Origin of the sequence: Rhodococcus sp. 27YEA15, from assembly GCF_049739425.1 — a bacterium.
Lineage (GTDB): Bacteria > Actinomycetota > Actinomycetes > Mycobacteriales > Mycobacteriaceae > Rhodococcus_F.
The window spans coordinates 1,855,781-1,913,451 of the sequence record NZ_JBMHHW010000001.1; the positions used below are offsets into that span (position 1 = coordinate 1,855,781).

At 64.9% G+C, this 57,671-nt stretch carries 52 protein-coding genes and 2 pseudogenes (2 of these 54 running past the window's edge); 26 read left to right on the plus strand and 28 right to left on the minus strand.

Annotated elements, in window-relative coordinates; all coding sequences use genetic code 11:
* Nucleotides 1-585, plus strand: partial view of a DUF4192 domain-containing protein gene (locus ABH922_RS08515; RefSeq protein ID WP_424806499.1) — the 3' portion only. It extends 561 nt beyond the left edge of the window; the window shows 585 of its 1,146 coding nt (coding positions 562-1,146); its start codon lies off the left edge, out of view; the stop codon is at nt 583-585.
* On the opposite strand, the gene galE is transcribed toward ABH922_RS08515, so the two are convergent.
* A complete protein-coding gene (galE, locus tag ABH922_RS08520; protein ID WP_424806500.1) occupies nt 564-1,559 on the minus strand; it encodes a UDP-glucose 4-epimerase GalE in 996 nt (331 codons plus the stop codon). The genes ABH922_RS08515 and galE overlap by 22 nt on opposite strands.
* Nucleotides 1,560-1,564: 5 nt before the next feature.
* Complete coding sequence (locus tag ABH922_RS08525) at nt 1,565-2,251, minus strand: iron dependent repressor, metal binding and dimerization domain protein (protein WP_424806501.1); 687 nt, start codon at nt 2,249-2,251, stop codon at nt 1,565-1,567.
* A gap of 154 nt (nt 2,252-2,405) precedes the next feature.
* Between ABH922_RS08525 and ABH922_RS08530 the strand changes: the two genes are divergently transcribed.
* On the plus strand, nt 2,406-3,677 hold the full coding sequence (locus ABH922_RS08530; RefSeq protein ID WP_424806502.1) for an acetoin utilization protein AcuC: 1,272 nt from the start codon (nt 2,406-2,408) through the stop codon (nt 3,675-3,677).
* Entirely contained in the window at nt 3,670-6,372 is a 2,703-nt protein-coding gene (locus ABH922_RS08535) for a GNAT family N-acetyltransferase (RefSeq protein WP_424806503.1), read from the plus strand. Before ABH922_RS08530 ends, ABH922_RS08535 begins: the two co-directional genes overlap by 8 nt.
* A gap of 128 nt (nt 6,373-6,500) precedes the next feature.
* On the opposite strand, the gene ABH922_RS08540 is transcribed toward ABH922_RS08535, so the two are convergent.
* The 3 genes from ABH922_RS08540 to ABH922_RS08550 form a co-directional block, all read right to left on the minus strand.
* Entirely contained in the window at nt 6,501-7,472 is a 972-nt protein-coding gene (locus tag ABH922_RS08540; RefSeq protein WP_424806504.1) for a sigma-70 family RNA polymerase sigma factor, read from the minus strand.
* A 158-nt stretch (nt 7,473-7,630) separates the two neighbouring features.
* Nucleotides 7,631-9,130 carry a DUF7059 domain-containing protein gene (locus tag ABH922_RS08545; protein WP_424806505.1) on the minus strand — a complete coding sequence of 500 codons (1,500 nt, stop codon included), beginning with the start codon at nt 9,128-9,130 and terminating at the stop codon, nt 7,631-7,633.
* A gap of 42 nt (nt 9,131-9,172) precedes the next feature.
* Nucleotides 9,173-9,532 (minus strand): DUF3099 domain-containing protein, encoded by a 360-nt coding sequence (locus ABH922_RS08550; RefSeq protein WP_424806506.1) that lies wholly within the window; start codon nt 9,530-9,532, stop codon nt 9,173-9,175.
* 83 nt (nt 9,533-9,615) lie between these two features.
* On the opposite strand from ABH922_RS08550, the gene ABH922_RS08555 reads away from it, so the two are divergent.
* Complete coding sequence (locus ABH922_RS08555; RefSeq protein ID WP_424806507.1) at nt 9,616-9,852, plus strand: DUF3039 domain-containing protein; 237 nt, start codon at nt 9,616-9,618, stop codon at nt 9,850-9,852.
* On the opposite strand, the gene ABH922_RS08560 is transcribed toward ABH922_RS08555, so the two are convergent.
* Complete coding sequence (locus tag ABH922_RS08560; RefSeq protein WP_424806508.1) at nt 9,825-11,027, minus strand: YihY/virulence factor BrkB family protein; 1,203 nt, start codon at nt 11,025-11,027, stop codon at nt 9,825-9,827. The two genes, ABH922_RS08555 and ABH922_RS08560, sit on opposite strands and share 28 nt — an antisense overlap.
* Before the next feature lie 225 nt (nt 11,028-11,252).
* Here ABH922_RS08560 and ABH922_RS08565 point away from each other — a divergent pair, with 225 nt between their 5' ends.
* Nucleotides 11,253-13,001, plus strand: coding sequence for a DEAD/DEAH box helicase (locus tag ABH922_RS08565; RefSeq protein ID WP_424809611.1), 1,749 nt, complete (start codon nt 11,253-11,255; stop codon nt 12,999-13,001).
* An 88-nt stretch (nt 13,002-13,089) separates the two neighbouring features.
* Here ABH922_RS08565 and ABH922_RS08570 read toward each other — a convergent pair whose 3' ends face one another.
* Nucleotides 13,090-13,311, minus strand: coding sequence for a DUF7455 domain-containing protein (locus ABH922_RS08570; protein WP_424806509.1), 222 nt, complete (start codon nt 13,309-13,311; stop codon nt 13,090-13,092).
* Nucleotides 13,312-13,545: 234 nt separating this feature from the next.
* Here ABH922_RS08570 and ABH922_RS08575 point away from each other — a divergent pair, with 234 nt between their 5' ends.
* The 3 genes from ABH922_RS08575 to ABH922_RS08585 all read left to right on the plus strand — a co-directional run bounded on the left by ABH922_RS08575 (nt 13,546) and on the right by ABH922_RS08585 (nt 15,598).
* Entirely contained in the window at nt 13,546-13,923 is a 378-nt protein-coding gene (locus tag ABH922_RS08575; protein WP_424806510.1) for a DUF952 domain-containing protein, read from the plus strand.
* A 97-nt stretch (nt 13,924-14,020) separates the two neighbouring features.
* Nucleotides 14,021-14,992 carry a recombinase family protein gene (locus ABH922_RS08580; protein ID WP_424806511.1) on the plus strand — a complete coding sequence of 324 codons (972 nt, stop codon included), beginning with the start codon at nt 14,021-14,023 and terminating at the stop codon, nt 14,990-14,992.
* A gap of 48 nt (nt 14,993-15,040) precedes the next feature.
* On the plus strand, nt 15,041-15,598 hold the full coding sequence (locus tag ABH922_RS08585) for a hypothetical protein (protein ID WP_424806512.1): 558 nt from the start codon (nt 15,041-15,043) through the stop codon (nt 15,596-15,598).
* A 330-nt stretch (nt 15,599-15,928) separates the two neighbouring features.
* Here the strand turns inward: ABH922_RS08585 and ABH922_RS08590 are convergent, their stop codons facing one another.
* The 4 genes from ABH922_RS08590 to ABH922_RS08605 all read right to left on the minus strand — a co-directional run bounded on the left by ABH922_RS08590 (nt 15,929) and on the right by ABH922_RS08605 (nt 19,619).
* The gene (locus tag ABH922_RS08590; RefSeq protein ID WP_424806513.1) at nt 15,929-16,795 is read right to left on the minus strand and encodes an exopolyphosphatase; all 867 of its coding nucleotides are present in this window, start codon (nt 16,793-16,795) and stop codon (nt 15,929-15,931) included.
* Nucleotides 16,796-16,973: 178 nt separating this feature from the next.
* Nucleotides 16,974-17,333 carry a putative quinol monooxygenase gene (locus ABH922_RS08595; protein ID WP_424806514.1) on the minus strand — a complete coding sequence of 120 codons (360 nt, stop codon included), beginning with the start codon at nt 17,331-17,333 and terminating at the stop codon, nt 16,974-16,976.
* 48 nt (nt 17,334-17,381) lie between these two features.
* The gene (locus tag ABH922_RS08600) at nt 17,382-17,996 is read right to left on the minus strand and encodes an NADPH-dependent FMN reductase (protein WP_424806515.1); all 615 of its coding nucleotides are present in this window, start codon (nt 17,994-17,996) and stop codon (nt 17,382-17,384) included.
* Between the two features lie 72 nt (nt 17,997-18,068).
* Complete coding sequence (locus tag ABH922_RS08605) at nt 18,069-19,619, minus strand: MFS transporter (RefSeq protein WP_424806516.1); 1,551 nt, start codon at nt 19,617-19,619, stop codon at nt 18,069-18,071.
* Between the two features lie 52 nt (nt 19,620-19,671).
* Between ABH922_RS08605 and ABH922_RS08610 the strand changes: the two genes are divergently transcribed.
* Nucleotides 19,672-20,052, plus strand: a complete 381-nt coding sequence (locus tag ABH922_RS08610) for a MerR family DNA-binding transcriptional regulator (protein ID WP_424806517.1) — start codon at nt 19,672-19,674, stop codon at nt 20,050-20,052.
* Between the two features lie 159 nt (nt 20,053-20,211).
* The gene (mobF, locus tag ABH922_RS08615) at nt 20,212-23,682 is read left to right on the plus strand and encodes a MobF family relaxase (protein WP_424806518.1); all 3,471 of its coding nucleotides are present in this window, start codon (nt 20,212-20,214) and stop codon (nt 23,680-23,682) included.
* 6 nt (nt 23,683-23,688) lie between these two features.
* Here the strand turns inward: mobF and ABH922_RS08620 are convergent, their stop codons facing one another.
* Nucleotides 23,689-24,285 carry a class I SAM-dependent methyltransferase gene (locus ABH922_RS08620; RefSeq protein WP_424806519.1) on the minus strand — a complete coding sequence of 199 codons (597 nt, stop codon included), beginning with the start codon at nt 24,283-24,285 and terminating at the stop codon, nt 23,689-23,691.
* A gap of 169 nt (nt 24,286-24,454) precedes the next feature.
* On the opposite strand from ABH922_RS08620, the gene ABH922_RS08625 reads away from it, so the two are divergent.
* Together ABH922_RS08625 and ABH922_RS08630 are read left to right on the plus strand one after the other, a co-directional pair.
* Nucleotides 24,455-24,937, plus strand: coding sequence for a cation:proton antiporter regulatory subunit (locus ABH922_RS08625; RefSeq protein ID WP_424806520.1), 483 nt, complete (start codon nt 24,455-24,457; stop codon nt 24,935-24,937).
* A 7-nt stretch (nt 24,938-24,944) separates the two neighbouring features.
* A complete protein-coding gene (locus ABH922_RS08630; RefSeq protein WP_424806521.1) occupies nt 24,945-26,126 on the plus strand; it encodes a cation:proton antiporter in 1,182 nt (393 codons plus the stop codon).
* A 56-nt stretch (nt 26,127-26,182) separates the two neighbouring features.
* On the opposite strand, the gene ABH922_RS08635 is transcribed toward ABH922_RS08630, so the two are convergent.
* Both ABH922_RS08635 and ppgK read right to left on the minus strand, forming a co-directional pair.
* Nucleotides 26,183-27,544: an RNA polymerase sigma factor gene (locus tag ABH922_RS08635; RefSeq protein ID WP_424806522.1), complete on the minus strand. Its 1,362-nt coding sequence runs from the start codon at nt 27,542-27,544 to the stop codon at nt 26,183-26,185.
* A gap of 165 nt (nt 27,545-27,709) precedes the next feature.
* On the minus strand, nt 27,710-28,468 hold the full coding sequence (gene ppgK, locus ABH922_RS08640) for a polyphosphate--glucose phosphotransferase (RefSeq protein ID WP_424806523.1): 759 nt from the start codon (nt 28,466-28,468) through the stop codon (nt 27,710-27,712).
* 183 nt (nt 28,469-28,651) lie between these two features.
* On the opposite strand from ppgK, the gene ABH922_RS08645 reads away from it, so the two are divergent.
* A complete protein-coding gene (locus tag ABH922_RS08645) occupies nt 28,652-29,533 on the plus strand; it encodes an inositol monophosphatase family protein (protein WP_424809612.1) in 882 nt (293 codons plus the stop codon).
* A gap of 15 nt (nt 29,534-29,548) precedes the next feature.
* Here ABH922_RS08645 and cei read toward each other — a convergent pair whose 3' ends face one another.
* The gene (cei, locus tag ABH922_RS08650) at nt 29,549-30,232 is read right to left on the minus strand and encodes an envelope integrity protein Cei (RefSeq protein WP_424806524.1); all 684 of its coding nucleotides are present in this window, start codon (nt 30,230-30,232) and stop codon (nt 29,549-29,551) included.
* A 529-nt stretch (nt 30,233-30,761) separates the two neighbouring features.
* Here cei and ABH922_RS08655 point away from each other — a divergent pair.
* Nucleotides 30,762-31,064: a DUF4193 domain-containing protein gene (locus ABH922_RS08655; RefSeq protein ID WP_424806525.1), complete on the plus strand. Its 303-nt coding sequence runs from the start codon at nt 30,762-30,764 to the stop codon at nt 31,062-31,064.
* A gap of 154 nt (nt 31,065-31,218) precedes the next feature.
* On the opposite strand, the gene ABH922_RS08660 is transcribed toward ABH922_RS08655, so the two are convergent.
* Nucleotides 31,219-31,716, minus strand: a complete 498-nt coding sequence (locus ABH922_RS08660; protein WP_424806526.1) for a DUF3093 domain-containing protein — start codon at nt 31,714-31,716, stop codon at nt 31,219-31,221.
* A 55-nt stretch (nt 31,717-31,771) separates the two neighbouring features.
* On the opposite strand from ABH922_RS08660, the gene dut reads away from it, so the two are divergent.
* Nucleotides 31,772-32,266 (plus strand): dUTP diphosphatase, encoded by a 495-nt coding sequence (gene dut, locus ABH922_RS08665; protein ID WP_424806527.1) that lies wholly within the window; start codon nt 31,772-31,774, stop codon nt 32,264-32,266.
* Nucleotides 32,267-32,269: 3 nt separating this feature from the next.
* Nucleotides 32,270-33,070 (plus strand): DUF3710 domain-containing protein, encoded by an 801-nt coding sequence (locus ABH922_RS08670; RefSeq protein ID WP_424809613.1) that lies wholly within the window; start codon nt 32,270-32,272, stop codon nt 33,068-33,070.
* Here the strand turns inward: ABH922_RS08670 and ABH922_RS08675 are convergent.
* A complete protein-coding gene (locus tag ABH922_RS08675) occupies nt 33,064-33,786 on the minus strand; it encodes an alpha/beta hydrolase (protein WP_424806528.1) in 723 nt (240 codons plus the stop codon). The two genes, ABH922_RS08670 and ABH922_RS08675, sit on opposite strands and share 7 nt — an antisense overlap.
* Nucleotides 33,787-33,924: 138 nt before the next feature.
* On the opposite strand from ABH922_RS08675, the gene ABH922_RS08680 reads away from it, so the two are divergent.
* Both ABH922_RS08680 and ABH922_RS08685 read left to right on the plus strand, forming a co-directional pair.
* Nucleotides 33,925-34,299, plus strand: coding sequence for an OB-fold nucleic acid binding domain-containing protein (locus tag ABH922_RS08680; protein WP_424806529.1), 375 nt, complete (start codon nt 33,925-33,927; stop codon nt 34,297-34,299).
* A gap of 40 nt (nt 34,300-34,339) precedes the next feature.
* Nucleotides 34,340-35,098 (plus strand): DUF3159 domain-containing protein, encoded by a 759-nt coding sequence (locus tag ABH922_RS08685; protein WP_424806530.1) that lies wholly within the window; start codon nt 34,340-34,342, stop codon nt 35,096-35,098.
* Here the strand turns inward: ABH922_RS08685 and ABH922_RS08690 are convergent.
* From ABH922_RS08690 to ABH922_RS08700, 3 genes are all read right to left on the minus strand, one after another.
* Complete coding sequence (locus tag ABH922_RS08690; RefSeq protein WP_424806531.1) at nt 35,091-35,384, minus strand: GNAT family N-acetyltransferase; 294 nt, start codon at nt 35,382-35,384, stop codon at nt 35,091-35,093. The genes ABH922_RS08685 and ABH922_RS08690 overlap by 8 nt on opposite strands.
* An 18-nt stretch (nt 35,385-35,402) precedes the next feature.
* Nucleotides 35,403-36,065: a potassium channel family protein gene (locus ABH922_RS08695; RefSeq protein ID WP_424806532.1), complete on the minus strand. Its 663-nt coding sequence runs from the start codon at nt 36,063-36,065 to the stop codon at nt 35,403-35,405.
* A 66-nt stretch (nt 36,066-36,131) separates the two neighbouring features.
* A complete protein-coding gene (locus ABH922_RS08700) occupies nt 36,132-36,797 on the minus strand; it encodes a potassium channel family protein (RefSeq protein ID WP_424806533.1) in 666 nt (221 codons plus the stop codon).
* Nucleotides 36,798-36,968: 171 nt separating this feature from the next.
* Here ABH922_RS08700 and ABH922_RS08705 point away from each other — a divergent pair, with 171 nt between their 5' ends.
* The 4 genes from ABH922_RS08705 to ABH922_RS08720 all read left to right on the plus strand — a co-directional run bounded on the left by ABH922_RS08705 (nt 36,969) and on the right by ABH922_RS08720 (nt 42,562).
* Nucleotides 36,969-38,963: an APC family permease gene (locus ABH922_RS08705; protein ID WP_424806534.1), complete on the plus strand. Its 1,995-nt coding sequence runs from the start codon at nt 36,969-36,971 to the stop codon at nt 38,961-38,963.
* Nucleotides 38,964-38,994: 31 nt separating this feature from the next.
* Nucleotides 38,995-40,263, plus strand: a complete 1,269-nt coding sequence (locus ABH922_RS08710; RefSeq protein ID WP_424806535.1) for a class I SAM-dependent RNA methyltransferase — start codon at nt 38,995-38,997, stop codon at nt 40,261-40,263.
* A gap of 134 nt (nt 40,264-40,397) precedes the next feature.
* The gene (locus tag ABH922_RS08715; RefSeq protein ID WP_424806536.1) at nt 40,398-40,892 is read left to right on the plus strand and encodes a MarR family winged helix-turn-helix transcriptional regulator; all 495 of its coding nucleotides are present in this window, start codon (nt 40,398-40,400) and stop codon (nt 40,890-40,892) included.
* 5 nt (nt 40,893-40,897) lie between these two features.
* Nucleotides 40,898-42,562, plus strand: coding sequence for an MDR family MFS transporter (locus ABH922_RS08720; RefSeq protein ID WP_424806537.1), 1,665 nt, complete (start codon nt 40,898-40,900; stop codon nt 42,560-42,562).
* 3 nt (nt 42,563-42,565) lie between these two features.
* Here ABH922_RS08720 and ABH922_RS08725 read toward each other — a convergent pair whose 3' ends face one another.
* On the minus strand, nt 42,566-43,231 hold the full coding sequence (locus ABH922_RS08725) for an SIMPL domain-containing protein (protein WP_424806538.1): 666 nt from the start codon (nt 43,229-43,231) through the stop codon (nt 42,566-42,568).
* A 12-nt stretch (nt 43,232-43,243) separates the two neighbouring features.
* A pseudogene (gene glsA, locus ABH922_RS08730) lies at nt 43,244-45,071 on the minus strand (glutaminase A).
* A 254-nt stretch (nt 45,072-45,325) separates the two neighbouring features.
* Here glsA and dxs point away from each other — a divergent pair.
* The gene (gene dxs, locus ABH922_RS08735) at nt 45,326-47,272 is read left to right on the plus strand and encodes a 1-deoxy-D-xylulose-5-phosphate synthase (RefSeq protein WP_424806539.1); all 1,947 of its coding nucleotides are present in this window, start codon (nt 45,326-45,328) and stop codon (nt 47,270-47,272) included.
* 110 nt (nt 47,273-47,382) lie between these two features.
* Here the strand turns inward: dxs and ABH922_RS08740 are convergent, their stop codons facing one another.
* Nucleotides 47,383-47,889 (minus strand): CocE/NonD family hydrolase C-terminal non-catalytic domain-containing protein, encoded by a 507-nt coding sequence (locus tag ABH922_RS08740; RefSeq protein ID WP_424806540.1) that lies wholly within the window; start codon nt 47,887-47,889, stop codon nt 47,383-47,385.
* A 41-nt stretch (nt 47,890-47,930) separates the two neighbouring features.
* A complete protein-coding gene (locus tag ABH922_RS08745; RefSeq protein WP_424806541.1) occupies nt 47,931-49,373 on the minus strand; it encodes a sugar porter family MFS transporter in 1,443 nt (480 codons plus the stop codon).
* Between the two features lie 417 nt (nt 49,374-49,790).
* On the opposite strand from ABH922_RS08745, the gene ABH922_RS08750 reads away from it, so the two are divergent.
* A complete protein-coding gene (locus ABH922_RS08750) occupies nt 49,791-50,216 on the plus strand; it encodes a hypothetical protein (RefSeq protein ID WP_424806542.1) in 426 nt (141 codons plus the stop codon).
* 4 nt (nt 50,217-50,220) lie between these two features.
* The gene (locus ABH922_RS08755) at nt 50,221-51,372 is read left to right on the plus strand and encodes a cation:proton antiporter (RefSeq protein WP_424806543.1); all 1,152 of its coding nucleotides are present in this window, start codon (nt 50,221-50,223) and stop codon (nt 51,370-51,372) included.
* Nucleotides 51,373-51,427: 55 nt separating this feature from the next.
* Here ABH922_RS08755 and ABH922_RS08760 read toward each other — a convergent pair whose 3' ends face one another.
* The 4 genes and pseudogenes from ABH922_RS08760 to ABH922_RS08775 form a co-directional block, all read right to left on the minus strand.
* The gene (locus ABH922_RS08760; RefSeq protein WP_424806544.1) at nt 51,428-53,533 is read right to left on the minus strand and encodes a 3-hydroxyacyl-CoA dehydrogenase NAD-binding domain-containing protein; all 2,106 of its coding nucleotides are present in this window, start codon (nt 53,531-53,533) and stop codon (nt 51,428-51,430) included.
* Nucleotides 53,534-54,754, minus strand: coding sequence for a thiolase family protein (locus ABH922_RS08765; RefSeq protein WP_424806545.1), 1,221 nt, complete (start codon nt 54,752-54,754; stop codon nt 53,534-53,536).
* A gap of 139 nt (nt 54,755-54,893) precedes the next feature.
* Nucleotides 54,894-56,235, minus strand: a pseudogene (locus ABH922_RS08770) (HRDC domain-containing protein).
* Nucleotides 56,236-56,302: 67 nt separating this feature from the next.
* Nucleotides 56,303-56,893, minus strand: coding sequence for a DUF3000 domain-containing protein (locus ABH922_RS08775; RefSeq protein WP_424806546.1), 591 nt, complete (start codon nt 56,891-56,893; stop codon nt 56,303-56,305).
* A 152-nt stretch (nt 56,894-57,045) separates the two neighbouring features.
* Here ABH922_RS08775 and hemE point away from each other — a divergent pair, with 152 nt between their 5' ends.
* Nucleotides 57,046-57,671 carry the 5' portion of a uroporphyrinogen decarboxylase gene (gene hemE / locus ABH922_RS08780; protein ID WP_424809614.1) on the plus strand. Its footprint extends 454 nt past the window's final position, so the window shows 626 of its 1,080 coding nt (coding positions 1-626); the start codon lies at nt 57,046-57,048; its stop codon lies off the right edge, out of view.

Consider the following 57,671-nt stretch of genomic DNA (forward strand, 5'->3'; position numbering starts at 1 on the left):
GTGCGCGGTAGATCCCGCGATCACCGCGTCATCGCGGAGCTGATCGACCTGATTCGTGCGTCGGCGGCCGGAGATTCGGACGACGACGAGTTCGGCGGAGTGCGTTCGCGAGTGTCCACCGTGCTGAGACAGGTGGAGCGCGTCGGAAACGCCGGTGTTCGACTCTCCGCCGAGGAATACGCGCGCTTGGCCGTGGCACTGACCGATGTGCGCGTTCGTGACGTGCTGATGGGTCTGGCGATCACTCGATCGTCAGGGGCGGCCGAGATGTTGTGGACGGCACTGACCCACGAACTACCCGATCCGGAACGGGCTTGGCCGGCAACGCTTCTCGGCTACTCGGCGTATGTCCGCGGCGACGGGCCCTTGGCTGGAATCGCATTTGCGCAGGCACTGGAATCTGATCCGGACCACTCCTTGGCCTGGTTACTCGACATCTCACTGCAGTCCGGGGTTCGGCCGGACGGCATCAGAGACCTTGCCGCAGTAGGGCTGTCGATCGGCCAGGGGTTCGACATCACCGAGCTGCCCCCGCAGACGAACTGCGAGGGCATACCCGGGGACTACGGTCGGCGTGCCGAATGAGATCGATCGCCCAGATCCTGTAGGAATTGCCAGGCGTCGGCGACGATCACGTCGAGGTCGGTGCGCGTCGGCGACCAACCCAACTCGGCGATGGCCTTGGCGCTCGATGCGATGAGCACAGCAGGATCGCCGAGTCGTCGTGCTGCGTCTTCGACGTTGATCGGCAGACCTGTCACACGGGCACAGGCCGCGATGACCTCGCGGACACTGAACCCGGCACCGCTACCGAGGTTGTAGATCCGGTGCTCGCCCGGGACGGAGGTCTCGAGTGCGAGCAGATGGGCTTCGGCGAGATCCAGAACGTGGATGTAATCGCGCACTGCGGTGCCGTCCGGTGTCGGCCAGTCCGTACCGAACACCGAGATCTTGTCGCGTTGCTGCAACGCAACCTGGAGAACCAGTGGAATCAGATGGGTTTCGATCACACGATTCTCGCCCGCGGCTTTGTAGGCGCCGGCGACGTTGAAATATCGCAGACTCGTCGCAGCCACACCGTGCGCGATCGAGTACGACGTGATCGCGTGGTCGATGGCGAGTTTGGTTGCGCCGTACGGGTTGGTGGGGCGGGTCGGAGCAGTCTCCACGATGGGGGACTGCTCCGGCTCTCCGTAGGTGGCGGCCGTGGACGAGAAGACGAGTCGGGGAGTTCCGGACTGTCGAATCGCCTCGAGCAGTTCGATGGTCGTGACCACGTTGCCGCGCCAGTACTTTTCCGGCTGCAACACCGATTCCCCGACCAGTGACTGCGCCGCGAAGTGCAGTACGCCGTCGAAAACCGGGTTGCCGGAAGTGCCGAGCAGTGCGGAAGCGAGCTCACCGACGTCACCTTCGACGAACTCGGCCCCGACGGGTACCGCGTCCGCGTTACCCGTGGACAGGTTGTCGACGACGACGACCTCGTGTCCGCGCTCGAGCAATACGGTGGCGCACACGCTACCGACGTAACCGGCCCCGCCGGTGACCAGAAGTTTCACGAAGCTCAGACCTGCTTGACCTGAACGGCATGGGCCATTTCCTCGGACAGATCGAAACCGCTGTGTCCGGGAACGATGATGGTCACCGACCCCGGTCGCGCCTCGACGGTCACGCGAGCGTCCGGAACGACACCGGCATCACGCAACTGCGCGATCACCTCGGGATCGGACTGGACGTGTTCGGCCAGACGTCGAACCACCACGGCCACCTGCTTGCCGTGCGGGAGATCGGTCAGACGCACCAGCGTCTCGGCCGCAGTGGACGGACCGTCCAGACCGAGTTGGTCCAAACCCGGGATGGGGTTGCCGTACGGCGACGTCGTCGGATTGTTCAACACGACCACCAGTCGACGTTCAACCTCTTCGCTCATCACGTGCTCCCAACGACATGCCTCCGCATGCACGTCTTCCCACTTGAGACCGATCACGTCGACGAGCAGTCGTTCGGCCAATCGATGCTTACGCATGACCGACACAGCCAGGTCGCGGCCCTTGTCGGTGAGCTCCAGGTGTCGATCGCCTGCCACCATCAGCAAGCCGTCACGCTCCATCCGTGCAACGGTCTGGCTGACCGTGGGCCCGCTCTGTTCGAGCCGTTCCGCGATCCGTGCGCGGAGGGGAATCACACCTTCTTCTTCCAAGTCGTAGATCGTCCGGAGATACATCTCCGTGGTGTCGACTAGATCCTTCACACTCAACCCCTTCGTCGATGTTCAAGTCTACCGTCCGAGTCGGGGATACGGTGACGGCGACGTCACGGCACGTGTGCGAGGTCGCAGCAGCCACTTCGCGCCGACACTTCGATATGCCGTACGAGGGACGAGGTCGAACAAGTAGCGTGACCACATGACCGCGTCGATCACAACAGACGGGGACTTCGACACACCGCGCGCGAATCGCGTAGTCGTCTGGAGTCCGGAATACCTGAGTTATCGGTGGAGTGCCGACCACCCGATGAATCCGACCCGTCTCGACTTGACCATGGCGCTGTCCAGAAGTCTGGGTCTGCTCGAAGGGATAGAGTTCCTCGAGCCCCGTCCCGCGTCCGACACGGATCTGCTCCGGATACATACGCCCGCTTATCTGCAGGCGGTGAAGACGGCAGGCAGTTCGGCGTCGAACGGCGTCAACGGACTCGACGTTCCTCATGGCCTGGGTACGGAAGACAATCCGGTGTTCCCCCACATGCACGAGGCGAGTGCCATCCTGGCCGGCGGCTCACTGGCAGCCGCGCAGGAGATAGCGTCGGGACGAACCCGTCGTGCGGTCAGCATCGGCGGCGGCATGCATCATGCAATGGCGGACTGGGCCTCTGGATTCTGTGTGTACAACGACGCGGCGGTGGCGATTTCCTGGCTGCTCGACAACGGGTACGACCGAATCGCCTACATCGACGTCGACGCCCACCACGGCGACGGTGTCCAGCACGCGTTCCTGGAGGATCCGCGTGTTCTGACGGTCTCGATGCATCAGCACCCGGCGACGCTGTGGCCCAATACCGGATGGTCCAGCGAAGTCGGCAGTGGAGCCGCCGAAGGCACCGCCGTCAACGTTCCGGTCCTGCCGGGCACCGTCGACGCCTTGTGGTTACGCGCGTTTCACGCGGTCGTTCCCGGCGCGATCGCCGCGTTCGGACCGCAGATCATCGTCAGTCAGTGCGGAGTGGACTCGCATCGTGAAGATCCGCTCGCCGATCTCGCACTCACTGTCGACGGTCAGCGGGCGGCTTTCCTGGCCATGCGAGATCTGGCCGACCGCTACGCCGAAGGCCGATGGTTGGCCGTCGGCGGCGGTGGGTACGGGCTCGTCAGGGTTGTTCCCCGGGCATGGACGCACCTGATCGCAGCCGCATTGGACCGCGAGATAGACGTGCGCACGGAGGTACCGGCCGACTGGCGGGAATCGACGGCAGCGCTGGCACCGAGCGTCGAACTACCCGCGACCATGGGCGACGGGGGAGACGTCGACTACGCGAGATGGGACGGCCCGGGTGGAACTCCGGAGACCGGAGTCGCATCGGTCGACCGAGCACTGACTCGTATCGATTCCGCCATCATCGCAACGCGCCGCGCTGCGTTCCCCCTGCTCGGCCTCGATCCGGAGGATCCACGTGACTGATCAGTCTGCCACCGAACCGTCGGTACCCACTGGTGCGACGTCGGCCGATGCCGCACACGCCTACCCCCACAGTTGGGTGGTCGACGTACTCGCCTCCGACGGTGGCGCCGTGGCATTGCGACCGATAGTGCCCGAAGATGCTCCGACTCTGATCGAATTCCACGGCAAGCTCTCCGAACGGACCCGCTATCTTCGGTACTTCGGACCGTACCCGACCATGTCGAAGCGAGACGTCACCAACTTCACCACCGTGGACCACCGCAATCGGGTGGCGTTCGTGATGGTTCTCGGCGACGAGATCATCGCGGTCGGCCGGTACGAACGGCTTCTCGACGTCGGCGACGGAAAGTCGGCGGAGGTCGCGTTCGTCGTGGCGGACGCGCATCAGGGACGCGGGCTCGGTCCGATCTTGCTCGAGTATCTCGCGGCAGCGGCGGCCGAGAACGGTCTGACGATGTTCGTCGCCGAAGTTCTCGCGGAGAACCGCAACATGGTGACGGTCTTTCGTGAAGCGGGATATCAGGTCAGTCGATCGTTCGACGGCGGTGTGCTGAGACTCGAATTCGCCATCGACCCGACCGAAGCTCTGGTCTCGGTCCGTAATTCGCGTGAACGTGCGGCCGAGGCGCGCAGCATGGGCAACGTACTCAGCCCACGGTCCGTCGCCGTCATCGGTGCATCGGCTGACCGTTCGAAGGTGGGCGGTGCGGTGCTGACGAACCTACTGCGCGGCGGATTCACCGGGCCGGTGTACCCCGTCAACGCCGAACACCGGTCGGTCCACGGGGTGCGCGCCTATCCCACCGTGCGCGACATCCCCGACGACGTCGACCTCGCCGTGGTTGCCGTTCCGGCCGAGTCGATCAGCTCGGTGCTCGACGACTGTCTGGTCAAGGGGGTCAAAGCGCTGGTCGTGGTGTCGTCCGGTTTCAGCGAGAGCGGCCCGGACGGGCGATCATCCGAACGCAAGCTTGTTCATGCAGCCCGCGCGCACGGAATGCGCCTGATCGGACCCAATGCGCTCGGGGTGGCGAACAACGATCCGGCGATCTCGCTGAACGCGACATTGGCGCCGGTTCTGCCCGCTCCCGGCAACGTGGGATTCTTCTGTCAGTCCGGAGCACTAGGTATAGCGATCCTCGACGAGGCCGCCCGCAGCCGAATCGGCCTGTCTGCCTTCGTCTCCGCCGGTAACCGTGCCGATGTGTCCGGAAACGACTTGTTGCAGTACTGGGACTCGGACAAGGCCACCGAGGTGGTGCTCCTGTATCTGGAGAGCTTCGGTAATCCCCGCAAGTTCTCCCGCATCGCCAGGCGGGTGGCGCGCCACAAACCGATCGTGGCGGTCAAGAGCGGGCGGCATGCCGTTCCTCCGGTACTGGCAGCGACCGGAGTGGAAATCGACGACTCCATCGTGCGCGCGCTCTTCGAGCAGGCCGGAGTCATCCAGGTCGGCTCCATTTCGCAACTCTTCGACTGCGCCCTGCTGTTCGGATACCAGCCACTGCCAGCTGGGCCTCGACTCGCCGTCATCGGTAACTCCACCGCCCTCGGAGTACTCGCCGCCGATGCCGCCCGCAGCGAAGGGCTTCAAGTCGGAGATCCCGTCGATCTCGGAGCACAGGCCAGTCCGGAGTTGTTCGCGTCGGCAGTGCGCGATGCACTGGCGTCCTTCGACGTCGACGCGGTCATCGCCGTGTTCGTGCCGCCAGTTGCCATACCGGTCGAGCCGTTCGCCAAGGCACTCAAAGACGCCGTCGCCGGATCCGACAAGCCGATCCTCACCACTTTCCTTGCTGCCGAAGGTATTCCGGACGTTTTGGCGGTGCGGGACGAAGTCGGAAACCCGACCCGAGGATCAGTGCCGTCGTATCCCGGTCCCGAACGCGCCGCCCTGGCGCTGGCACGGGCCTGGCGATATGCCGAATGGCGAAGCAGGCCTGCATCGAAAGTGTTACGTCCCAGCGGTATCGATGCCGAACGAGCAAAATCGATGGTGGCGGGTTGGCTGGAGAACTCGGCTGGTCGATGGCTCTCGGACGTCGAAGCCGCCGCGCTACTCGAGTGCTACGGCGTCAACGTCGTGGAATTCCGATCGGTACTCGGCGAGGACGAAGCCGTCGAGGCGGCCGAGTCCCTGGGCTATCCCGTGGCGGTGAAGGCCACCGGCGATCAATGGCGGCACCGCCCCGATCTGGGTGGTGTTCGGCTCGACCTGATCGGACCGGATTCGGTGCGGCTTGCCTACCGAGATCTGGCAGCCGCATCCGGTGAACCGTTGTTGCATGTACAGAAGATGGCGACCAAGGGCATCGGCTGCGTGGTCGGAGTGCAGGACGACCCGTCGTTCGGCTCCCTCATCTCGTTCGGACTGGCAGGTGTCATCTCGGACCTGCTCGGTGACCGGGCGTATCGCGTTCTTCCACTCACCGAGGACGAGGCCGCAGAACTGATCGACGCTCCCAAAGCGGCGCCACTGCTGTCGGGTTACCGAAATGCGGTGCCGGTGAACAAGGGCGCATTGATCGACTTGGTGCAACGCATCTCGGCCCTCGCCGACGACATTCCCGAGGTGCGCGAACTCGCCTGCGAACCAGTACTCGCATCCGCCACCGCAGCACAGATCACCGACTCGCGAGTGCGGATCGGTCCCGAACCCAGTGCCATCGATCTAGGTCCCCGCCGCCTGCGCTGACACAGCCGACTGTTCTGACGCCGACTGCGTCGGCGCAACCGGATGAGGGCACGGAACGGGAAGACAGAACAACAGGATCGGGCACCGCACCAGAAAACAGTGCAGTGCCCGATCCTGTCGCGGATGCGTCAGCTGGCGTACGAGCGCAGCTTCTCGGCGCGATCGCCGACCCGGAGCTTGCCCATGACCTCACGCTCGATCTGACGAACACGCTCACGGGAGAGCCCGAAGAGTTTGCCGATCTGATCGAGAGTGCGGGGCTGGCCGTCGTCGAGTCCGTAGCGCAGACGGATGACTTGCTGCTCGCGCTCGTCCAAGGTTCCCAGCACGCTCCGGACGTCGCTGTGCAGTAGCCCGGCGATGACCGCGTTCTCCGCGGATGTTGCTTCCGAATCCTCGATGAAGTCGCCGAGAGGAGCTTCTTCGTCGCTACCGACCGGCATGTCCAGGCTCACCGGGTCACGGCTGTGGTCGAGGAGATCCGCAATCTTGTGTGCGGGTATACCCGACTCCTCGGCCAACTCGTCGTCAGTGGCTTCGCGGCCGAGTTGCTGATGCAGTTCACGCTTGATCCGCGCCAACTTGTTGACCTGCTCCACCAGATGGACTGGCAGCCGAATCGTTCGGCTCTGATCGGCCATACCGCGGGTGATCGCCTGGCGAATCCACCACGTGGCGTACGTGGAGAATTTGAAGCCCTTGGCGTAGTCGAACTTCTCCATCGCGCGAATCAGGCCCAGGTTGCCCTCCTGGATGAGATCGAGCAGCGGCATACCGCGACCGGTGTAACGCTTGGCCAGCGAGACCACCAGGCGCAGGTTGGCTTCCAAGAGGTGGCTGCGAGCGGACTCGCCGTCGCGAACGATGGCCGCGAGATCACGCTTCTTCACAACTGTCAGGCGCTTGCGGGTAGCCAGAACGTGGCCCGCGAACAAACCCGCTTCGATTCGCTTGGCGAGTTCGACTTCGTCTGCTGCGGTGAGCAGTGCAGTGCGTCCGATCCCGTTCAGGTAAACACGGACCAGGTCTGCGGCCGGGCTCTGCGCGTCCAGATCCGCGGCGCTCGGACGAATGCGAGTAGTGGTGCTGGGGCTTGTCATGACTTGCCTCCCTATCGGCGTCTCTCACAGTGCTCAACGTGTGAGAGACGCCGGAAAGTTCCCGCTCCCTATTGAACGAAAACCTCGCTAGCTGCGAATATTCGCTCGCAGTCCTGAGAAGTTGCTGAGAACCTGGGAAACGGGAACCGGTCGGGAACTCAGCCCGAGACCGGCAACACCAGTCCGTGTCGCACCAACGAGACGATCATCGCGACCACCGCGTCACGCAGGTCGTCCGGGTTCTCGCCGTGTGCGGCGGCGAGAAGTTCGACCAACTCGCCCAGCGCCAGGCCGTCGGCGCGTAAGCCGGCGAGCAGCGCCGCGCCCAGTTCGTCGACCTCGTGCTGCCAGTGCGGACCGTCACCGCGGTGGACTCGGGTGACCACCTGCTGCCAACCCTCGTCTCCCGGAAGGTAGACCCGCTCGAGCGCAGTGCTGGAATCGAGGACGAAGCGCTCCTGGAGCACGTCGTGCTCGCGCAGCCACGCGACCCGGTCGAAGTAGGCCAGTGCCTCGGCGCCCAGGGGATCGGAGAAACCCTGGAGGAGATCTTCGGCCATCAAGTCGGTAGGGGTATCGGTGCGTCGGAGAAAGACGAACCCGAAACCGACCCCCTCGACGTTCGCTGCCTCGAGGTGATCGAGCCATGCGTTCGCGCGACCTTCGGTTCCCGGATCGCGCGGATCCTGTCCGCCGTCGACAAGCCATGTCCCGACATACAAGGCCGGATCAGCCACATCGCGCTGCACGACCCATGCGTCGACGCCGTGCGACGGCAGCCACGACGCGATGCGTGATCGCCAGTCCTCGCCCTCGACGTGAACCCACGACGCCAACAACGCCGCAGTCCCGCCGGGATTGAGGTAGTCGAGCGAACGCGAGATCATCAGCTCACTGGCCCCGTCCAGATCGAGGCCGGAATCGCGGTACGTGTAGTGGACGCGCCCCTCGCCCACGACGAACGGCGGATTGGCAACCACCTGGTCGAACGTGTTTCCCGCCACCGGCTCGAACCACGAGCCCTGGTGCAACGTCACCTCCACGCCGTTGAGAGCCATCGTGGCCGCGGTGAGGTCGATCGCGCGCTGGTTGATGTCGGTGGCGGTCACCGAATCGGCATACGTTGCAGCGTGCAGGGCTTGGATTCCGCATCCGGTACCCAGATCGAGAACACTGCCGACCCGTGCGGTGGGAGTGGCCTGCAGAAGCGAGAGGGACGCGTGGCCGACACCCAGGACGTGATCGTCGGTGGCCTTCTTCGGGCGGAGTGCGCCGTCGAGGTCGGAGATCACCCACCTGTCACCGGCGCCGACGTCGACCGGACGCACATCGACAACGGCATGCACCAACGGATGCTCGGTGTCGAAGTTCTCTCCCTCGAGCAGGCCGGCGTTCATCGCGTCGGCGAGCGTCAGCGGTGCGAGGGCGGCGGCGACGTCGGCAGCGGGGCAGTCGTCCGCCAGCAGGAAGAGGCGGACGAGGACACCCAGATCGCCGTGCCCGCGGCTGGCCCGGCGTACCGGAACCGGCTCGTTACGCCCGAGTGCCGAGTGGACTTCGGGTCCGAGAACATCGAGCAAGGTGTCCGTGTCGAACCGGTTACGCAGGAGTGCCTCACGCAGCGCGGGGGCGATGGACAGGAGCGTTTCGCTTCTCACACCGTCAGTCTCGCAGGCGCGGAAGCTACCCGATGCTCGGCGTCACCCCTCGATGGTGTGGTGACGCGCCGATTCGATGGCACCCGCGCTCTTCGGCCGACCGTCGTAGCGGCTCGGTTCGTCCTTGGTACGAGGGGGTCGATCGTTGGCGATCAGTACCGCGATCCACGGAAGTGGGATGGATGCGCCGATGATGAGCATCGAGATCCAGCCGTTCGCCCAGATGCCGTAGGCGATGGCCGCGAAGATCAGGGCCGGGAACCTGAAGACCATGATGAGCATGTACTTACGGACCCGCGCTTTGTGCTGTTCTTCGACAGAATTCTGCGCCTCCGTGATGAGGACGGGATTATCGGGAGTCCCGGCCTCGTCGGAGCTACCGAACCCGCCATTTCTTACCATGACTCCACTGTTCCACTCCCGGCCGACAATTGCACACGACCCTGTTCTCGCGTCGCTGTGACGGAGACGGCATTATTGGACGAATGAGCACACAAACCAAGGAACGCCCCGACGTATCCACCGACGAAACCACCGACGACGACAGTCCCAAGTTCTTCCACTACGTCAAGAAGAACAAGATCGCCGAAAGCGCGGTCATGGGGACCCACGTCGTCGCCCTGTGCGGTGAAGTGTTTCCCGTCACGAAATCGGCGAAACCCGGATCGCCGGTGTGCCCCGATTGCAAGAAGATCTACGAGGGACTTCGTAAGGGCGAATGATCGCCGGCGTCGCGGCCGTCGGTTGTCGGGTTCGGGCAGTCCTCGGCTGAGACGTCCGGGCCCGACGTCAGCTGGACCGGCGTGGGCATCTCGCGTTGCAGACTGCGTGGGCGTCCGTACGACGGCGGCGAGGCCGGGTCCTGATTATCGCCGGATACGCGGATAGGGCTCGTCGCCAGCCGCCAGGTCAGGTTGGTCACCGGGCCGGACTCGTCGTCCGAGTTCTGTGCGGCCAACCATTCACGCATCTGTTCGATGCGAGTGGCGCGGGCAGGCCAGAACTCCTGTACTGCCGCGTTGAACTCGGCGCCGAGAACTACCGCGAATCCGAGGAAGAACGTGAACAGCAGAAAGGCGATCGGCGTCGCCAACGCGCCGTAGGTGTAGCCGGTACTGGTGACGAAGCCCAGGTACCAGCGCAGTCCTGTACTCGCCGCCATGAAGAACACCCCGGCCAGCAACGCGCCTGCGAGAAGTCGGTGCCAGGGCAGCGACTTCGGCAACGCCACTTTGTACAGCGTGGTGAGCCCGATGATCACCAACAGTCCGACGGCGGGGTAGTAGAACGTATCGATCAGATTGGTGCCCACGTGGTGCCAGGCCTCGGGTATCGCACGACCGACGAGAGTGGGTCCCAGTGCCACCAACGGCAGGATGAACACGGACATCACGAGGAACATCACATAGAGCAGCAGGGCGAAGATACGTTGCCAGACAGGATTTCGTGCGTCCTGTTGACCGTGCGCTTCGACGATCGAATCGACGAATGTACTGATCGCCGACGATCCCGCCCAGAGCGACAGCAGGAAACCGACCGAGATGATCTCCGGCCGTCCACGTTGCAGGACGTCGGTCACGGTGGGCCGGATGATCTGGTCGACCACGTTCTCGCTGAACACCGTCCCGCTGAACGTCACGATCTTGGACTCGATGATCTCGACGGTGTTCGGTCCGAACCAACCGCCGATGTACCCGATCATGCCCAGCAATCCGAGCAGAAGCGGCGCCAGCGACAACGTCTGCCAGAACGCAGCGGTCGCGGCTTTACCGAAGATCGAATCGTCCCAGGCCTTGGACAGGGTACGACCGACGAGTTGACCGGCACGGCGCAGCGGATGCCAACTGCGGTGACGCAAATCACTCCCGCTCGACTTCGTGCTCGACGTTCCACTCATGATCCCTCAAGCATCCCTGACGACACACCCCGTTGCCCAACCGCGTCCTCGTCGTGTCGCGGAATTTCTGACACAATTCCCCAGCGACCGGTCATGGCAGGAACATTCGAATGCGGCGCCCGTCAGAGGCTGCGGTTAGGCTCGTCGCCGGACAATCCCCAAATTCTAGGAGCGCGAGAAACCAGTGCGATTCCAGTGGAGGCACGGACTGTGACATCCGAGACCGTGGCAACCGGATCCGGTAATTCGACCGAACCAGCCGAAGGGCAAAAGGCAGCTCCGACCGCGTCGCTGCGCGCCTGGCAGCGACGCGCGTTGACCAAGTACCTCTCGAGCAGCCCTCGCGACTTCCTCGCCGTCGCGACGCCTGGTGCCGGTAAGACGACCTTCGCCCTGCGGGTGGCGTCCGAGTTGCTCCGTGATCGGACGGTCGACCAGATCACGGTCGTCGCACCCACCGAGCATCTCAAACACCAGTGGGCCGAGTCGGCGCAACGCTCCGGTCTGTCGTTGGACTCCAATTTCTCCAATTCCACCGGCCAGACGTCGAGTGACTACGACGGTGTCGTGTTGACCTACGCACAGGTCGCCTCGCACCCGACCAAACATCGAGTCCGCACCGAGGGGCGACGCACCCTCGTGATACTCGACGAGATCCACCACGGCGGCGACGCGAAGAGTTGGGGCGACGGTATCCGGGAGGCGTTCGGAGATGCCACCAGGCGTCTGGCGCTCACCGGAACCCCATTTCGAAGCGATGACAGCGCGATCCCGTTCATCCAGTACGAACCGGACAAGGAAGGTCTGCTCCGCTCCAAAGCCGATCACTCCTACGGCTACTCGGACGCACTCAAAGACGGTGTGGTCCGGCCGGTGGTGTTCCTGGCCTACTCGGGCGAAGCACGGTGGCGGAACAACGCAGGCGAAGAATTCACAGCCAGGCTCGGTGAACCGCTCAGCGCAGAGCAGACAGCCAGAGCCTGGCGAACAGCGCTCGACCCTTCGGGAGACTGGATTCCTGCCGTACTGCAAGCCGCGGACACCCGTTTGGCGCAACTGCGTGTCGGCGGTATGCCGGATGCCGGGGGACTGGTGATCGCCACCGACCAGACCGTGGCGCGTGAGTATGCCAAGGCGTTGACGGCGATCACCGGTGAAGAGCCCACAGTGGTGCTGTCCGACGACCCCACGGCTTCCAAGCGCATCGCCGAGTTCGGTGCGAGCGACAAGAAGTGGATGGTCGCCGTGCGGATGGTGTCCGAGGGCGTCGACGTTCCGAGGCTCGCGGTCGGTGTCTATGCGACCAGTGCGTCCACACCGTTGTACTTCGCCCAGGCGATCGGTCGTTTCGTGCGGATGCGACGCAAGGGGGAAACGGCGAGTGTATTCCTCCCGTCCGTGCCGGTGCTGCTCGACCTGGCCGCGCAGCTCGAGGCGCAGCGTGATCACGTGCTGGGCAAGCCCCACCGGGAGAAGGACGGGCTCGAAGACGACTTGTTGGCCGACGCCAACAAGCAGAAGGACGAGGCGGGCGAGGACGAGAAGGCATTCACCTCGATGGGTGCCGACGCGGAACTCGACCAGGTGATCTTCGACGGATCGTCGTTCGGGACCGCGACGTTCTCCGGCAGCGACGAGGAAGCCGACTATCTCGGCCTACCCGGTCTGCTCGACGCCGACCAGATGCGCGCCCTGCTGCGTCAGCGGCAGGAGCGCCAGGTGGATGCCCACTCTGCAAAGGCGGCAGCACCTGCGCCCACGGCCGAGGTAGCCTCCGAGCGGGCTGCCACCGCCGACCAACTCGGCGCGCTCCGCCGTGAACTGAACGGCCTGGTGGCGATGAACGTCCACCGCACCGGGAAACCGCACGGCATCATCCATGCGGAGCTTCGCCGTGTGTGCGGTGGCCCACCGACCGCAATCGCAACCGTCGATCAGCTGACCGAGAGAATCGCGATCCTGCGCAGCTGGTGAATGTACGGCAAAGGCGGGCGATCATCCTTCGATGATCGCCCGCCTTCGCGGTGTGATGCTGAGCAGAGAAGCCGACCCGGCCGACCTGTCAGAACGCCGTTCCGGTGTCGGATACCGCACTCGTGTCAGTGTCGTCGGAGACGATCGTTGCGTTCAACTCGCGGAGCCGATCCGCGTGTTCGGTTGCGTGGTGTCCGCAGAAGAGAAGCTCGCCACCGGTGGGGAGCACTGCGCGTACGCGTGCCCCGGCACCGCACCGGTCGCACCGGTCGGCAGCGGTCAACTGTGGGCTGGTCAGTGTTCCGGGCATGACTCCTCCGTACTGGCTCACGGTTCGTACCGCTTGCCTGGCGCCTGGTCCGCCGCGTCGGAAATGGCGCGGTGGATCCACTCTTACAGACGTATGGCGTTCACGGGTTGTTCCCGACGATGTTCCGGCGTGTCGTGTCTCACTGGAAACGGCCTGTACAGGGACTTCGGTCGTGGATGTGTTCGCTGAGAGCTGATTCGGAAGTCGGTGGTGTCGGCCACTAGACTTTCGCGCATGGGATCGCAACGTCAGTCGGGAGCAGCAGTGAACGTGGAGCTACTGCACATGTGTGCCCGAACCGAATGGGAGGTCGCCCGCGAGCTCGGTCGTCGCGAGCCCGATTCGTTCTCGGCCGAGGGCTTCGTTCACATGTCGACGCCCGCTCAGGTTCACCTGCCTGCAAACCGGCTGTTCACCGGTCGCGACGACATCGTTCTGCTCGTACTCGATCCGGAACTTCTCGGAGCGGAAGTGAAATGGGAGCCCGGTGATCCGAGCGACCCCGATTCGATGCGTTTCCCGCACCTCTACGGCCCGATTCCGACAGCCGCGGTGATCGACGTGCGCGACTACGTGCCGAACGAGAGCGGTGTTTTTCCCGCTCTGGCCTGACCGTGAGCCGCCCGGTGGCCACGGATAGTCGTACTCGGGTAGCCGAGGTTCTGTAAACGCACCTACCTCTCACACGAGTAGGAAGGTGGGCCGACCGATGGGCCAGAACCAGCAGGAACAAGCCAAGGGATCAGCATCACCGTTGCGAGCGGTGGTCTATGTGCGGATCAGTGATGATCCCGAGAGTACCGAGCGTGGGGTTGACCGGCAGGAGGCCGATTGCCGCGCCTATGCGACCGCGCACGGCTGGGAGGTCGCAGCCGTGTTCCGGGAGAACGACACGTCGGCGTTCAAGCAGCGCACGATCACCCTGGTCTCGGGTGAGCGGGTGCGCCGAGTGGTGCGCCCGGAGTTCCGGGCGATGCTCAAACACCTCAACGATGGGCAGGCGCAGGTGATGGTCGCCTACGACCTGGATCGAGCGGTGCGCGACCCCCGAGATTTGGAGGACTTGATCGACGCGAAAGTGCTGGACGGATTCACGGTGCGCTCGGTCACCGGCTCCTTGAGACTGGACACCGATTCGGATGTGGCGATGGCACGGGTGCTGGTGGCGATGGCGAACAAGTCCTCAGCCGACACCGCCCGCCGAGTCGCGCGTGCAGCCAAGCAGCAAGCCATCGAGGGCACATGGCATGGCGGTCGGGTGCCGTTCGGGTACCGCGCCGAGTCCGGTTCGCTGGTCGTTGATCCGGTGGCCGGGCCGATGGTGGCCGAGGCCGCCCACCGGGTGCTGGCCGGTGAGTCGCTGTACCAGATTCGCAAGGACTGGAACGAGCGCGGCGTGCTGACTACTCACGGGTGTGCGTGGTCGGATAAGACGATCAAAATGGTGTTGCGCAGCCCCTCCATCAAAGGGGTGCGCGAGTATCGCCCGGTCTTGCCGGATGGCACCCGCGCGAGGACCTCGCAGATGCAGGTGAAAGCGGCGTGGCCCGCGATCCTTGACGAGGACACCTGGCAGCAGGTCTCCGATGTGCTTGATGCGCGGAAGAGGGCCCGGAACTTCCACCAGCCCGGCAGCGGCGCGGCGAAGCGCATGTATCCGTTCTCGGGGCTGATCCGCTGATCAGCGTGTGGGCGGGCGATGCTCCACCGAGGCGAGGTGTATCAGTGCGTGCAGGCCATACGCGGCGGGTGTCATCGCTCGATCCGCTCCGCCGACATCTCGAAACTTGTTGAAGAGGCGGTGCTGGCGACATTCGAGCAGATCACCCTCAGCCCATCCACACGCACGACGCCGAGCGTGGACGCCGGGGCGCGTGTCGGTCTCGCAGCCCGGCTCGATGCTGACCGGCAACGCCTGGCCCGGTTGGATGATGACCACTATGACGGGTTGATCGACAAGGCGATGTGGGTGCGCCAGCGGGCCAGGATCGCCGAGCGGATCGAGACCACCCGGCGTGAGTACGCCGCCGCCATGCCCGAACAGGAGGGGCCGGGCATCGACGTGACCACCGTCGCCAAAGAATGGGCCGGGCGCACCCCGCTGTGGCAGTACCAAGCGACCAGCCTGATCCTCGAAGCCGTGCTCGTCCGTGCCCTGCCGGAGGGGATGAACGGTGCGACCCCGGCACGTCGCCGCAACGAGACTGTCGAGGCGTTCCACGCCCGCCGTACCGTGTACCGCGCCGAGATATTGGCCCGCAGGGTGGAGTTCGTCTGGCGAGCCTGAGCGCGGCTGCTCGCAGGGCGTTGTTGGCCCCGCTCTCTGACCGGCACAGCGGTTCAGGGTGCGGGGTATTTCCGTATCTTGGCGGCGGTGCGCTTGGTGGGGCGGGGTGCCGTGCAGAGTCCTCGAAGTTCATCCAGCACCGCCGGATCGTCCACCGTCGAGGGCAAGCCTTGCGCCTGGCGTGAGGCAGCGGCCAGGCGTGCTCCCAACGTGGAAGCGGCAGGCTGTGCGGCGGCGCGGAGGAAGCGGGAGCGACAGCGCAGACGGGGGCGGTGGAGGTGCTCATGCTGATAGGTGCGACGCCCCTCCCGCTGACCGGCGACGATCACTCTATGGCTCGTGCTTGTCCGGGTTCGCGGCCCAGATCGCAGCCAGCAGGCCGGTGTCACAACGCAGAGAGTCGAGGGGTTCGCCACTGAGTAGGCGCAGCAGCACCCCGTCGCCAGTCGGAGTGCCAGCGTGCTTCGGGGCGGGATGCCCCAGCACGATCCGTAGCAACGCTGCCCACGACCTCGGCGGTATCCCCAGCAGCGTCGAGATAGCGCGGTCGCGGCGTAGCACCTCCACCGCGTTTGGCCGGGAGGTCAGATCACCGAGCCGGTAGGCGACGTGCTCGATGCAGTCGGTCACGAGCACGGCATCCCAGCCTGCCGAGGCGAACAGCCCGACGATCTCCGACAGGACAGCAGCAACCCGAGCACGGCCGCCGGAGTCTTCCTCATCGTCGGTGGTGGGGTTGACGGCGAACGCGGGATGGTAGTCGGCCAGGCTCTCTCGCTCCGCGAACCGGATGGCGTCGTGGAACCCGACGATCCTGGCCGTGTGGCGCACCTTGCTCGGCGAGACGAGCATCCCGGCCGCCCGCACCTCAACACCACAAGTGATCTTCATAGCGCGAGTGACTACCGCCCACGGGTTACCGGCGTTTCGCGTCGAGGCGGCGAGCATGACCTCGAACGCTGCCGAGGCGATCTCCCACTCATCCAGCGCGTACTTGCGGGCCAGGCGTCGGTACCTCTCTGCCGTGTGTCGCATGAGTTCCGCTGCTTCGCGGTCACTGCGCCAGGCTCCAGGCCCGGCCTCGTGCAAACGGATCAGCAGGGCGCGTAGTCCTTCTGGCGTCTGGAACCCGTGGCGCGGCGAGTCATCCGGGGCTGCGGCATCTTTGCCTGCGGAGGGTGGGGTGTAGTTGGTCACGGTGGCACCTCCCGTGAAGGAGGTGCCACCGTGACCCACGCCAGGACGTGCAGCACGCCCCTACACCTGCCGCTCATGAGCAGGTGCTTCGCCTACCCCGCGCTGTCCACGTCTCTGTTGGTGGAGTGCGACTCGTCAGAAGGCTGTGCTGAGTCGAGGGCGCAGGTAGGCCCTGAGTTCAGGGCCGATCTGTCGAACCCTGGGATGAGAGATGCTGGCCATGAGCCACGACGAAGGTCACAGGGATGGATGTGCCGTTCTGAATCAATGGCTGGAGACCTTCGAAGTGCCGTCGGAAGCGATCCGTCTGAGCCCAACTCTCCTTGGCCTCTGCGGAGCGGAAACGAGTGAGGACGATCAGGCTGGTGTCGTCGTCTGAGCGGTAGACCTCGTTGCCCAGCCAGCCGTGTGCCGTGGCCTCTGCGCTCATGTCCTGCATTTCGGCAATCTGGTAGGCGGTCAGTGCGTCGATGCCGCCTCCGACAGCGGTGAACGTGTTGATCGATATGGATGGACCCTGGTGCTGCTGCTCGGTCATGGGAAAACTCCTCTGCGAATGCTCGGATCGCGGGCAATAGCGCCGCGCTCAGTTGGGAAACGGACGGTGGGCGCGGGCATCGGTAAGCAGGTCGGCCCACCAAGCCAGTTCTGCTAGGGCACCTTTCAGCGCCGTAGTCACAGGCTCGCTCGGTGCAAAGCGCTCGGCATCGTCTACGGCCTCCCACGGGGCGGGCAGTCCGAGGCAGCGGCGGGTGGTGACCATGTTGAGTTCGGCCAGAACTCCGCGCAGGTGCTCGATCGCCGAGTAGCCTCCGTGAACGCCGTAGGCGACGATGGCGGCGGGCTTCAACTTCCACTGGGTGTAGTGCCAGTCGATCAGCCGCTTCAATGACGCCGGGTAGGAGTGGTTGTACTCCGGGGTGACGAACACGAACGCATCGGCCGCCTCGATCCGCTCGCCTACCTCTGTCGCTGGTCCGCCGCCTGGGGAGAGCAGGTTGTCATCGGGCAGTGCGATCTGAGCCAGGTCGATCAGGTCGACCTCGATGCCGTCGCGCTCCGTCAGCGTGGTCAGCACCCAGTCGGCGATACTCGGACTCATCCGGTCGTCGCGAATGCTCGAAGAGATGACCGCGATCCGGGTCCGGGCGGGCGCTGGGGCGGTGTGCTGGTCGCTGAGTTGTGGTCTCGGTGATGTCATATTTCTCCAGACTGAGGGTTGAACATATGTTGAAGTCAAGGGCGGTTGTTGAACCGCGAGTGGGATGAACGACTAGCCATCGGCAGACCGTTCGCCAGCGTTCGCTGGCGCTGGTGAGGGAGGCTGTGCGTCGTTCAGGGACCTGCGCCTGCTGGTAATCATCACGACGCAGGCCAGCGCCAGGAGCAGGACAGCGGCACCGGCGGTGATGGCGGATTGTCCAGCGTTGAAAGCCGATTGCGCCGCCTCCAATAGCGTGTTCCCGACCGTTTCGGGCAGGGTGTCGGCAGTTGCGACGGCGTTCTGGAGCGACTGCCCGGCTTGCTCGGCATCGCTGGCACTCAGCTCTGACGGAAGCGAGAGTCCGTTGCGGTAGACCACTGAGGCGGCGGTGCCAAGAACGGCGATGCTCAGCGCGGCCCCGAGTTCGGAACTCGTCTCCGACAGTGCCGAAGCCGACCCCGCGTGATCGGGCGGTGCGGCAGCGACGGTGAGGTCAGTGGCCAGGGAGAGAAACGCGGTCACACCGACGCTCAGGGCGACACCGCCCAGCAGCACCAAGACGAGTGACTGCGTGGGGGTGGCCAAGGCGATGCCGAACAAGCCGATGCTTGCGGCTCCGAGCCCGAGGACGATGACGCGCGGTTTCGGTAGTCGGGTGATGAGGATGCTGGCCAGGATCGCGCCGCCGATCCCGAACGCGGCCATCGGGATCATCGCCAGTGATGCCAGCAGCGGAGAGAGGCCGAGCACGAGTTGCAGGTACTGGGCCAGCGACATATTCGGGCCGGTAAGCGCAAACATTCCGACCGCGACGATCAGCAGTCCGAGCCTGACACCGGGCGCGCGGATCAGGTCGCGGTCGATCAGGGGATGCCGTGCGTGGCGCTGATGCCATACGAACCCGGCGCCGGCGGCCAGTGTGAGCGCGAGCAGCAGCCACTCGGTCACGCCCCAGCCGTCGGAAGTTGCTTGCTTCAGCAAGGCCATCGCCGAGACCACCAGCGTGAGACCGATCACAGCACCGACGAGGGGCAACGGCGCGGGCGTCTCTGCGCGAGACTCGGCTACCCACAGCCGCAACCCGAGCAGCAGGAGCACCACGACGGGGGCGTTGATGATGAACACCAAACCCCAGGGGAAGAACTCAAGCAGCCCGCCCGCGACGACCGGACCCAGCGCACCGCCCGCCGCGAACGCTGCCGTCCACAGGCCGATGGCTCGGGCACGTTGCTGTTCGTCGGTGAACGTGGTGCGGATGAGTGCGAGCGTCGAGGGCATGAGCGTGGCACCGCCGACGCCCATCATCGCGCGAGCGAAGATCAGCCACCCGGCCGAGGTCGAGAACGCAGCAGCCAACGACGCGAGACCGAACAATACCGCCCCGATCACGAGCAGGCGGCGGCGTCCAATGCGATCCCCGAGCCTGCCCGCCGGGATCAGCAGCGCAGCCAGGACAAACCCGTATACGTCCATGATCCACAGCAATTGCGAACCCGACGGGCGCAACTGCTCACTGAGCGAGGGCGTCGCGAGATACAGCACCGTGAGGTCCATCGACACGACCACGACCGGCAGCAACAACGTGGTCAAAGCCAGACGCTGGCGCGGATTCATCTTCATACCCACGACGCTAGAACTTGAACATTGGTTGAAGTCAAGCCATGATGGAAGCATGCCCATCACCGAGACTCACGCGCCCGAGCTGCTGACGGTCGGCGAGACGGCTGAACTCAGCGGCACAGCCACCTCCGCGATCCGGTTCTACGAGCGGCAAGGACTGATCGAGTCACAACGCACCTCCGGCAACCAGCGCCGCTATCAGCCCTGGGTTCCCTGCGTGGTTCGCGTAGCCCGAGTCGCCCAGCGCGTCGGGTTATCCGTGCAAGAGATCGCCAGGGTGCTGGAGGACGTTCCTGACGAGCCGACGCCCGAGGACTGGCAGCGACTGACCGATTACCTCGTCGCCGATGCTGAACGCCGGATCGCCGAACTTCACGCCGTGCTCGCAGACCTGAAATCCGAGACCAAGCGCTGCGACCTTCCCAGTCGCTGACTCCCACATCTCCGGCTCGATCTCCGTCACGCCAGACCAGCGTTCCCCAGTCGTGCCCACGCTTCTTCCAACCACTTCTAGCCAACTGAATACATAGATACATAGATGCACGTATGCCACGGCGGGGCCGTGGTGCGCACCTCCCTCATGAGACGACTCATGAGGGAGGCCAATGTGAAGGGCGGGGTGATCCTGTTCCGCGGCAACGGTGCTGCCGCGCGTCGGTACGTCGAGGCCGACCGTTCCCGCGCTGACGAGTACTACCTTGGCGCAGACGACGCCGTGGCCGAGTACGCCGTGCTCGACGGCAGCGGAGAGGTCACCGTCGCCCGGTCGCTCACGGCTGACGAGTACGAGGGGTGGGTGGACTGGATCAGCCCCGAAACGGGCGAGTCGATGGGCACCCCGCGCGCGGCCACCGAGGGCACGAAGGGGTCGCCGTTGTTCGCGGAGATGACGATCAACGCACCCAAGAGCCTGTCTGTGGCCGCCGCACTCCACCCCGAAGTATCCGAAGCCCTCGGCACAGCGCAGCAGGACGCGTTGACGGAGATTCGGCGGTGGCTGGGGCAGCATTCTGTCACCAGGGTTGGCCCGCGTGATGCGCGGGAGGTCGTGCCTTTTGAGAGCATGCAGGTGGTCGGCATTCGGCACAAGACGAGCCGGGCGGGTGATCCGCACCGGCATATCCACATGCAGATCGGCACGCGCACCTTCGCGGCTGGGAAGTGGCGGGCACTGGACACAGCGGCTTTGTTCAAGCAGCAAGGCGCGATCCGCGCCCTGGGCACGGCGGTGATCGCCGCGCACCCGCAACTCGCGCAGACCCTCGCCGAGCACGGCCTGACTCTCAACCCTGCATCCGGTGAGGTGGTGGAGTTGGAGCCGTTCAATGGGGCCATGTCGAAGCGGTCGGCGCAGATCAAACGCAACCTGGAACGCCTCGAAGCCGAATGGGAAGAGCAGCACCCCGGAGAGGTGCTTGGCATGGTCATGACGGCGAGGTTGCAGGGCATCGCGTGGACGCATCAGCGGCCGGGGAAGAAGCCCGCCGACCTGAAGAACGAGCAATGGTGGGTGCAAGAACTCCGTGACGCCGGATATGACCCCGAGGTCATCGGGCACCGCGTCGCGCAACCGGCCGTCGCAGTGGACGAGCTATCCGTGCAGGAGGTTGCATCGCGGGCGCTCGATCGAAGCGCCGCGAGTGCGTCGGCGTGGACGCGGCACACGATCCAGGAGCATGTCACTCGCATCACCACCGAGGCAGGCGTGCAAGCCGCACCCGCTGAGTTGCGCGAGTTCATCACCCTGGCGACCGATCTTGCCGCCTCGGACTGCTTTTCTGTCCTGCCGCCCGGTTCGGCGACGCCGGAGCATGTCGCGCACCTGACGAGCCTGAGCGTGGTTGCAGCTGAGACCGCGCTGCGCGACCACCTCACCGCCGCAACACCGGAGCGGGAGTCGGCGCATCCCGACGTGACCGAATCCGCGCGAACGGCTGGACTCGATGAAGGGCAGTCGGTCGCGGCAACGGCCGTGGCCTCAACCGATCCGCTGGTGATCGTGGAGGGCGCAGCGGGCAGTGGAAAGACGACCATGCTGCGCACCGCTATCACCGTTGCCGCCGAGCACGGCCGAGCATCGCGGGTGGTCGCACCGACGTTGCGCGCCGCGCAGGTCGCACATGAGGAACTTGGCGTACCCGCCACATCAGTTGCGGCACTCGTGTACGCGCACGGGTGGCGGTGGAACGCTGACGGCGTATGGACACGCCTTGCAGCCGGTGATCTCGACCCCGACAGCGGGCACGCCTTCACAGGCCCGCCCAAGCACGCGCGACTGTCGCCGGGTGAACGGGTGATCGTGGATGAAGCCGGGATGCTCGACCAAGACACCGCTCACGCGCTGCTGATCGTGACGGCTGAGGCGGGGGCGACGGTCGCGCTCGTCGGCGACCGCGCCCAGTTGCCCGCCGTCGGTCGGGGTGGAGTACTCGACATGGCTGCGCAGATCAGGGGCCGCACCTACGACATGACCGAGCTGCACCGCTTCACCAACCCTGAATACGCAGCGCTCACCCTGGCAATGCGCGAACGAGCGAACCCCGGCGGGGTGTTCGACCAGCTTGCCGCGCTGGGCCTGGTGACGCTGCACGCCGACGAGGAGCACGCCCGCGAGCACATCGTTGAGCACGCCCACGACGGCGAAGCGATCACCGTTGCCACGAACGACGAGGCAGTGGCGTTGAACGAGCGCATCCGCACCGGGCGCATCGAGCGCGGCGAGGTCGATGACGGCTTGACGGCGACCGGCAGCGACGGCCTGCCCATCGGGGCCGGTGACCTGATCCAGACCCGCAGGAACGACACCATGCTTGGCGTAGCGAACCGGCAGCAGTGGATCGTTCAGCAGGTCACCGAAAACGGCACTCTCTACGCCCGCGAGGTCGGCAGCGGACGCAAGAACCCCCGTACCGTCGCATTCCCGCCTGAGTATGTGGCAGAGCATGCGCACCTGTCCTACGCAGCGACCGCCTATGGCGTCCAAGGCACGACCGTCACCGCCTCCCACACGATCCTGTCGGAGGCGACGAGCGCGGCAGGCGTCTACGTGGGCATGACCAGAGGCCGCGACACCAACCAGCTGCACGTCGTCGCCGAGAACATGACTGACGCCAGGACGCAGGTCATTGTGGCGATGGAACGCGACCCCGCAGACCGGGGCGTCGCCCACGCCACCGCCCAGGCCATCGAAGCCGTGCGGAGCCTCGTCGCCGATGGCCCGGTCAAGCTAGTCACCGATGAACTCGCCCGCCTCGACCAGGATGCCGAACGCGCACAACGGCAGGCGGAACGGTGGGAGCAGATCGCCGCGCGCCTCGCCGCCCAGCGAGACGCGCACCGCGCCGAAGATGAGCAAGACACCGCCGCAATCCACGCGGCTGAAAAGTCCGCTGAGCAGGTGCGTGCCGAGGTTATCGGGCCACTCGTCCAACAGGCAGAGGCCGAGGGGGCGACCTACCTTGCTGCTGCCGAGAAGGAAGCCGTCGCCAGCGGCCATCTCTCGACTGTCGGCAGGTTCGGCAGACGCAAGGCTCGCGCCGAGCACCAGGCGGCGAAGGAGCAGACGCAGATTCAACGGGCGAGGGTGCGCGACGACTGGGGAGGCGAACCACCCCGTTCCCGTCAGGCGCTCCCTGCATGGGTATCGGATGCGGCGGCACGGAAGGGCGAGGGCGACCCTCGCGTGTCCGACGCTGTTCGCGCCGTCGAATCAGCGCGCACCGCCCGGGGAACAACATCGCGGCGACACAAGCAAGAGCGGTTCGCGTTGCTGGCGCGTGAACTTGGAGCCGAGCAGGCACGCGGCGATCAGTTCGGAATGCGCACCAACAACCCACAGCGTGCCGCCCGCGAATCCTCCGCGCGAGCTGCCCTTGTGCGCGCCGAAGCCGACGAACTCCGTAGCCTCCCCGTAGCTGACGCCGCCCGGCGTGTAGAAGCCAGGCGTGCAGAACAGGAGCAACTGCGGCAGCAAGCCGCGCAGCGGGCACGGCAACTCGATCCGTTCGAGCGTGGCACCCGCCGCCACGATCCTGGTCACGACGGGCCAGCGCGCCGCTTGTGACACGGCTCAGAGCGATTTACGCCAGATCAGCGCGTAACGCCACAGGAGCAGTTGTTTCCACCGAACCCCTGGGAGCACTCGTTCAGCCGTCCGTCGGACGGTCACGAAGTCATGCGGTGGTGGCCACACCGTCGGAGCTGAGTGCTCCCAGAAACCGTACTTGCGAGCCAACCACCGATGCTGAACTGTGCCCGCCAGGCTGAGCATCATGTCCTTCGGGCGGCTCGCCCGCGCGACCCCGACCACCGCGAGCACACCGCCGGGGGCGGTCAGATCGGCCAACCGCGATAGCGCCGAACCCAGGTCTGGCATGTGGTGCAACGTGGCGACAGACGCGACCACGTCGAACGGACCGTCGAACTCGTAACTCATCGCATCACCCTGTATCCAGGTGATCTTGTTGCTGAGATGGCGGGCGTCATCGAGTACCCCCTCATCGAGGTCAATACCCGTAACTTCCGGCACCGAGTTTGACAGCTCCATCGAGAGCAGACCATTCCCGCATCCCACGTCCAACGCAGAGCGCGCGCCTGTGGGAACGGCATCGAGAATCAGCCGGTGATAGTGGGTGTTGTGGTTCCACCGCCCCGCTGAACTCTCCATCTCTCAAGGTTACGGTGCTCGGACTCACTGCCGAGGAAGAGCGGCACATCCCCAACGAGCGGGCCGGGCCACCGCTACACTGGAACCGCGCAGACGCGCGCGATCACAGGTGAGTGTGTTTGGGGCACCTCGGCTGATCCGGGTCGACATTCGGCGCTAACGTTGGATCATGAACGTTGAAGTGACCCCGTTGCCGGGCATCGGGACACGAAAAGATTTCGAACTCGCCTCCGGGCGACGTGTCGGTGTCATCACCCACCGAGACGGGCACACCGACCTGATCGTCTCCAAGACCGACGATCCTGACGCTTGCGCGGCGTCGCTCCCGCTGACCACCGAGGAAGCTGCGGCTCTGAGCAATCTCCTCGGGGCGCCGCAGCTGGTGGCGCAGCTCGAAGAAGAGCATCGCGACTTGCCGGGTATCCGGACGAAGCAGCTCTACATCAAGGACAGCTCCCGTTTCGACGGACGAACCCTCGGCGATACCGCGATGCGCACGCGCACCGGCGTCTCGATAGTCGCGGCAATGCGCGCCGGCCAGGTGTATCCGTCACCGAACCCCGATTTCACGCTCACCGGAGGCGATCTTCTCGTCGCGGTAGGCACACCCGACGGACTCGCCGCCGCCGCCAAGATCTTGGCCAACGGTTGACGGGCGAGTGAATACGACCACCCTTGCACTGATCGAGCTGGGCGCGGTTTTCTTCGCGCTGGGTCTACTCGGAAGACTGGCGGCCAGAGTCGGCATGTCTCCGATCCCGTTCTACCTGATCGGCGGGCTGTGCTTCGGCCAGGGCGGATTCATCCAGCTCGGCGACATCGGTGAATTCTCGCATCTGGCCAGCGAGATCGGCATCGTCCTCCTGCTGTTACTGCTCGGCCTCGAATACACCGCGTCGGAGCTGATGACGGGCCTGAAGCGCTCGCGGGTGGCCGGGATCGTCGACATAGTTCTCAACGCCACACCCGGGGCCGCCGTCGGACTGATTCTCGGGTGGGGCGTCGTCGGAGCAACGGTGATGGCCGGTGTCACCTACATCTCCTCCTCGGGAATCATCGCGAAGGTTCTCAGCGACCTCGGTCGCCTCGGAAATCGTGAAACGCCGGTAGTGCTGTCGATTCTGGTGTTCGAAGACCTTGCGATGGCGCTGTATCTGCCGATCCTGACTGCGTTGCTTGCCGGGGTCAGTTTTGTCGGTGGCCTCGAAGCCGTCGGAATCTCGCTGTTGGTCATCACCGTCGTTCTGGTGGTCGCATTACGGTACGGGCGGTACGTCTCGGCCCTGCTGGACAGCCCGGACAGTGAAACGCTGCTGCTGAAACTTCTCGGCGCTGCGCTGTTGGTCGCCGGAATCAGTTCCGCCATGCAGGTGTCCGCCGCAGTCGGCGCATTCCTGTTGGGCATCGCGATCTCCGGATCCACCGCCCACAACGCGAGCCGAGTGCTCGAACCGCTACGCGATCTGTTCGCTGCCATGTTCTTCGTCGTGTTCGGCCTGAATACCGATCCCAGCGCCATTCCTCCGGTTCTCGGCTGGGCCGCGATCCTCGCCGTCGCCACCACGATCACGAAGATGATCACCGGGGCGTGGGCTGCGAAACGACAGGGAGTCGCGAGGCTGGGCCAGGCGCGAGCCGGAGCCGCGTTGATCGCACGAGGCGAATTCTCGATCATCATCGCGGGCCTGGCCGTGTCCGCTGGTGCCGTCGAAGCCGAACTCGCGGCACTCGCCACTGCCTACGTGCTGCTGATGGCGGTGATCGGTCCAGTCGCGGCTCGGGTGATCGAGCCGGTGGCGAACGTCTACATCAAGGTTCGAACCCGCAACCCGCACCCATGACGACGGGCCGCCCGGACACAATGGCCGGGCGGCCCGTCATCACGTGCTGACCAGTACTAGTCGAGGTAGTCGCGCAGTACCTGCGAACGCGACGGGTGACGCAGCTTCGACATCGTCTTCGATTCGATCTGGCGGATGCGCTCACGCGTGACGCCGTAGACCTGTCCGATTTCGTCTAAAGTCCTCGGCTGGCCGTCGGTGAGGCCGAAGCGCAGGCGTACGACGCCCGCTTCGCGCTCGGAGAGCGTCTCGAGGACCGACTGCAACTGATCTTGCAGAAGGGTGAACGAGACGGCATCGACCGCTACGACGGCTTCGGAATCTTCGATGAAGTCACCGAGCTGGCTGTCACCTTCGTCGCCGATGGTCTGGTCCAGCGAGATCGGTTCACGGGCGTACTGCTGGATCTCCAGCACCTTCTCCGGCGTGATATCCATTTCCTTGGCGAGCTCCTCCGGGGTGGGCTCACGGCCCAGATCCTGGAGCAGTTCACGCTGGATACGGCCGAGCTTGTTGATGACCTCGACCATGTGCACCGGAATTCGAATGGTACGGGCCTGGTCGGCCATCGCGCGGGTGATGGCCTGGCGGATCCACCACGTAGCGTAGGTCGAGAACTTGTAGCCCTTGGTGTAGTCGAACTTCTCGACGGCACGGATCAGGCCCAGGTTGCCTTCCTGGATGAGGTCCAAGAAGGCCATTCCGCGGCCCGTGTATCGCTTGGCGAGCGAGACGACCAGACGAAGGTTCGCCTCCAGCAGGTGGTTCTTGGCGCGGTTTCCGTCGCGGCAGATCCAGCTCATGTCGCGGCGCTGTGCCGCGGGCAACTTCTCACCCTTGTCGGCGAGATCCTGCATGATCTGGACGGCGTACAGGCCGGCCTCGATGCGCTTGGCCAGTTCGACTTCCTCTTCGGCATTGAGGAGGGCGACCTTGCCGATCTGCTTGAGGTAGGCGCGAACGGAGTCGGCCGACGCGGTGAGCTCGGCGTCCTTCCGGGCCTGGCGCAGCGCTTCGGACTCTTCTTCGTCCCAGACGAAATCGCCGGAGGCCTTGTCCTTGTCGGACGGCTCCTCGGTGGCGGTCTCGTCGTCTTCGCCGACAGCGACGACCTCGACCACGTCGGATTCGACCTCGGCGAGGTCACCGTCGGTGATGTCGATGTCTTCCAACTCGACGTCGCCGTCTTCGATGTCAGGATCTCCGGCCTTGTTGGGGCTGGCCTTCTTGGCGGCGGCTTTCTTGGCCGGTGCCTTCTTGGCGGCGGCCTTCTTCGCCGGTGCCTTCTTGGCGGCGGCCTTCTTCGCCGGTGCCTTCTTGGCGGCCGGAGCGGTGAGGGTGGCCGCCTCCACGGCTGGAGATTGTGGCTCTGACTCTGAGGGAGATTCAGAGGTCTGACGTGTATCGGTGGCTGCCACGTACGCCCTTTCGTGACGGAGTCGTGCGGCGTCACGCCAGAGTGGGATCCGGCGGAGAGGTCAATGGTTGAGGGCCGGCGCGCAGCCGGACTCCACCATTGTAACGACTCTCAGGAAACTCTTACGTCACGACGGTCCGTAACGGGTAGTTTCGACGGCTGAATTTCAGGAGAACGACGCTGTCTTCGTCACCGACGCGAGCGCTGCACCGGCGATACCGGCTGTGTTCAGAAGAGCCGCGGGGACCACCGTCGTACGGTTGGTCAGGTGCGGGATCCACTTCTCGTGTTTGCGGCTGATGCCGCCGCCGACGATGAACAGATCGGGCCACAGAAGGTTTTCGATCGTCGTCAGAACCCTCGACACCTCGACCGACCACTCTTTGTAACTGAGATCTTTCTTCTCCTTGACGGAGGACGCGGCCCGGTGTTCGGCCTCCTTGCCGTCGACTTCGATGTGTCCGAATTCGGTGTTGGGCAACAACACTCCGTTGTGCAGAACAGCCGAGCCGATTCCGGTACCGAAGGTCAAGAGAATCACGACACCGGTGGTGTCCTTGCCGGCGCCGAACGAGTCCTCCGCGATTCCGGCGGCGTCGGCGTCGTTGAGGACACTCACGTCCCGATCGCCGAGTGCGGAACCGAAGAGCGCCCCGGCGTCGGTTCCGATCCACGACTTGTCGATGTTGGCTGCGCTCCGCGCCACGCCGGCGGTCACCACGGCGGGAAGTGTGATGCCCACCGGACCCGCCCAGCCGGCCTGTCGCACAATCTGCGCGGCGGTGTCGGCGATGGCGTCCGGTGTCGACGGCTGGGGCGTCAGGATCTTGATGCGGTCACCGATGAGCTCGCCGGTGGTCAGGTCTACGGTGCCACCTTTGACTCCGCTGCCCCCGACGTCGATCCCGAAACCTGTGGTTGTCATAGTGCTGCGCTCCTGAGTGTTCGAATCATTCTGGTCGCGACCTGGCACTGCAAACATTAACCCGAATTGCCGTGCCGGTTCTTGTTCGCCGAACTCGTCGAGCCGACGTGCAGGGTCGGACTCGGGTGGTGCACCCCGGTGTACACGTGATCCGATATTCGGGTGGCCCCCACTGAAATCTCGTTGTCCGATTTTTCCCCCGATTCACTTGAACCGGCCGATCTGCGGGCGGTCGCCGTAGCTGTGGCCGAGCGTGCTGGTGCGCATGTCCGGGCCCGTCGTCCGCAAGTATTCGGGCTGGTGGGTTCCGGTGCCTCCGAAACCGATTCGGTTGCGTCCAAGAGCACGCCGACCGACCCCGTCACCGTCGTCGACACCGAAACCGAACAGGTGATCCGCGACCTTCTCGCGCAGATTCGCCCGGCCGACTCGATTCTCGGTGAAGAGGGCGGGGGCACCGGCAGCGGCTCGGCCGGTGTGCGCTGGGTGGTCGATCCCATCGACGGCACCGTGAACTTCCTGTACGGCGTTCCGGCCTTCGCCGTGTCCGTCGCGGTCCAGATCGACGGTGTGTCGGTCGCCGGAGCAGTCGTCGACGTGGCCATGCAGACCACGTATTCCGCCCATCGAGGCGGTGGCGCGACCATGACCTCTGTCGACGGGCACGTCAGCGATCTGACGTGCAATCCGGTGTCGTCGGTGTCGATGGCACTGCTGGCTACCGGCTTCGGCTACGGGGTGCATCGACGCCGGGCGCAGGGCAGGATCATCGCCGAGGTCCTGCCGCAGGTTCGGGACATCCGACGGATCGGATCCGCAGCGCTGGATCTGTGCATGGTGGCTTCCGGAAGGGTCGATGCTCACTTCGAGCACGGTCTGAGCCCGTGGGACTGGGCGGCTGGATCTCTGATCGCCCAGGAGGCGGGTGCGGTGATCGAGATACCGTCAGCCGATTCGACGTCGGCCGACGGGGCCGTCGTGTACGCCGTTGCACCGGGTATCGCCGGGGAGTTCGCTGCAATGCTCCACGATTGTGCCGCTGATCAGCCAATTCCCAGCGCCTGACCAGCGAGATCCACGTCAGCAGCGGGCCGTGCGTGCTGCCTTGAGCAGGCCACCGTCCACCGGTGCGGCTTGGGCGTTCGCGGGTTGAGCTGCGAGCGCCCGTAGTATTTCGGCGGCGTCGGTCTTCGGTGTGATGCTTGCCGGGGCGTACGTACCCAAGGCCAGGTCCACGGTGTCGTCCTGGCGCGAATCCTCGACCAGCTCGGCGCACGGAGCGACGAGCCATACCGAACTGGCCGCGGCAAGACCGTTCTTCCCGAACCGGATCTGGCCCTGGCACTGCATGTTCTGATCGACGTAGACCGGATCGTTTCCAACCTGCACGTCGGGCGCGCTCGCGAACCCGTATTCGCTCAATTGCGCCGCTACCTGGGCCGCTTGTCCGTGCTCACCGTTGGCGTTGAACACGCGCACCTTGGTCGCGGACAGCGGCGCGGGCCCGACGTCCAGGAGAGTGGAACGGTCGACGACGGTGCCGAGGGGGAGGGGTGCCGCTGCGGCCGGGTCGGACGACGCTTGTGGCAGATTGCAGGCGACGGTGTCGCTGACCTTGGCGTCGGCACTGAGGATTCGAATCCACAGACCGCTACCGATCAGCGCCAGTACAGCGAACACCGCGATGACCGGCCACGCACGCCTGCGCCGAAACGGCCGCCCCTGATCGTCGGTGGAACTGCCTTCGGTGATCAGTGAAACCACGGTATCTCTCGACTTCCCGACGAATCAGTACTTCGCCCTGACGTACTTCGTCCATTGAGCCGAGCTGAGCCGGCGTGACGTTCGGTGCCTACCTTAGAGGGCGCACGAGGGAAGGCGTCCGAGTATCACTCGACTATCACCCGACGTGTCTTCGATGGGCTGGGGCGGGGGTGTGAATTGTCGGAAATTCTGGGGAATGTAGGTCACGGCTTGCTGTGCACTTGGTGACGATTCGCAGACATTTTACGGAAATATCCGATTCGGTTACTACTTTCGTGCTTACTTCGGCTACTGTCTGGCGGCCCAGGCAGTTCAACTGGGAGTCGGTCCGAGGCCGACATGACAACCAAATGAGGCGCAGATCACGTTCTCCGAAGCATGCGGCGGGCACTTTTTCCCATCGTGCAGCGTTATGCAGCGACAGGGAATGATCTGTACCCCACGGCGGTTCTCCTGCGCATCGCGGATCCATCCGGATCTTCGACACGTGAGGGGCCGGGATACACGAAGAGGATGAGGGGAAGACGACATGGCAACTGACTACGACGCACCGAGGCGTACCGAGTCCGACGAGGTATCGGAGGACTCACTCGAGGAGTTGAAGGCGCGGCGAAACGAAGCGCAGTCGGCTGTTGTCGACATCGACGAAACCGACACGGCCGAGTCGTTCGAACTGCCGGGTGCCGATCTGTCCGGAGAGGAACTCTCCGTCCGGGTGGTCCCCAAGCAGGCTGACGAGTTCACCTGTTCGAGCTGCTTCCTCGTACACCACCGCAGCCGCCTGGCCAGCGACGCACACGGCCAGCTGGTCTGCATGGACTGCGCCGCCTGATTCCGACTTCCCGGAGGTCGACCCGGCTCAACTCGGGTCGACCAGGGAAGTTCGATCGTCGTTCGGACCGGCCGAGAAGGGTTCGACAACACGTCGGGCTGGGCCGGAAAGTGTGGCCCGGGGTCGAAATCTCGACGTCAGGTGATACGAGCGATCAGCGGTTCAGGGCCGCAAGCAGCGCCGCGGGGCGGCGTGTGCTGATCAACCAGTACGGCGTCGGATCTTCCGGATCGTCGAGAACGACCAGCACCATGGTCTTGACCCACGGGCGGTGTTGGACGAAGGCAGTCGGGTCCAGTTGGCGCCCCATCGCAGCGCTCTTTGCCGACGCCGGTACTTCTGCTGCTCGCGAAATCAGATCCACCGGGATGTGTGCTCGACCGACGTGAAGTTCTTTCACGCCGTTTGTCTCGATCACTCCCACCCGCATCCGACTCAGCCAGAACGACACCCAGATCGGGATCGGCAACAGAACGACGTAGGCGAGAAACGACACCAGCCCCGGACGGCCCATGTGAACTTCGGCGGCCAGCAGTGCGGCTACGGCGAGACCGGCGATCCACCACCACACGGGGAGCCAGAGGCGCTCGCTGTAAAGCGTCGAAGACACGGAGTCGGTGGGCGCGGTGTCAGGTCGAGAAGTTTCGGGCACCGGTCCAGGATAGTCCGTCACGGCAACTGGTCGTGGCCGAGTAGTCTTGGCCGACGTGAGCGAGCATCTGTCCGTAGCCCTGAAACGCCTGGATCCCGATTTGCCGATTCCGCGGCGTGCGCACCCCGGCGACGCCGGGGTGGATTTGTATGCGACCGACGACGTCGTCCTCGAGCCGGGTCGGCGTGCCCTGGTCGGGACGGGTATCGCGGTGGCGTTGCCTGTCGGAACCGTCGGACTGATACATCCCCGTTCCGGTCTGGCAGCCAAATCGGGCTTGTCGATAGTCAATGCGCCCGGGACGGTCGACGCCGGATATCGAGGTGAGCTCAAGGTGTGCCTGATCAATCTCGATCCCGAGATCGCGATCGAGATCAACCGTGGTGACCGGATTGCTCAACTGCTGGTCCAACGGGTGGAATTGGCAGATTTCGTCGAGGTCGATTCGCTCGACGAGACTTCGCGCGGCACTGGCGGCTACGGCTCCAGCGGCGGGCACGCCACACTTGAATCGGGTTCGAGTGTTGAGCCGGCCGACAAAGGAGCGTGAATGATGTTCGGACGTAAGAAAAAGTCTCAGGTGGACGAAGAACCGACAAGTTTCTTCGGTGACGAGGACGAGGCGGCAAGCGAAGCCTTCGAGGAGGATTTCGACCTGCACAGCGATGAATCCGACGGCCCGTACGACCTTGCCGACATCGGGACGGAAGAACCGACAGCGGGCCGCAACGGCCAACGACTCGATCTCGGATCGGTGCTCGTCCCGATGCCGACCGGTGGTCAGTTGCAGGTAGAGATGGCGCCGAACGGCACGCCCCAGGCTGTGCATCTGGTGACCGAACACGGGCGCATCACCGTCGCCGCGTACGCCGCCCCCAAGTCGCCGGGCCAGTGGCGTGAGGTGGTGGCCGAGTTGGCCCAGTCGTTGCGTGAGGACAATTCACCCGTCACGGTCGAGAACGGCCCGTGGGGCCGGGAATTGTCGGCTGTGACCGCGGCGATGGATCTACGGTTCATCGGCGTCGACGGTCCGCGGTGGATGGTGCGGTGTGTGCTGGCCGGGCCGAGCGGCTCCACCGGTGCGGACGCCCCACTGGTGGCAATTGCTCGTGACATTCTGCGCGACACCGTCGTCAACCGCGGCACCGAGCCGCATCCGGTGCGCACCCCGCTCCCGGTGGTCTTGCCGCAGGTGCTCGCCGAGCAGTTGGCGGCAGCCCGCGAGCAGCAGTTGGCTCAGGAACAGCAAGCTGCCCAGCCGATGGTCGACCAGCAGCCGCCGCCGCCGGCGCCGCGACCGGTACCTCCGCGCCGCGGCGAATCCGGTTCGGCCATGCAGCAATTGAGTCAGTAGCTCGGTTCGAGTGAGGGTGAATCCCCGTCGAGAGCGCTCAACGCCGCCAGGCACGTAGCGCCGAGAATCGACGGGTCGGATCCGATGGTGTCGAGTGTGGTGGTTCGGATCGCGGCCCGACCGAGTGCCGACGCCCATTCGAGTGCGACGCGGTGCGGGTGGATCGGATCGTCGACGGCCGACGCTATCCCGACGGGAGCTGTCACCGCTCCGAGAACGGCGGCGTCGAGCGCGCGGTAGGTAGCTGCCTCGTCGAGCGCCTGCGGTAGGTGTGGCCACTGGGCGCGCCACGAGCGTTCGAGTTCTCGGCCGAGCCACATCGGGCTGGACGTGAGCATGGCCGCCACGACGGCGTCCAAGCCGTCGGCACGTAGTTGTGCTGCGGTGTACCTGGCGCTCGCGGCGGCGGGCGCGTCGTCGGCGCTGCCCACCCAGGCGGGTAATGCGGCCAGAACTGCCACGGTGCGGTGCGGGTTCAGTGCTGCCCATTGCAGGGCCACTGCAGCGCCGATCGACACGCCGCCGACGATGATGCGGCCGTGCGCGGACGCAGCCGAATCCATCGCGTCGAGATAGCCTGCCACGACCCGCCGAGGATCGGGTTCCACGGCGATCGTGAGTGTGTCGAGAGCCGAGAAAGCGCGGCTCGCGAAGTGGGCGTCGGAGCCGGTACCTGGCAGAACGACCGCTACGGTCGACGCTTCTGAGATCTGCATCTCTCGATCTTGCCCGGTGCGCTCGAATGAGGTTCTGACCGGTGTGGTTACCGGCCTGTAATGGGTCTACAGTGGCGAGCACGAAGCCCTTCACCCGACGCGAGAATTCGCGTCGAAAGATGTTCGCAGGAGCGCGCAATGGCACCCGCCGCCGCAGGATATTTTCGCCGTCTGACCCGTCGTCTCACCGAGGACGTCGATCAGTTGGACGCAGATGAGATGACCGAGTCCATCGAGGCATCCGGGGGCCGGAAGGCCTGCGATTGTCGTCGTGGCGAGGAAGTGACGATGGTCGGGCGGCTGCGCAGTGTCGACGCGTGTCCCAAGTCCGGAAACGCAAGTATCGACGCGGAGTTCTTCGACGGTACCGAGGTGATCAACCTGGTGTGGATCGGGCGTCGTCGGATTCCCGGAATCGAGACCGGGAGAACGTTGCTGATCCGCGGGCGCGTCGGCGAGCGGGACGGCCGCAAAGTGATCTTCAACCCGTACTACGAATTGCAGGGCGAGTAGCTCGTACCGGTCGGGCGCCAGACTGTGGCACCCTCGACAGGTGACTGAAACAAGACAGCCGTCGGTAATGGATCAACTCGGTGGTCCGAGTGGCCTGATCTACTCGTCTGTTCCGATTCTGGTTTTCGTGCCGGTCAACACCATCTGGAATCTGACGGCGGCGATCTGGGCGGCCCTGGGGGTTGCCGTGTTGATCGCCGGATGGCGGGTGGTCCGCAAGGACTCACTTCAGCCGGCGATTTCCGGGTTCCTGGGTGTGGGTGTGTCGGCGTTCATCGCCTACCGCACCGGGGATGCCAAGGGGTTCTTCCTGTTCGGTATCTACACCAGCCTGGCCTACGCCGCTGTGTTTGTCCTCTCGATCGTGATTCGCCGGCCCCTGGTCGGTATTGCGTGGGGATTTCTCAACGGCCACGGGAATCTGTGGCGCAAACATTCGTCCGCGGTGCGTGCTTACGACGTGGCGACGGCGGTCTGGGCCCTGGTTTTCGGGGCCCGTTACCTGGTTCAATCCCAGTTGTACGACGCCGATTCCACGGGTTGGCTCGCCGTGGCGCGGATCGGCATGGGTTGGCCGCTGACCGGTCTCGCGTTGGTGGTCACGGTCTGGGCGGTGCGCACCGCTGATCGCATCGTGGAACCGCCGCCGCCGCCGACGATCGAGGGAGGCGATCGCGATGCAGGTCCTGATCAGGTCGACGATGTCGATACCGCGCATGTCGATACCGTGCACGTGGTGAAGGAGATGGGCGATCCGGCCGATCCCGACGTCGTACCGGACCGCCGTACCGTCAACTGATCAGATCTTGGTACTCAGGGTGCTTGCCCAGGAATTTGACGACGTACGGGCACACCGGTCGGACTTTGGCGCCGCGTGAGCGGAGGTCGTCCAACGCTCGGCTCACGAGTATCGCCGCCAGGCCGAAACCTTCGTGTTGCGGGTAGATCTCGGTGTGGTTGAAGGAATACACGTTGCCGTCGACGGTGTACTCCTCGATTCCGGCCAGTGATGCACCCACGTGGATTTCGAACCGTTCCTGGGCGGGGTTGTCGGTGACGACGGGATCGACGGGTGGATTGGGCATGGGAGATGTCCTTTCGTGTCAGGTGTTCAGACGTAGCGATACACGTAGTTGCTCTTCGGTGTCCACAGCGGCGACGAAGAGCAGTTCGTCGCCGCCCTCGATGGGATCGTCGAGTTGTGGGACTATGACGCGCCCGCCGCGCAAGATGGTCACGAGTGCGCAATCGCGGGGAAGTTCGAGTTTCTTGACGGCCTTGCCGGCGAGGGGAGTGTTGTCGGGCAGGGTGATCTCGACCAGGTTGGCCTGGCCTTGGCGTAGGGTCATGAGCTTGACCAGATCCCCTACCGACACGGCCTCTTCCACCAGCGAGGCGAGCATCCGGGGTGTCGACACAGCGACGTCCACTCCCCACGACTCGTCGAACAGCCATTCGTTTCGAGGGTCGTTGACCCGCGCCACAACTCGGCGAACACCGAATTCCGTCTTGGCGAGCAGGCTCAACACGAGATTGGCCTTGTCGTCGCCGGTGGCGGCGATCACGACTTCGTAGGATTCCATCGCCGCTTCCTCGAGACGGCTCAGTTCGCAGGCGTCCGCGTGTACCCATTTCGCCTCGGGTACCGAATCCGGCTCGATGTGATCGAGCTTGCGCTCGATCAGCATGACCTCGTGTGAGCTTCGGATCAGTTCGCGTGCGATGGAGCGGCCGACCGCTCCGGCGCCGGCAATGGCGACCTTCATCGAGAGTGTCCAATCACGGTGTGGTGCAACGGGGAAGATGTTCTGTGATGACGTGTCACAGTGGGCTCAGTCGTCGCTGGGTGGAGGGTTGCCTGCCAAGGCGACTGCTTCGGCGACCGTGCCGGACACCGCTGCCACGTACACCTGATCGTCGGCCTGGATCACCGTTTTGCGGTCCGGAAGGATTCCGGTGCCGAAGCGGATCACGAACGCCACGCGTGAACTGGTGGCACTCTCGAGTAGCGCGATCGGTTTTCCCGCCCAATCTTCGTGTAGCGCAAGCTCGGTGATCGCGACCGTGCCCGAAGGGTCACGCCATTTCGACGTGGTGCTTTCTCGGGTCAAGGTATGCAGGAAGCGGTCGGTGGACCACGGAACCGTGGCGACGGTGGGGATACCGAGGCGCTCGTACACGGCGGCACGTTTGGCGTCGTAGATCCGGGCGACGACGCGCTCGACGCCGAAGGTCTCGCGGGCGACGCGGGCGGCGATGATGTTGGAGTTGTCGCCGGAGGACACGGCGGCGAAGGCGTCGGCTCGCTCGATTCCTGCGCGCACGAGAACGTCACGATCGAAGCCCATGCCGAGGACTTTTGTTCCGGGGAAATCCAGCCCCAGGCGCAGGAACGCACTTTCGTCACGGTCGATGACTGCGACGTCGTGACCGATCCTGCTCAGAGATGCAGCGAGGGACGACCCCACTCGGCCGCACCCCATGATGACGACATACACGCCCTACTCCGTTCATGGACTCGATTCGGCGTGAGTACACGCCGAATCGAACGGTACAGCCCGTGGCGGGAAGAGCAAGTTCGACTCGGTGATCCGGTGCGGATTCGTGACTCGGGGAAGGTGGGGATCACTGATGACCCCGAATTCCTTCGGACGGCTTACTCTTTGCTGGTGTCTAAGCTCTCCACCGCTACCAAGCGGCTCCTGCTCGGCCGGCCGTTCCGAAGTGACAAACTCGGGCATACGCTGTTGCCGAAGCGGATCGCACTGCCGGTGTTCGCGTCCGACGCCATGTCGTCGGTCGCCTACGCGCCCGAGGAAATTTTCCTGGTTCTCTCCGTCGCCGGCATTTCCGCGTACGCGTACACCCCGTGGATCGGTTTGGCGGTCGCGATCGTGATGGCGGTCGTCGTCGCCAGTTATCGGCAGAATGTGCACGCGTATCCGTCGGGCGGGGGCGACTACGAGGTCGCGACGGTGAACCTGGGGCCCACGGCGGGGCTGACGGTGGGTAGTGCGCTGATGGTGGACTACGTGCTGACGGTCGCGGTGTCGATTTCGTCCGCGGCGTCGAACATCGGTTCGGCGTTGCCGTTCGTCGCGCAGCACAAGGTGCTCTTCGCGGTGGCGGCGATCGTGTTGTTGACAGCGGTCAATCTTCGCGGTATCCGTGAATCGGGCACGGCGTTCGCGATTCCGACCTATGCGTTCATCGTCGGAATGTTCCTGATGCTGGGGTGGGGTTTCTTCCGGATCTACGTTCTGGGGGAGGACGTGCACGCGGAGTCGTCGTCGTTCTCGATGAATGCCGAGGATTCACATCTGTACGGCATCGCGTTCGCGTTCCTGATAGCGCGGGCGTTCTCGTCGGGGTGCGCCGCGTTGACCGGTGTGGAGGCGATCTCCAACGGCGTGCCCGCATTCGAGAAGCCGAAGTCGCGCAATGCCGCCACCACGTTGTTGCTACTGGGCACCATTGCGATCGTTCTGCTGATGGGGATCATCATCTTGGCGCAGAAGATCGGTATCGTCTACGCGCACAACCCGGAAGAACAGCTGGTCGGTGCGCCGGCGGGTTACCACCAGAAGACGCTGATCGCGCAGATCGCCGAGGCCGTCTTCAGCGGATTCCCGATCGGTTTCTTCTTCATGGCGATCGTCACGGCACTGATTCTCGTGTTGGCAGCGAACACCGCATTCAACGGATTCCCGGTCCTGGGTTCCATCCTGGCCCAGGACCGCTACCTCCCGCGACAGCTGCACACGCGCGGTGACCGATTGGCGTTCAGTAACGGGATCTTGTTCCTCTCGGGTGCCGCCATCGCGTTCGTCGTGGTGTTCGGCGCCGAGGTGACCAAGCTGATCCAGCTCTACATCGTCGGAGTGTTCGTCTCGTTCGTTCTCAGCCAGACCGGAATGATCAAGCACTGGACCAGGCATCTGAAGGCCGAGACGGACCGAGCGCAGCGGTCACGGATGCAACGCTCGCGAGTGATCAACTCGATCGGCCTCGCCATGACCGGGGCGGTACTGATCATCGTCCTGATCACCAAGTTCGCTGCCGGCGCCTGGATCGCGATCGTCGCGATGATCGCGATCTTCGTGGTGATGAAGATGATCCGCAAGCATTACGACAGTGTCGCCGCCGAGCTCGAGGAGCAGGAATGGGACGGAGTGCTGCCGAGCCGGACGCACTCGATCGTGCTCGTCTCCAAACTGCACATGCCCACGATGCGCGCACTCGCGTACGCCAGGGCCACCCGCCCGGACACGCTCGAGGCCATCACCGTGAACGTCGACGAGCCGGACACCCGCGCGTTGGTGCGCCAGTGGGAGAAGAGTGACGTCACGGTTCCGCTCAAGGTCATCGAATCGCCGTATCGCGAAATCACCAAGCCTGTCCTCGACTACGTCAAGCGGGTGCGCAAGGACGCCCCGCGGGACGTCGTCACCGTGTTCATTCCGGAGTATGTCGTCGGTCACTGGTGGGAGCAGATTCTGCACAACCAGAGCGCACTACGATTGAAGAGTCGGCTGCTCTTCCAGCCGGGCGTGATGGTGACCAGTGTTCCCTGGCAGCTCAGCTCGTCGGCGAAGGCGAAGCCGCTCGACATCGAGAAGACCGCAGGAGCCACCCGCCGTGGCTACGACGCGGGTGAGAAATAACCGATCCGACCGAAATGGCAGGCGTAGTTCGTTGAGTGAGAATTGGACCGGGCAGACCTTCGAGGCCGATTTGGGGAAGCCCGGCCACGGTGGCTTCGTGATCGCCCGTCACGAGGGTCGGGTGGTGTTCGTGCGCCACGGTCTGCCGGGGGAGCGGGCGTTGGTGCGGGTCACCGAGGACAAGGGTGGGTCGTTCTGCCGCGCCGATGCGATCTCGATCGTCGAGGCTTCGGCGCATCGGGTGGATCCGACGTGTCCGATCTCGGGTCCGGGTGGCGCCGGCTGTTGCGACTATTCGCATGCGGATCTACCGGTGCAGCGGGAGATGAAGACCGCAGTGGTCCGTGAGCAACTCGAGCGTCTTGCCCGCATCGACTCGGACGTGGTGGTCGAGGATCTCCCGGGAACCGGAGACGGAACCGGGTGGCGGACACGTATTCGCCTGGCGGTCGACGCGCGTGGCGATGCCGGATTCCACGCGTACCGCAGCAACCGCGTCGTGACGGATCTACGCTGCACGCAGATCGAGTTCCGCGCCTACGACGGTCTGGACGGGTCGCAGTGGCAGCCAGGTAGTGAACTGCAGGTGGTACTCGATTCCACTGGTCGGCGGCACGTCGTGGAGCTCGGCGCCCCCACGGTGTCGCGGACCGGACGGCGGGACGCGGGCAGGCGTGGTGCATCGGCGCGGCGGGCAGCTGGTGGTGGTCCTCGGCCGACTCGCGTCGTCTCGGGATCCGACACTGCTGTCGAGTCGGTCGGGGAGCGTCGGTGGGCGTTGTCCGCGACGGGTTTCTGGCAGGCGCACCGGGGCGCCGCGGCAGCGTATTCACAGGTGGTGCGCGAGTGGGCGGGAATCGGGGCCGGTGATACCGCGTGGGATCTGTACGGCGGTGTCGGTGTGTTCGCGGCGGTGCTCGCGGAACTGACCGGGCCGTCGGGCGTCGTGGAATCGGTGGAACTGTCTGCTCGGGCGGTCGCGGACGGGCGCGCTGCGTTGACCGATCTCGAGCAGGTTCGGTTTCACAGTGGTCGGGTCGAGACGGTGGTGGCGGAACTCTCGTCGTCGCCGGGGGTGATCGTGCTCGATCCGCCACGGGCAGGCGCCGGGCGAGCTGTCGTGGAAGCCTTGGCGGCGACCGGAGCCGCGCGGGTGATCCACGTCGGCTGCGATCCCGCCTCGTTCGGCCGTGACGTCGGCCTGTATCTGGAGCAGGGCTTCCGAATCGGTGGCCTGCGGGCGTTCGACGCATTTCCCACCACGCATCACCTGGAGTGCGTCGCGCTGCTCGAACGCTGATCCGACTGCGCATCCGCCATGTGATCCAGGTCGCCGTCTTTGTAGTTGATTGCGTTACACAACTAATTGTATAGTTGCCTTCTGCAAGTAATCATCGGTCTGGTTTCGGACCGATCGGCACAGGGGTTCACACAATGTCGGTACAGCCGGAAACGTCACAAGCGCTGGTCGAGGCCATTTTCATGTTCGGCCGATCACTTCGCGCGGCCGTGACGACGTCGACCGACAGCGTCGTTCCCGCAGCATTGGTGACCGTGTTGTTCGTGTTGGCGAACCGCGGTGAATGCCGACAGAACGAACTCGCAGTGGAGCTTTGTGTCAGTCAGTCGGCACTGAGTCGGCAGATGTCCGACCTGGTGGACGCCGGCTACGTGGAGCGCCATCCAGATCCGGAGGACAAGCGGGCATTCCGCATTCGGGTTTCCGAAAGTGGGCACGAGGTACTTCGGCAGACGAACGAGCGACGTGCTGCGCGACTGCGCGACATGCTCGGCGAATGGTCTCAGGAGGAGGCGTCTGCGGCCGTCACGGCATTGCAGCGGCTCACCGAGACGTTCGGAGCCTCGATGCACAAACAGGATTCGCACACAGCCCCCATTTCGGCGGGCGCGGAAAGTATTGGGAGATAACGAAAATGTCAGCGACAGTAGGAGAAACGCGGGCGGGTGCCACAAGTACCTCCCCGGCCAACGGCGACGGAGTCATGTCGCACCGTCAAATTCTCGAAGCTCTGACCGGACTCATCGCGGCGCTGTTCACCGCGCTGCTGAGTACGACGGTGGTCTCGACCGCACTTCCGACCATCATCGGTGAACTGCACGGCACCCAGACCCAGTACGCGTGGATCATCACCGCTGCCCTGCTCGCCAATGCTGCCTCCACCCCGATCTGGGGCAAACTGGCCGATCTGTTCAACAAGAAAGTCCTCGTCCAGTCGTCGATCGTCATCTTCGTGATCGGCTCGGTCATCGCCGGTGCCGCGCACAACGTCCCACTGCTGCTCGGTGCCCGCGTGATTCAGGGCATCGGTATGGGTGGCCTGACGGCGCTGGTCATCGCGATCATCGGGTCCATCATCCCGCCACGTGATCGTGGCCGGTACTCCGGTTACACGGGCGCTGCCATGGCCGTCTCGATGTCCGGTGGTCCCGTCCTCGGTGGCGTTCTCGTCGACACCGCCGGGTGGCGCTGGTGCTTCTACGTCTGTGTTCCGTTGGCTGTCATCGCTTTCGTCCTGTTGCAGCGCACGCTGCACATCGAGACGGTGAAGAAGACGGGTGTCTCCATCGACTGGCTCGGTGCCACTCTGCTCACCGCAGGTGTCAGCGTCTTGTTGATCTGGGTGTCGTTCGCCGGTCAGGCCGACTACTACGCCTGGTTCTCCACACAGTCCGCGATGTACGTCGTCGGAGGCCTCGTCCTGCTCGGTCTGTTCGTGTTCGTCGAATCGAAGGCCAAGGATCCGATCCTGCCGATGGCGATCATCACCGAACGCACCACCGGACTTGCCATCATCGCCTCGGTCGCCGTCGGTGTGGGTCTGTTCGGCGCCACGACCTTCCTCACCCAGTACTTCCAGACGGCCCGCGGCTTCGATCCGACCGAAGCCGGTCTGCTCACCATTCCGATGGTGTTCGGCATGATGGTGGCCTCGGTGGGCTCAGGTCAGCTCATCACCAAGTTCGGCAAGTGGAAGCCGTTCATCGTGACCGGTGCGGTATTGCTGGTCCTCGGATTCGCCCTGCTCTCGACGATCGACCACGCCACCAACCTGTGGGTCATCGGCGTCTTCATGGCTGTCGTCGGCCTCGGTACCGGCATGCTCATGCAGAATGTGGTTCTGGCAGTGCAGAACACGGTGAGTGTGCAGAACATCGGTGCCGCGTCGAGCAGCGTCGCGTTCTTCCGGACCTTCGGCGGTGCAATCGGTGTGTCGGTTCTCGGCTCGATTCTCGCCACTCGTGTGGGCACCCTGACGAAGACGTCGGTGGAGGCGCTGCCGCCCGAGCAACAGGCCGTCGCGGCCAAGAGCCTGGGTGGGGGACTGGATCTGGCCAACATGCCGGACTTCGTGGCCCAGATCGTCCGGTTCGCCTACGGCGACGCAACGGGTCGAATCTTCCTGGTCGCAGCCGTCGTGGCGTTGGTGACGCTCGTCGCGGTGATCCTGATCCCGAACCGCCCGCTGCGCACCACCATCGACATGGTCACCCCGGACGCCGAGCAGAAGGCGGAACTGGAGAAGGAAGCCGAATCGGCCGGTCTCGACTCTGCGGGCCCGACGACGGCCAAGGGCTGACGCTCAGGCGAGCGAGAATCGGACGCGGACCGAGACCGACTCCTCAACCTTGCCGCGTTCGACGGTCGGCCCGACGGTGTCGGATTTCATCGCCGCCGCCGTCACTGCGCGTACCGGAACGATCTGCGCGGAGTCCTCGACGACATCGAGGGCTCCGCGCAGTGTCATGCCTGCCAGGTCGGCGTACTGTTGTGCGGTCGATCGTGCCCTCGCCCACGCGGCGTCCCTGGCCTGCCTGGTCAGTTCGCTGCGATCCTCGAGATCGAATTCGAGTCCGTCGACGGTAACGGCGTCACCGCCCACCACCACACATTCGGTGATGACGGCACCCACGGAGTTGGGACTGTCGGGTGCCAGATCACGTAGTACGACGCGGTAGGTGGTCGAGACCGTGAATCCGACGTGTTCGTTGACCCCGCTGTCGGTCCACCGTGTCTGAGGGTGGGCGCTGAGTCCGCTCGACCGCACATCCTCCCCGGAAATGCCGCGGCTGTGCAGAGTGCCGGTGAGCGCATTCGACACTCGGGTGACGGCGTCGAATGCCGAGGAAATCGAGGAATCGGTAACCGAGACCCCGATCGTCAGGGAAGCAAGATCGGGGACGGCGGACACCGTGGCCGATCCGACCACCGTGACGGTGGCGTACGTGCTCTCGATCGGTTCGGTCACGGTGTGCCTTTCTTATCCCACACGACCCGACGCGATGACGCTGCGCAGAGTCATGTCCAGTTGTTCGTATGCGCCGGTCGCGAGGCGTTCGAGAAGAGCCAGCTTGAGTTTCGGTGCCGCCGCGGTGAGGGCTTCGTAACGCTCGGGGGTGAGTACTGCAACGGTAACCGTCGAATCGGCTCGTATGTCGTTGAGAAAGCGAGTGCCGAGGAAGAGTGTCATCTCTCCGAACGTCATTCCGGCAGACAGCGTCACGATGCGATGGTCGATGCCGTGCGAGTCGGTGAAGGCGCTGCTGACCTTCCCACGAAGGATCAGGTAGAAGCCCGAGGCGCTGTCGCCACGGCCGGCGATGCGTTCGCCGCGGGCGAAGGTGCGGGTTTCGAGTTGTTCGGCGAACGCTGCCACCTGGGCGGGCGTCAACGCGTCCAGGACCGGATGGTTCTCGATCGTGACCGACTCGGGCTGACGGCTGCTCGTGCAGTGTGCGGCCAGGAGCGTGTTCCTCGCACCATTGCATGGCCGAGTCCAGATCGACGAATACTCGTCCGTCCTGTCGGGAGGGATCGATACTCGAGGTCTTCTTCCCGAGTAGTCCTTTCGGATCGACGAGCGCGACGGCACGCGACTGGCTTGCCAGTTGTTTCTGCAACGCGGTGATCATGCGCACTGCCACGTCGCCGGCGTCGTCCACTCGTCGGACGTCGATGACGATCACTTCGAGTTCGTCCTCGATCGACCCGATCTCGCGGACAGCGGATTCGGCTCCGGTGAACAAGAGGTCGCCGTGCAGTTCGTAGATGCGGCTTCGTTTACCGACGTCGTCGAGTACTGCTTGTTCGAGGGGGGTGCGACGGAACCGGGACGGCGCTTCGGTGACGCTGTAGCGCGCGCGGATCGAGGACCGTGACGGCCGGGTGACGTGCAGGAAGTGCAGATCCAGCTCGCGGGAGAGGGCCCTGGCGGCGGCAACGCCGCGCACGCTGTTGCCGTGCGGGTCGAGTTTGGGAGAGTAGATCGCGATTCCGATCTGGCCGGGCAGAACAGCCAGCACGCCGCCGCCGACACCGCTCTTGGCCGGCAGGCCCACCTCGACGAGCCAGGATCCGGCACCGTCGTACATTCCGCAGGTTGCCATGACGCTCAGAACCTGTTCCACGGCCGCGGGAGCCAGCGCACGCTCGTGGGTGACGGGGTTGACGCCGCTGTTGGCCATCGTGGCAGCCATCAGGCTCAGGTCTCGGCACGTCACGTCGATGGAGCACTGACGGAAGTAGAGGTCGACGGCGTCGTCGGGATTTCCGGTGATGACGTCGAAGGAGCGCAGCATGTGCCCGATCGCCCGATTGCGATGGCCGGTTCGGGCTTCGGAGCTGTACACGGCTTCGTTGAACGTCAGCTCCCGCCCCGCGTACCGCGAATACATCGCCCGGATGCGTTCGAAACGTGTTGCCGGATCGGCCCCGGACACCAGGGACGCCGCTGTGATGGCGCCCGCGTTGATCATCGGATTGCGGGGCCGCTCGGTCTGCGGATCGAGGCTGATCTCGTTGAACGGTTCACCCGACGGTTCGACGTCGATCTTCTCGGCTACCGCGTCGGATCCGCGGTCTGCGAGTGCGAGTGCGTAGGTGAAGGGTTTCGAGATGGACTGGATGGTGAACGGCAGTCTGGAATCACCGATCTCGTAGACGTAGCCGTCGACGGTGGCGATGCAGATGCCGAACGAGTCGGGGGCGACGGCCGCGAGTTCGGGGATGTAATCGGCCAGCGCGCCGCTGTCGAGGCCGCGAACCTCGTCGAATACTCGGGCAATCAGGTCGTCGACTACGTTTCCCATACGTCGACCTTAGGGGGAATCCGGACCGGTGTGCGGTAGCACGATCGATCGCGTCGGCAGCCGATTGCCCGAATTTGTAGTGATTGGTATCACTACGGGGCGATCGGTGGGAAGGTGGATACCACGTCGTGGCGAAATTGTGTCGAGTCCGCGTGCCGGTTCTTCCTGACGCTCCGTAGACTGACGGAACTGTCTTGCAGAGGCAGCCGCGGCGTGCACCGGTGCAGCTGTGAAGCACGGAGGGAGCGATCTCGTTGGGTGTTCTTGCCCGCATACAGGGTCCTGACGATCTACGTCAGTTGAGCCACACCGAGTTGACGGAGTTGGCTGACGAGATTCGCGAGTTCCTCGTGGAGAAGGTGTCCGCAACCGGTGGCCACCTCGGCCCCAACCTGGGCGTGGTCGAGTTGACTATCGCACTGCATCGAATCTTCGATTCGCCACAGGACGCGATCATCTTCGACACCGGTCATCAGGCATATGTCCACAAGATCCTCACCGGGCGTCGGGATCAGTTCGACACCCTGCGCAAGGAGGGTGGCCTGTCCGGCTACCCGTGCCGGGCGGAGAGCGAACACGACTGGGTCGAGTCGTCGCACGCATCCGCGTCGTTGTCGTACGCCGACGGCCTGGCCAAGGCATTCGCGCTCAAGGGCGAGGATCGCCACGTCGTCGCCGTCGTCGGCGACGGCGCACTGACCGGTGGCATGTGTTGGGAAGCGCTCAACAACATCGCTGCCGGTAAGGATCGTTCCGTCGTGATCGTCGTCAACGACAACGGTCGCTCGTACGCGCCGACCATCGGCGGACTGGCCGAGCATCTGTCGGCCCTGCGGACCGCACCGAGCTACGAGCGCGCGCTCGACAGTGGCCGCCGGATGGTCAAGAATTTGCCGTGGGTCGGCCGGGCCGCGTACTCGGTCCTGCACGGTGTGAAAGTCGGACTCAAGGACGCTGTCAGCCCGCAGGTCATGTTCACCGATCTCGGCATCAAGTACCTCGGCCCCGTCGACGGGCACAACGAGGCGGCCATGGAATCGGCGCTTCGGCGGGCCAAGGCCTACGGCGGGCCGGTCATCGTGCATGCGGTTACGCGCAAGGGTAACGGCTACGCGCATGCGGAGAACGACGTCGCGGATCAGATGCACTCCACCGGCGTCATCGATCCGCTCACGGGTCGCGCGACGTCGTCGAACTCGGCCCCGGATTGGACGTCGGTGTTCTCCGAGGCGCTGATCGAGCAGGCCTGCGCCCGTGACGACATCGTTGCGATCACCGCGGCAATGGCGGGGCCCACCGGTCTGGCGGCATTCGGCGAGAGGTTCCCCGACCGTTTCTTCGACGTGGGAATCGCCGAACAGCATGCGATGACGTCGGCGGCAGGTCTGGCGCTCGGCGGTCTGCACCCGGTGGTGGCGATCTACTCGACGTTCCTCAACCGAGCTTTCGATCAACTGTTGATGGACGTCGCACTGCTGGGTCAGCCGGTCACCGTGGTGCTCGACCGATCCGGTGTCACCGGTTCCGACGGTGCCAGCCACAACGGTATGTGGGATCTTTCGCTGCTCGGCATCGTTCCGGGTATCCGGGTCGCTGCACCGCGCGACGGCCAGACGCTCCGTGAAGAACTCGACGAGGCGCTGCTGGTCGACGACGGTCCGACTGTGCTCCGGTTCCCGAAAGGTACTGTGCCCGAATCGGTTCCTGCTGTGAAGCGGGTGGACGGGGTGCTCGACGTGCTGCGCGCCAGTGTCGACGATCGGGGCGACGTGCTGCTCGTGGCAGTAGGGTCGTTCGCGTCACTCGCGCTCGAGGTTGCCGATCGCCTGGACAAGCAGGGTATTTCGGTGGCCGTGGTCGACCCGCGTTGGGTCCTGCCGGTTTCCGACGCGCTGGTCAAGACCGCGGACAAGTACGCACTCGTCGTCACCCTCGAGGACGGCGGTGTGCACGGCGGTATCGGTTCGTCGGTTTCGGCGGCATTGCGGGCCGCCGGGGTGCACACCTCTTGCCGCGATCTCGGTGTCCCGCAACAGTTCCTCGATCATGCCGGCCGGGAGTCGATCCACAAGAAGTTGGGACTCACCGCCCAGGACCTCTCCCGCAAGATCACCGGCTGGGTTGCCGTGATGGGCGAATCGGCGGGCGACGAGAATTCGACGCAGGCCGAGTCCGTCACCGGTGAGGCAGCGCAGGGCTGACGGTCGTCGACGAGCGGTGGCCGCGGAGGAATCCGCGGCCACCGTCCTGTTTCGGCTGTGATACCCGGATTCGACTGTGTCGCCACCGTGTCCTCCGGCCGCTACGACCGTCAGGGTTCGACGAACGGCGCAGTGACGAAGCTCGGCGCGCCGGGACCGAGGTGCAGATGTTGCGGGCGAAGTCCGCTGTCTGCGCGCATGGCACCGAGAGGGAAGTAGCGGGGGAGGCAGAGCGCGTATACGTCGACGTAGTCGCCGTTCGGAGCCCTCGTCGATATCGTGTCGTCGACAGCCCGCAACGAGGACGTGAGGGCGCCGTCGGTCAGGACGGTGGGGCGAGCGTCCGGCGCGACGTCGTTGAGGATGACGGCCCAGAAATCGCCCGGTGAGGTGCGGGCGGCGGTACTCGGCACCGGCGCGCGGACACTGATCCGTTGCCGCTCATCCACTGCCCTGCTGTCAGAGTGTGACCGGGCCGTAGATCTCGATTCCGTTGTCGATTCCGTTGAGCGGGCGGTCGACCGATCAACCGTGACCACACGTTCACGTCGATCCCGCGCGCCCGAATGCAATAAAGTGGCATATGTCGCAATCTTGCCGAAGGGTAACTGTGGCACGGAGAAACGGTCGACCGCCCCAATCGGCGCAGCCGCCGAGCCTATTGCACGGACTCGAGTGTGCTCCCTCGTGTTTCCTTCACGAACTTGAGCACCACGAACAACGACAACGCGGCCATGACTGCGTATCCCGCATAGGTGAACGAGAGGTTCCAGTCGGCGAGCGACGGGAACGTCCACGAGACCAGGAAGTTCGCGACCCAATTGGTGGCGGTCGCGATTCCGACGGCAGCCGCGCGTACCCGATTGGGGAACATCTCCGAGATGAGTACCCAGACCACCGGACCCCAGGAGAGTGCGAAGAAGAACACGAACGCGTTGGCGCCGATGAGGGCGATGGTGGCGTTGGCCCCGCTGAGGGTGGCTACGGATTCGCCGATGTCATTTTCCGTCACTGTTGCCGAATGGAAACAGAACGCGGCGGTTCCGAGAGAAATCGCCATTCCGGCCGAACCCACGAGCAGCAGTGGTTTTCGGCCGACCCGATCGATGACCGCTATCGCGACGAACGTTCCGACGATGTTGACGAGCGCACTGACAACACTGATCAACAGGGAACGATCAGCGCCGAAGCCGACGGCCTGCCACAGGGTGCTCGAGTAGTAGAAGATGACGTTGATGCCGACCAACTGCTGCAGAGCGGCCAGCGCAATGCCCACCCACACGAGCTTGGAGACTCCGAGTGGTTTGGAGAACAGTTGGCGTACCGACGTTTTCGCTTGCTTCTCCGATAGCGATGCGCGAATCTCGTCCATCCGGCCCGTCACGGCAGCGTCGTCGCCGCCCTCGAGATCGGAGATGATCTTGCGGGCACGCTCCTCCTTGCCCTGTGCAACCAGGAATCGAGGTGACTCGGGGATCGTCGTCGTCATGATCAGGTAGAGGATGGCGGGGACGGCTTCGAGCATCAACATCCACTGCCAGGCTTCGAGTCCGGCGATGTGGTTGCGGTCGCCGCCGGCCGCCGCCTGGAGTGCGTAGTTCACGAGTTGCGAGACCGCGATGCCCAGTACGATCGCCAACTGGTACATCGAGCCCAGGCGTCCGCGAATGGCTGCGGGGGAGATCTCGGCGATGTACGCGGGTGCGATCACGGATGCGAAACCGACTGCGAGGCCGCCGATGATGCGCCAGAAGGTGAGGTCGTAGACGCTGAACGGTATCGCCGAACCCACAGCGCCGATGACGAAGAGAGTGGCTGCGATCTGCATGACACGGATGCGGCCCAGTCGGTCGGCGAGTGTCCCGGCGATCCAGGCGCCGAGCGCGGCGCCCAGCAATGTCAGCGACACTGTCAGCCCGGTACCCGATGCGCCGATGTCGTACTTGTCGCGGATCGCACCAACCGCGCCGTTGATGACGGCGGTGTCGTATCCGAACAGAAAGCCGCCGAGCGCTGCCGCGCCGGCAAAAAGCACCGCATGCCCGACATCGGCACGGGTTGCACCCGATCCGCCGCCGTCGGCAGTTCCGCTGAATGCCATTCGAGCCCCCTCCGGCTCAGCGGTCGACGCCCCAGTGCGTCGATGCGTCCGCGAGCACGATGTGACGCTACGCTCATGGCGTTCGATTCGGGCGGTACCGGAACCGGTTTCGAAGCAGCGGCATCGGTAGTTTCGCAGTCGGACCTTCGCGGCGGTCCCACCGATCGGTCCTCAGTCCGGAGTGAACGTCGGGTACGCGAGCATCTCGGATACGGTGCACCGGACGGGGCGCGAGGTCTCGCGACAGTTTCCCGCAGTCGCGCAAGACTGCCCCCACGTGGCGAAAACGGTCGGTACGCTCGGCAAATATCTGCGCCGATTCGCTGGTACGAAAAAACACGACACGGGCGGGGGGACGGCCGCGATCGAACTCGTGGATCGCTCGCGTAACGGGTCCGCGCGGAGGAAGATGCACCGATGGCCAAAGAGAAGAAGTCGAAGTCCGCTCGGTCGGACAACCGCACCGTCCTCTGGAAGGAACTTCCGGACCAGCACGACTACCCAGCTGCGCGGGACTACCTGCAGCTCGTCGCGACACCAGTCCAGGTGCAGGCACTCGTCTATGCGCTCAAGACGGCCACGCTGGTGACCAAAAAGGCGAAGGACATCCTTCGTGCCGCCGGATTGCCACTACTGCCGGTGGACAATCCGCATGTCGCGAGTGATCTGAAGAAGATCCGCAAGGGCATTGCCCTGTCGCCGATTCTGGTGGTGCAGGGCGACTTCCGAACGGGCGTTCCGATGCAGATCGCCGACGGCTATCACCGCGTCTGCGCCAGCTATCACGTCGACGAGAACACGGCCATTCCGCTCAAGCTCGCGCCGTCGACGACGGTGTCGTAGTCCGGTGACGTTCGGCATTCTCGCCCTGGTTGCGTTGGCCGGTCTGCTCGGCCCGCTCCTCGGAGCCCGGACGGCATGGCATGTCCCGGTGGTGGTCGGCGAACTCGCTGCCGGTGTCGTCCTCGGCGTCACCGGATTCGCGGTGCTGACATCCTCGGACAGTACGTTCACATTTCTCGCGGACATCGGCTTCGGGCTCACGATGCTGGTCGCCGGATCGCATGTCCCCTTGCGTGACAAGGCCGTCCGTGAGGCGATCGGGAAGGGCGCCGGTCGGGCGGTGGCCGTCGGCGTGCTGGCCGCCGTCGCCGGGTATCTGGTATCCACCGCTTTCGGCACCGGGCACGCGGCGCTGTACGGTGTCCTGATCGCGTCGTCGTCGGCCGCGTTGATCCTGCCGATCGTCGATTCGTTGGCGCTCGGCGGTACGTCGGTGCTGCAGATGACCGCTCAGGTGGCCATCGCCGACACCGTCTGCATCGTCGCGCTGCCGTTGGTGATCGACCCGAACAATGCGGCCCGCGCCGGACTCGGCGCTCTCGCTGTAGCGGCCTGCGCAGGTGTGCTGTTCCTGGTGCTGCGCGGTTTGGACCGGTCCGGCCAGTGGAAGCGCCTGCACAAATTTTCCGAGAAACGGAAGTTCGCACTCGAGCTGCGGATCAACCTGGTGATCCTGTTTTCACTTGCGGCACTGGCAACCAGCACACATGTGTCGATCATGTTGGCGGGGTTCGCGTTCGGTCTGGTCCTCGCGGGGATCGGGGAGCCGCGCCGTCTCGCGAAACAGCTCTTCGCCATCACCGACGGATTCTTCGCACCGCTGTTCTTCGTCTGGCTGGGGGCGTCGATCAATTTGCGTGACCTGTTCAACCACCCGTCGTCGTTGTGGCTGGGATTGTCTTTGGCCGCAGCCACCCTGATCGTTCACGCACTGCTGCGGCTGAGCGGGTTGCCGATCTCCCTCGGCGTGTTGTCGGCAGCACAACTCGGGGTCCCGGTGGCTGCGGTGACCGTCGGAACGCAGCTCGGCGTCATGGGCGACGGTGAACCGGCGGCAATTCTCTTGGCGGCTCTACTGACCGTCGGAGCCGCGACGATCGCGGGCGGCGCAGCGGCACGAGCCGGGCTGACCGCGCCCGCGAAAGCAGAAGCCTGAATGTCGAACGAGGCACCCAGCCGTAGCCGGGTGCCTCGTTCGCTGTGCCGTAGATCTAGACGCTGGCGACACCGGGTGCGAGGAAGCGCTTGCCGTTGACGGCCTCGGAGGTGCCGGTGCGGTCCAGGTACGGGGTGATGCCGCCGTTCCAGAAACCGAATCCGCCGCCGAGGATCAGGCAGAGGTCGATGTCCTCGGCCGCCGCTACAACGCCCTCGTCGAGCATGATCTGAATTTCCTCGGCGAATGCGCGGCGGGTGCGCTCGAGGACCTCCTCGGACGTGGAGACCTTGTCACCTTGCGGCCACAGCGCAGCCACCTCGGGGTCGACGGCTTGACCGTTCTCGCCCCAGGTCCAGACGCCGGGTTTGCGGGCCTCGACGAGGGCTTCGAGTCCGGGTGAGCTGCCGAACCGGTCCGGGTAGGCGGCCTGCAGCGTCTCGCCGGTGTGCAGGGCCACCGCCGGGCCGACCAGGGCCAGGAGGGTGAACGGGGACATCGGCATGCCGAGTTCTGCCACGGCATTGTCGGCGACGTCGAAGGGGGTGCCCTCGTCGACGGCGGCCATGACCTCACCGAGCGTGCGGGTGACGAGTCGGTTGAAGACGAAGCCTGCCTTGTCGGCGGACAGGACAGCCGACTTCTTCAGCGTCTTCGCGGTAGCGAAAGCCGTTGCCAGAGTTGCATCGTCGGTCTTCTCGCCGCGAATGATCTCGAGCAGCGGGAGGACGGCGACGGGGTTGAAGAAGTGGAAGCCCACAACCCGTTCGGGATGCTGCAATCCGGATGCCATCTCCGTGATGGAGAGCGAAGACGTGTTGGTCGCGAGAATGGTGTCGGGAGTGACGAACTCCTCGAGTTCGGCGAACACCTTCTTCTTGACGTCCATGTTCTCGAAGACGGCCTCGATCACCCAGTCCGTCTTGGCGAACGCCGCCTTGTCCAACGAGCCGGAGACGAGCGCCTTGAGGCGGTTCGCGCCGTCGGGAGACAGGCGTCCCTTGCCCTGGAGCTTGTCGATTTCGGTGTGGACGTAGCCGACACCCTTGTCGATGCGCTCCTGGTCGATGTCGGTGAGGATCACCGGCACCTTGAGTTGACGCACGAACAGCAGCGCGAGCTGGCTGGCCATCAAGCCGGCACCGACGATACCGACGCCGTTGATCTTGCGGGCCAGCGAACGATCGGGCGCTCCGGCGGGACGCTTGGCGCGCTTGTTCACCAGGTCGAAGGCGTACAGTCCGGCGCGGAGTTCGTCGGTCAGCAGCAGATCGGCGAGAGCCTCGTCCTCGGCGGCGAAGCCTTTGTCCAGCGATGCCGCGTCGGTGATGTCGGTGGTGCGAGCCAACTCGAGCAGTTCGACGGCCTTGACGGCACCCGGTGCGTGCCCCTTGGTCTTGCCGTCGACGATCGCCTTGGCGCGTGCGATCGCATCGTCCCAGCCCTGACCGCGATCGATCTCGGGGCGGGCCGGGGTGACGGTACCGGCGAGGACCTGAGCGGCCCAGACGAGAGACTGTTCGATGAAGTCGGCGGAGTCGAGAACGACGTCCACGACGCCCAGTTCGAGTGCCTTCGTGGGGGAGAGCACCTTGTTCTGGTTGAGCGAGTTCTCGATGACCACGGTGACGGCGTTGGCTGCGCCCACCAGGTTGGGGAGCAGCTGCGTGCCACCCCAGCCGGGAACCAGCCCGAGGAAGGCCTCGGGCAGACCCAACGCGCCCGCATTGGCGGCGACGGTGCGGTAGTGGCTGTGCAGACCGACCTCGAGGCCGCCGCCCAGCGCGACGCCGTTGATGAACGCGAACGTGGGTACCTCGGACTCGCGCAAGCGTCGGAAAACCTTGTGGCCCAAGCGCCCCAGTTCGAGCCCCTGCTCACGGGAGGTGATGGAGGGAACGCCCTTGAGATCTGCGCCGGCGGCGAAGATGAACGGTTTGCCGGTGACGGCGACGGCTACCGGATTGGCTGCGAAGGCTTCGTCCAGAGCTGCGTCGAAGGCTGCGAGCCCACCCGGACCGAAGGAGGACGGCTTGGTGTGATCGAAACCGTTGTCGAGGGTGATCAGCGCGAACGGGCCCTCGATGCCGGGGACCGAGATGATCTTGGTGTATGCGTTCGTCACGACCTCGTCGGCGAATGCTGTTGCAATGTCAGACATTTACTTGACTCCGGCTTCGTAGTCGGCGTGGATCGGGTTTTCCCAGATGACGGTGCCGCCCATGCCGAGGCCGATGCACATGGTGGTCAGGCCGTAACGCACGTCGGGACGGGTCGCGAACTGGCGGGAGAGCTGCGTCATCAGGCGCACGCCCGAGGACGCGAGGGGGTGGCCACAGGCGATGGCGCCGCCCCACTGGTTGACGCGCGGATCGTCGTCGGCGATCCCGTAGTGCTCGAGGAAGGCGAGGACCTGAACGGCAAACGCCTCGTTGATCTCGAAGAGTCCGATGTCCTCGATCTTCAGGCCGGTGCGGGCGAGTAGCTTCTCGGTGGCCGGAACCGGGCCGATACCCATGACGGCGGGATCGACGCCCTGGAAGGCGAAGCCGACCATGCGCATGCCGACGGGAAGGCCGAGTTCGGCGGCGGTGTCCTCACCGGCGAGCAATGCGGCGGTAGCGCCGTCGTTGAGCCCGGCGGCATTTCCCGCGGTGATGCGGCCCGCGGGGCGGAACGGGGTCTTGAGCTTGGCGAGATCGTCGAGCGTGGTTCCCGGGCGGGGCGGCTCGTCCTCGGTGGCCAGGCCCCAACCGGCTGTGCTGCGGGTGGCGACGGGAACCAGGGTGTCGGCGATCAAACCGGCCTTCTTGGCGGCGTCGTACTTGTTCTGGCTGTTCACGGCATACGCGTCGGTGCGATCCTTGGTGATGGTCGGGAACCGGTCGTGCAGGTTCTCGGCGGTGTTACCCATCACGAGGGCGCTCGGATCGACCAGGCGATCAGCCAGGAAACGGGGGTTGGGGTCGGCGCCCTCACCCATCGGATGATGTCCCATGTGCTCGACGCCGCCGGCGATGACGACGTCGTATTGACCGAAGCCGATGCCGGACGCGGTGGTGGTGACGGCGGTCATCGCGCCGGCGCACATGCGGTCGATCGCGAAGCCGGGAACCGTTTCGGGCAGGCCGGCGAGAATCGCGGCGGTGCGGCCGATGGTCAGACCCTGGTCACCGGTCTGGGTGGTGGCGGCGATGGCCACCTCGTCGACGCGGGCGGGATCGAGCTGCGGATTGCGTCGGAGCAGTTCCCGGATTGCCTTCACGACGAGGTCGTCCGCACGGGTGTCGGCGTAGATGCCCTTGGGGCCGGCTTTTCCGAACGGCGTCCGGATGCCGTCGACGAACACGACGTTGCGTTGATTGTTGATGGATGGAGCCACGCGAATTCCTCCTGATGGAGCTGCCCAGCGCACCGTTAGGCGATGGGACTCTAGGTTCGGCGATCACGGCCAGACGACCGGCCTGATCACCAGCCTACTACTCTCCATTACCCGCGGGTAACTTAACGCCGCAGTTTGTTCACGCGTCGTCGTTTCCAGATCCCGCTGCGCTGTCGACGCCGTCGTCTTCGGTGGCGGCCACGGAGTTCAACGCCTCGGCGAGCACCGGGACCGTCAACGCCTGCTGCCACGATCGGGCACCGGCCGAGGTGAGGTTCGTCTCGATCGCTGCTCTCACGTCGTCGATGTCGGAGTCCGGTTCCATCTTCCAGTCCCAGCACAGGCGGCGAACCAGTTCGGGTTGCAGCAGATTCTCCACCGGGACGTGGACGTCCGTGCTCAGATCGGAGAGTGCCGCTCGCGCCGCCGTCAGGCGGTCGGCGGCCACCGGGTCCAGTCGGGCCCAGCGCCCCGGGGCAGGTGGGCCGACTATCGCCGGAGTCTTCGCCGGTAACTCGCTCTCCGGCAGGGAACGGGCCGATTCGAGAGCCTCGAGCCAGACCCGCGAATAGCGTCGCTGGCGTGGTCCTCCGAAGACCGGTAGCGAGCGGAGCGCCTCGATGGATCGTGGATCCTTCGTGGCCGCGTCGATGATGGCCGAGTCGGGCAGGATGCGGCTCGGCGAGACGTCGCGTTTACGGGCCACGTCCTCGCGTGCCTGCCACAGCGCCCGCACCGATGCGAACTGGCGGGTGGTCTTGAGCGAGGTGACATGCGAGGTGCGTCGCCAGCGATCCGGCTTCGCCTTCGGCGGACCGGCCAGCCGGATGTGCTCGAATTCCTCGCGCGCCCAATCGATCTTGCCCTGGTCGGTGAGCTCCACCTCCATCGCGTCGCGGAGTTCGAGCAAAACCTCCACGTCGAGTGCCGCGTAGTTGAGCCAGGCGTCGGGCAGCGGCCTCGTCGACCAGTCCGCGGCGCCCGTGGCCCTTGCGAAGTTCGACACGCAACGTCCGCTCCACGATCGCGGCCAGGCCGACACGTTCGAAGCCGGCGAGCCGGCCGGCAAGTTCGGTGTCGAACAGCACCGCCGGCGCCAGACCGAGTTCGGCCAGCCCGGGCAGGTCCTGATCTGCGGAGTGCAGCACCCATTCCAGCGGGTTGATCACCTCGGCCAGCGGCGCCAGATCGTCGGCAGTCGGAATCGGGTCCAGGAGGAACGAGCCGGCCCCCTCACGTCGGAGCTGGATCAGGTAGGCGCGAGCCGAGTACCGGAAGCCCGACGCCCGTTCGGCATCCACTGCCAACGGACCGGTACCGCCGGCGAGCAGCGTCGCGGCTTCACGGACCGCGGCGGCGGTCGTGATGACCTCGGGAACCCCGTCGCGAGGAACGAGAAGGGGTACGACGTCGGTGGTCGGCTCTGCGGTGTCGTCGGCACGTGAAGCGTGCGAGGCGGCATCGGTGACTTCTTCGGGCATGGATGATGACTCTACGGCGCGGGCGTGGCGCTGGTCGGCAGGTCCGGCGCGAACGTTTGTCGTCGTGTCAATCCGACGAGTGCCCCAGAGTCGTCACACCGGCGGGTGGAAGTCCGGCCGCATATGCGAGCACCTCGCAGAATGCTTCGACGTGGCCGGCCAGATCGGGAGACGTCGCGGTCCACGACGCTCGCAGTTCCAGTTGGTGTGCCCGCGGCGGGCCGGCGATGTCGCCGTAGCGCACCGAGGTGGTCGCCGTCACGGTTCCGCCCAGGGCCACGTAGTGGGAAGGCCCGGAATCAAGGGCGTCCACCAGCCAACTCCACGCGACTTCGGGCAGCAGTGCGTCGGCCGCGAGTGCCTCGTCGAGGTCGGCTTGGATGTAGGCGACCAGGCGCATGGTCCCGTTCCAGGCTTCGTCGCCGTCCGGATCGAAGAGCAGGATCAGCCGCCCGAACGCGTCCCCGTCGGTCTGTTCGGCCACGACGTCGACATCGGGATGAAGGACCTCGGCACCTACTGCGTGGCTGTACGGAGCGAGCCGCTGTGGCGGTCGAATGGGTCCGACCTCGATCTCCGGCCGGACCTGCGCGCTGGTCATTGCCTCGACGGCGGCGCGGAACTCGGCCGGTTCGGCAGTCGATCCGGATGTCCTCACAGGTCAGGACGTTAGTCGGCCGCAGTGGCCGGACGGCGTAGGCGCGCCGACCGACTGAGGGGTCCGAGGTCCCGCCGCCGGCATGGGACCATTGTGGCGTCGGAGACACACGTCGGCGGAGAGCGCGAGGACTGATGAGCGGGTTGGACAACATGATTTCAGGCATCACAGGGTCGGCCGAGTACGGCGCTCGACGGGCACTTCCCGACGCGCCGTTACTTGCCGCTGCGGCTGGGCGGACACCGACTCGTCGTCCGGTCTGGTTCATGCGTCAGGCCGGGCGCTCGCTGCCCGAGTACCGCAAGATTCGCGCCGGGATCGGCATGCTCGAATCGTGTTTCGATCCGGAACTGGTGTGTGAGATCACCATGCAACCGGTGCGTCGCCATGACGTGGACGCCGCAATCCTGTTCTCCGACATCGTCGTCCCGCTCAAGGCAGCCGGCATCGATCTCGACATCGTGGCCGGCGTCGGTCCGGTGGTGGCGAACCCCGTGCGGTCCGCCGCCGACGTGGCGGCGCTGCCGCGGCTGGTGACCGAAGAGGTCGGCGCGATCTCCGAGGCCGTGCGACTGCTCACCGCCGAGCTGGGTAACACCCCGCTCATCGGGTTCGCCGGCGCGCCGTTCACGTTGGCGTCGTACCTCGTGGAGGGTGGCCCGAGCCGTAACCACGAGAAGACCAAAGCGCTCATGCATTCGGATCCGAAGACATGGCATGCCTTGCTCGCCGGCATCGCGGACATCACCATCTGTTTCCTGCAAGCGCAGTTGAAAGC

Excerpts from the sequence above, each read along its gene's own strand:
- ABH922_RS08530 (WP_424806502.1), top strand. The coding sequence starts at position 2,406 with ATGACCGCGTCGATCACAACAGACGGGGACTTCGACACACCGCGCGCG.
- ABH922_RS08540 (WP_424806504.1), bottom strand. The coding sequence starts at position 7,472 with ATGACAAGCCCCAGCACCACTACTCGCATTCGTCCGAGCGCCGCGGAT.
- ABH922_RS08550 (WP_424806506.1), bottom strand. The coding sequence starts at position 9,532 with ATGGTAAGAAATGGCGGGTTCGGTAGCTCCGACGAGGCCGGGACTCCC.
- ABH922_RS08555 (WP_424806507.1), top strand. The coding sequence starts at position 9,616 with ATGAGCACACAAACCAAGGAACGCCCCGACGTATCCACCGACGAAACC.
- ABH922_RS08560 (WP_424806508.1), bottom strand. The coding sequence starts at position 11,027 with ATGAGTGGAACGTCGAGCACGAAGTCGAGCGGGAGTGATTTGCGTCAC.
- ABH922_RS08570 (WP_424806509.1), bottom strand. The coding sequence starts at position 13,311 with ATGCCCGGAACACTGACCAGCCCACAGTTGACCGCTGCCGACCGGTGC.
- ABH922_RS08575 (WP_424806510.1), top strand. The coding sequence starts at position 13,546 with ATGGGATCGCAACGTCAGTCGGGAGCAGCAGTGAACGTGGAGCTACTG.
- ABH922_RS08580 (WP_424806511.1), top strand. The coding sequence starts at position 14,021 with ATGGGCCAGAACCAGCAGGAACAAGCCAAGGGATCAGCATCACCGTTG.
- ABH922_RS08595 (WP_424806514.1), bottom strand. The coding sequence starts at position 17,333 with ATGACCGAGCAGCAGCACCAGGGTCCATCCATATCGATCAACACGTTC.
- ABH922_RS08600 (WP_424806515.1), bottom strand. The coding sequence starts at position 17,996 with ATGACATCACCGAGACCACAACTCAGCGACCAGCACACCGCCCCAGCG.
- ABH922_RS08605 (WP_424806516.1), bottom strand. The coding sequence starts at position 19,619 with ATGAAGATGAATCCGCGCCAGCGTCTGGCTTTGACCACGTTGTTGCTG.
- ABH922_RS08610 (WP_424806517.1), top strand. The coding sequence starts at position 19,672 with ATGCCCATCACCGAGACTCACGCGCCCGAGCTGCTGACGGTCGGCGAG.
- mobF (WP_424806518.1), top strand. The coding sequence starts at position 20,212 with ATGAGGGAGGCCAATGTGAAGGGCGGGGTGATCCTGTTCCGCGGCAAC.
- ABH922_RS08620 (WP_424806519.1), bottom strand. The coding sequence starts at position 24,285 with ATGGAGAGTTCAGCGGGGCGGTGGAACCACAACACCCACTATCACCGG.
- ABH922_RS08625 (WP_424806520.1), top strand. The coding sequence starts at position 24,455 with ATGAACGTTGAAGTGACCCCGTTGCCGGGCATCGGGACACGAAAAGAT.
- ppgK (WP_424806523.1), bottom strand. The coding sequence starts at position 28,468 with ATGACAACCACAGGTTTCGGGATCGACGTCGGGGGCAGCGGAGTCAAA.
- ABH922_RS08655 (WP_424806525.1), top strand. The coding sequence starts at position 30,762 with ATGGCAACTGACTACGACGCACCGAGGCGTACCGAGTCCGACGAGGTA.
- ABH922_RS08670 (WP_424809613.1), top strand. The coding sequence starts at position 32,270 with ATGTTCGGACGTAAGAAAAAGTCTCAGGTGGACGAAGAACCGACAAGT.
- ABH922_RS08675 (WP_424806528.1), bottom strand. The coding sequence starts at position 33,786 with ATGCAGATCTCAGAAGCGTCGACCGTAGCGGTCGTTCTGCCAGGTACC.
- ABH922_RS08680 (WP_424806529.1), top strand. The coding sequence starts at position 33,925 with ATGGCACCCGCCGCCGCAGGATATTTTCGCCGTCTGACCCGTCGTCTC.
- ABH922_RS08690 (WP_424806531.1), bottom strand. The coding sequence starts at position 35,384 with ATGCCCAATCCACCCGTCGATCCCGTCGTCACCGACAACCCCGCCCAG.
- ABH922_RS08695 (WP_424806532.1), bottom strand. The coding sequence starts at position 36,065 with ATGAAGGTCGCCATTGCCGGCGCCGGAGCGGTCGGCCGCTCCATCGCA.
- ABH922_RS08715 (WP_424806536.1), top strand. The coding sequence starts at position 40,398 with ATGTCGGTACAGCCGGAAACGTCACAAGCGCTGGTCGAGGCCATTTTC.
- ABH922_RS08720 (WP_424806537.1), top strand. The coding sequence starts at position 40,898 with ATGTCAGCGACAGTAGGAGAAACGCGGGCGGGTGCCACAAGTACCTCC.
- ABH922_RS08745 (WP_424806541.1), bottom strand. The coding sequence starts at position 49,373 with ATGGCATTCAGCGGAACTGCCGACGGCGGCGGATCGGGTGCAACCCGT.
- ABH922_RS08750 (WP_424806542.1), top strand. The coding sequence starts at position 49,791 with ATGGCCAAAGAGAAGAAGTCGAAGTCCGCTCGGTCGGACAACCGCACC.
- ABH922_RS08760 (WP_424806544.1), bottom strand. The coding sequence starts at position 53,533 with ATGTCTGACATTGCAACAGCATTCGCCGACGAGGTCGTGACGAACGCA.